The sequence below is a fragment of the Actinomadura sp. KC06 genome (genome assembly GCF_004348735.1).
In the GTDB taxonomy this organism is placed as follows: domain Bacteria; phylum Actinomycetota; class Actinomycetes; order Streptosporangiales; family Streptosporangiaceae; genus Spirillospora.
The window spans coordinates 1-57,249 of sequence record NZ_SMKT01000022.1 but is presented as its reverse complement, the minus strand read 5'-3'; the positions used below and the strand labels follow the sequence as shown (position 1 = coordinate 57,249).

Below are 57,249 nucleotides of genomic sequence, written 5' to 3'. Positions count from 1 at the left end.
CACCGGGTCCGCGGCCCAGCTGGAGGTAGCGCTCCAGCTCGCCCAGTCCAAGCCCACCATGCTCAACCACGTGCGGTTCGCCTGGTGGACGGACGAGGAGCAGGGCCTGCGCGGTTCGAAGTACTACGTGAGCCGCCTGTCGGCAACCGACCGGACGAAGATCAAGGGCTATTTCAACTTCGACATGGTCGGCTCGCCGAACCCGGGCTACTTCATCGACGACATCAACTCGCCGCTGGCGAAGAACCTGAAGGAGTACTTCGACTCGATTAACGTGCCGACAGAAGAGGTCGCCGAGTGCTGCAGTGACGACGGCTCGTTCCGCAACGCCGGGATCGCCACGACGTTCCTGTTCACCGGCGCTCCGGCACGCAAGACCGCTGCCCAGGCGCAGAAGTGGGGCGGCACCGCCAACCAGGCGTTCGACCGGTGCTACCACCAGTCCTGCGACAGCTACCCCAGCAACGTCAACACGACCGCACTCGACCGCTGCTCCGACGCGATCGCCTACGCCCTATGGAAGGTCGCCGTAGGCGCCCAGCCGGCATCCGGCAACGGCAAGCGATCGTGACCACCCCTGGGACCGGTGACACACGGTCCCACGACGGCTGGAGCACCAGCCGTCAGCACAGCTAGAGCGTGCCCGGTCCGGCCTTTCTCCACAGGGGGTAGGGAGGCTGGACCGGACACGCTCGCCTGACCGACAGCCCCGAAGGCAGCCATCAGGCCCGCGCACCCCAGATCCTCGTCGCGCCACCCGCTATCCCGCGCGTCTCAGCGCCAGCAACGGCGCCCCAAGATGTGAACAGCCCGTCCCACAGAGCTTCCCCACCAGCGGAACGACGCCGCCGTAGCCGAATTCACAGAGACCGCGCTGCACGTCCCCGTGTTTCTCCTGTACAGACGAAGGTCCGAGGCGCTCCGGACTTGGACGCCGACTCAGCTGGTCGACGTGGCCGGTGAGCGGACCGCAGGTCTCCGCACCAACCGCCCAGGGCAGCAAGGGCCACGTGCCGAGTGAAGTGCCAGTCACGCCCGGAGATGTGCGGGTGCAGGCGACGAGGTGGAGTGAGGACTCCCGGACCGCACAACCACAATTGCTCAGGTTGATTGGTGGGAGGACCGGCGTTCCCCACCCACCGCGCCGGGGACACAAGATCCAGACCGCGAGCCGCCAGTGCTCGCTGTTGGGGATCATGTCGCATGTACAGGTAGTACGGCATCCGCGACATCCGCAATCAGGGCGTGCTGTTGCGCGGCGTCAACGACTCCCCGCCGCGTTGCTCGACCTGTCGTTCGCGCTGCTCGACGAGATGCATAGCGAAGCGCTGGTCACGACCGGAGGCGTGCGAACAAGGGCTGGGTGTGACTTGCTGGCCGGGAGTGTCGCGACCAGTGGCCAGTGTGTGGCCGGTGAGAGGGCAGAGCACCCGCACTTGCCGCCGGGCCGGCGAGAACCAGATACGGGGTGGGCGCTGGTCACTGTACGAGACACGCTGGTGCAGACGCAGGAGTGGGATGCGAGTTGCCGCGACGCGCGACGCCATGGCTGGTCGCCGCCACTTGTGGACGCCACTGGTCGGTCGGCGCGGCCGGTGCCAGGGTTCCGAGGGGCAGGTGCAGAGGTGCTGGGCGCGGCGGGGAGGCGTTCCCGTAGAAGGAAGGGGTGGAGCGCGGATTGCCGGGAGGGGCGCTGCCACGGCTTTGGGGGACGGGAGGCTGAAGCGGGTAGGTGCTCGTTCGGGCGGAGGTGCAGGACAATGACCTCGCGGTCGTTTGGTGGGTGGTTCCGGGAGGGGATGGGCCTGGCGGGCGGCTGTTCAAGGCGCGGACGGTTTGTCAGCCGCGGTTCGGCCCGTCTCAACTACTTATGGAGCGCGCTCTGTGACTGCTTCATGGAATTCGAGCGAGATCCCTGATTTGGAGAACGATCTGGTGCCGGGGGCGTTGGCGAAGGTGCTGGCGGACGTTGCGGCTGAGCGTGAGGCCCAGGATCGGATGGGGGGTGTCCAGGAGTTCCCGGACGGGAGCGGGCCGGAGTTCGCCGAAAGTGCGGAGGAGGCCAAACAGGAATGCGCTGCGGCATGGACGCGCGGAGAGTTGACGTGGCGGCACATCCTGGCGGAGGAGTTCTTCGAGGCGCTTGCCGAGTCGGATCCCCGCGCTCTCCGGACGGAGCTCGTCCAGACGGCGGCGGTCGCGGTGAAGTGGGTCCAGTCGTTGGACCGGCGTCATGGCGCTACGGCGCATCGCGGCAAGGACGGCATCGGACATGCTGAGAAGCTGGTCCGGGATCGCATACCCGAGATCATCCGGGAGGACGGGCGGCGTCCGGATACCCGAGTCGCAGGTCCTGATGAGCATGCGTCATTGCTGCGCGCGAAGCTCTACGAGGAGGCCGGTGAGTACGTCGCGAGCGGAGACCCCGGCGAGCTTTCTGATCTGCTGGAGGTCGTCCACGCTCTTGCGGCGGTTCACGGAATCTCGCCGGAGGAATTGGAGGAACGGCGTTCGGCCAAGGCGGCGATTCGTGGGGGTTTCTCGAATCGCATCGTGCTGCGGCTGCCTAAGTGATTTTGGCTGGCACGTCGGCCCGGTAGGTGTTTCCTGGAGGCGGTGGGGGTCATGGCCAGATTCGGCGGAGTGTCCACTGGGAGGTAGCGGCTGCGATCACTTCGGCGACCGCTGGACCGTCCGGGGTGGCGACCTGGAGGCGGTAGTACCTCGCTTCGCCGGGCGCCTGCCATTCCTCTAGGACGCGACGCACCCGGTAGCAGCCGCGCGGGCCGGTGGTCCGGGACGGTCGGCCGGTGGGCGTCGTCTCCGCGGAGACCGGTTCATCGATGAGCACGAGACGTCACCCTAGCCCGAACAGGTGTTCGAGAAAAGGACGCCGCGCCGCGCTGTCAGGGGGGTGGGGCGGCGGACGTCGACAGCAGGCGAGGAAGCGGGCCGGGAGATCGTCTCGACCTCTGGGTGGGAAGGTTCATCGGTCCCAATGGCCCCGCTTGTGGACGTCTGCGGAATGCCGGTGTCCTGTGCGTGCCGACTTCGGGGGTGGGTGGCTTTGGTGGGTAGCAGCGGGTCTGCCCGAGTGATGTGGAGGCGGCCGGATTCGAGCGCCGCCGTGGAGTTGTCGTTCTGGAAACGGAAGGCCACTCGGGGGCGGTCGCGTCTGATGCGGTGGTCGGGGTCAAACGTGGATTTAGTGCGAACGTCATCGCTTCCACGTTGAGGTCGGCGGTGGACGACATGTCGAGGAAGGCGCGACTTACCTCACTTCGCACGGGCGAGGAGGGACCCGGTTCGAGATCCTGGTCGGCGTACGCGCGGGTGCTGGTGGGCGTTTTCAGTGTCGGGTGCCGGGCGACGTCGGCCTGTTCGAGGGCGCAGGAGCCGCGGCAGGACGTTCTGGCTCATCTCGGACAGCACGCAGTGCAGGGACGCCGAATCGATCCACCGTTCCCCCGCCATGTCGGGCGTTCGCGATGTGCCGCACGGCGTCCGGGCAGGTCGGCGAGTCACCCCAGGTTATGAGTGGGCGCTCTGGAAATGTCGGGGGCGACCGGTAGCGTCCTCCCATCGAGGACGGCCCCACGGGACGGAGACCCATGGCGACCTACACGCTCATCCCAGGCGCCGGCGGGCAGGCGTGGTACTGGCATCGGCTTGTTCCGGAGTTGCAGGCTCGGGGGCACGAGGTCGTCGCCGTCGAGCTTCCGGCCGGTGACGATTCGGCCGGGCTCCGCGAGTACGCCGACACCGTGGTGGACGCGATCGGCGGTCGGACGAACGTAATCCTGGTGGCACAGTCCATGGGCGGCTTCACGGCCCCGCTCGTCTGCGAACGGGTGCCGGTGGACTTGCTGGTCTTGCTCAACGCGATGGTGCCGGCTCCCGGTGAAACGGGCGGCGCCTGGTGGGACAACACCGGACAGTCGAAGGCCATGGCCGACCATGCGGCGCGGGAGGGACGCACTCTGTCCGCGGAGTTCGATGCCGAGGAGATCTTCTTCCACGACGTCCCACCGGAGGTGACGGCGGAGGCGTTCGCCCAGGGCGAGCCGGCGCAGTCGGGGACGCCGTTCACGGAACCGTGGCCGCTTCAGGGGTGGCCGAGCACTCCGACCGTCTTCCTGCAAGGACGGGACGACCGCCTCTTCCCGCTCGAATTCCAGCGCCGTGTCGTGGGCGAACGGCTGGGCATTCCGGTGGACGAGATGCCCGGCGGACACGCGCTGGCGCTCAGCAGACCCCAGGAGCTCGCCGAACGCCTGGAGGAATACCGCACCCGCCTGTAGGTCAGGTGGGTTTCGCGCGGCGGTGGGCCTTCTGGCGGCAGGCGGCGCTGCAGAAGCGGGCAGGGCGGCCCGTGGCGGCGGGCGTGAAGGCGGTCGCGCAGAGCTCGCACCGTGTTTCGTTACGGGGCGCAGTTTCGTTACATTTCGTTGCAGGACGCAGGGCGTCGCAGGCCAGGGACGCCATACGTCCCGGGGGGCCGTCACGGCGGCGGAGGCGTTCCATGAGCATGGCGCCGACCAGGAGAGTCCGGACGTCCTGCACGCTCACGTCCGGACGGACCGCGCCGGCGGACTGGGCTCGGCGGAGCAGAGCGTCCAGGGCCGTGGTGAACTCCGCGTCCTGGCCGGACTCGTCGAAGGCGCCCATCTCCATCGCCAGCGCGTCGCACAGGGCGTGGTTGAACATCGCGCGCTCGACGACCCAGGTGAGGAAGCCGTAGAAGGCCTCCGCCGGGTCGTCGTCCGCGTCGATGAGGGCGCGCGCCTCGGTGATGATGCGCTCGATGCGGTCGGTGACGACGGCCTTGAACAGGGCCTCTTTGGTGGCGAAGTTGCGGTAGACCGTCCCGGCGCCGACGCCGGCCCGGCGGGCGATCTCGTCGAGCGGGGCGAGGCGGCCGTCGGCGGCGAACGCCTCGAACGCCGCCTGGAGGATGCGGTCGCGATTCCGGCGGGCGTCGGCGCGCCGCGGCTGGCCGCTCACTAATTTCTCCTCCCACGATTGACAAGCGGGGCGTACGTTCCGCTAACGTCCCTTAAAGCGGGTTGCACGTTCCGATTATAGGGAGAGCCGATGACGACGGTGGACGAGGCGAGGAAGCGGCTGGGACGGATCGGCGTGGGGCTCATGACGCCCATCGCGCCCGCCGAGGAATGGCGGCGGGCGGCGCGCCGCATCGAGGACGCGGGCTACGGGTCGATCTGGGTGAACGAAGGCATCGGAGGCCGCGAGGTGTTCACGCAGCTGAGCGTGATGCTCGCGGCGACCCGGCACGTGGTGCTCGGGTCGGCGGTCGCGAACCTGTGGGCGCGGCATCCGGCCGCCATGCAGGGCGCCGCGTCCGTGCTGGCCGACGCCTATCCGGGACGCCTCGCGCTCGGCGTCGGCGTCAGCATAGGCGCGATCGTCGAGCAGAGCGGGCAGAAGTGGACGAGTCCACTGAATCGGATGCGCCGGTATCTGGACGACATGGACGCGGCGGTCGAGGCCGCGCCGACGCCCGAGGTGCCGTTCCCCCGGATGGTGGCGGCATTGGGACCGAAGATGCAGGACGTGGCGCGAGAGAAGGCGGACGGCGCGCTCCCGGCGGCCATGCCCGTCGAGCACACCAGGTTGGCCCGGGAGCGGCTCGGCCCGGACAAACTGCTCGTCGTCATGCAGACCGCGATCCGGGAGACGGATCCGGAGAAGGCGCGCGGCATCGCGAGGGGGACGCAGATGCTGGAGATGCCCGGTTCGCCGTACGTCCGCTCGCTCAAGAACCTCGGATACGACGATGCGGCCCTCGCCGGCGGCGGGTCGGACGAGGTCATCGACGCCTGCTTCCCCTGGGGCGACGAAGACGCCATCCGGAGCAGAATCCAGGACCATCTGGACGCGGGCGCCGACCACGTGTGCGTCACGGTGTTCACCCCGGACCTGGCGTCGTCCGCCGACGAGTACGAGCGACTCGCCCCAGCCCTCCTCTAGTCCCCGACCGAGATGTCGCGCGACGGACGGCTCGGCAAGCTCGTCAACGCCGCCGCCGCGGGCATCAGGCCGATCACCTTGGCGATCGATCCGGCGCTGCTGGACGACGTCCAGCAGACCCTGAATCTCCTTGGCCGATCGACCCGCCGGGCCTGCCAGGCGTAATGCCCTGCCTGGGGTGAATGGAGGCGGCAGTGGCGGCCGGGCCAGGCCGGATTCGTTCGAGCGCCTCGCCCTATCTCCTCTGGCCCGCGCTCCTCCAACCCCGCCGTCCCCATAGCTTGCCCTCTACTTCCCGCTCCTCTGGCCCGCCGTCCCGACCTTCAGCCCGCGCTCCTCTAATCCCGCCATCCTGGCCCGCCGTGTCGGTGATGCCTGGCGCGCTGGTCTGTCAGGTCGCCGGGCTCTGCGCGAACATGCTCGATCTAGGCCGACCTTCGTCCCCAGGTGCGGCGGCGGCCGTGATGGTGGCGTACGCGCTCGTGCCGCTCGTGCTCGCCGGGTTCGTGCTTTCTTGCGGCGACGCCTGTGCCCCGGCGGCGGGCCCGGGGTGGGGCGCCGCCGTCAGGGGTTGCGGGCGTTCAGCGCGGCTGGAGGGAGGACGCGCGGACCGCCAGGCGTTCGCGGAGCAGGTCGATGGCCTCGACGATGCGCGGCGCGGCGGCCTGGGCGCGGACGCGGCGGCCGTCCAGGTCGACGACCGCCTGGGCCAGTGCGGGGCGCGGCAGCGACGGGTCGGCCACGACACTCAGCGTGACCTGGATGGACGAGACGCCCTGCGCGGAGCCGAGCGCCTGCCGGACGGCCCGTTCCGCCGCCGCCCGTTCGTGGGCCGTGACGTCGCCCGAGGTCAGGAAGCGTATCTCCGGTCTCTCACGAGTTGCGTTCATGATTCCCCCTGTTACGGTCGCCTCGACGGTGAGGCGGCGGTGGTGCGGAGTGGCGGCGGTGATGATCGCCCCTCTGAACAATGAAACGCCTCGTCCGTCCCAGAACTCTCCCGCGCCGGACGAGAGCTTCATCACCCGCCCGCCGCTCCAGCCTCAGCGCGCACGCGGTTCTGGCATGATCTGCACGACGGCGGGGTCCCCGAATATTCACCGGAATGCGGGACGTCCTTCATTCGGCCGTCATAACGGTGGAACGCGAAATGGCCGACACCCCGGATTGGCCGTCCGCAGCGCAGGAGAGCACAGGCCAATTCGTGCACCATCGGCGACCCGGGCGCCGGGAAATGATCAGCCGTCCGCAGGGCCGCCATAGTTGGCCACGTTCCGCAGCCGTCCAGCCACTGACAGCACTGGTCACCGGGCGTATCCGCCGGTCGGCGCCAGGACGGCCGGGCGGCGACCTTACGCCTCCGAGGCGCTATTCGTACTTCCCAAAAAGGCGGTCCCATCCTCTAACATAGGGCGGTGCCGTTGAGTGCTCCGAAGTAGACCGTCGACTGGCTGGTGACCCCTTGGCCCAGGATTCAGCTGCCCCCACACCTCCGTCCGAAGGTGATCCGGCCGGACGGCTGATCGATTATCCCCGCCGCGGCGGGCCCACGGTGCTGCGCATTCTGCTCGGCGCTCAGCTCCGCCGGATGCGCGAGGCGCGCGGAATCTCCACCGAGCAGGCGGGCTACGAGATCCGCGGTTCGCATTCCAAGATCAGCCGGATGGAGCTCGGCCGCGTCGGGTTCAAGGAGCGCGACGTCTCCGATCTGCTGACCCTGTACGGCGTGTCCGACCCGGCCGAGCGCGCGCCGCTGCTGGAGCTGGCGAAGGAGGCCAACACCCCCGGCTGGTGGCACCGGTACGGCGACGTCCTCGCGAGCTGGTTCGAGGTGTACCTCGGCCTGGAGGAGGCGGCCTCGCTGCTGCGCGCCTACGAGCTGCAGTTCGTCCCCGGCCTGCTGCAGACCGAGGACTACGCCCGCGCCGTCGTCCGGCTGGGCTTCTCCGACGCCGCCGAGGACGAGGTCGAACGGCGCGTGCAGCTCCGCACGATCCGGCAGGAACGTTTCACGTCGCCGGGCGCTGCGACGCTGTGGGCCGTCGTGGACGAGGCGGTCGTCCGCCGTCCGCTGGGCGGACGCGAGGTGATGCGGCAGCAGATCAAGCATCTGATCGAGATGTCGGACCTGCCCAACGTGACGCTGCAGATCGTGCCGTTCGGCGCCGGCGGCCATGCCGCGGCGGGCGGCCCGTTCACGATCCTGCGATTCGCCGAGCCTGGCCTGTCCGACGTGGTCTACCTGGAGCAGCTCACCAGCGCGCTCTACCTCGACAAGCCGACGGACGTCGACACGTACATGCGCGCCATGAACAACCTGTGCATCACCGCCGCCCGTCCAGACCGGACCGCCGACTACCTCACCACCATCCTGAACGACCTGTGAGACGTTCGCGGCGTCAGGTGGCGGGAGGGTCGAGGACGGGCTCGTCGCGGCTGCGGCTCCCGCCCCGGAACTCCGCGACGACTTCGCCGCCGGGGACGCGGCGCACTGTGACGTCGTAGATTCCGCTGCGCCCGTAGCGGGTGCGTTCGACTGCGGTCGCCTCTAGGACGTCCCCTGTCCGGGCGGGCGCGACGAACACGACTTCTGCGGACGCCGCGACCGTCACCGCGTCATGGGTGTTGCAGGCGTAGGCGAACGCCGAGTCGGAGAGCAGGAAGACGTATCCGCCGTGGGCGATTCCGTGGCCGTTCACCATCGTGTCGCCGACCGTCATACGCAGCTGCGCCCGTCCGGGGGCGATCTCGGTGATCTGCATGGCGAGGTCCTGCGCCACCTTGTCCCGTGCGTACATCGTCTCTGCGCATCGCCGCGCCACCTCTGCCTCGTCCACCAGGACAGCGTAAGAGAGGCCGGAATCGGAGCGTCCGTCCAGGGAAGGTGACCTAGGGATCGGCGGTTATGGAGACAAGGTCGTGCCCGGCTGCACGGCCCGTACGTGATCCGCCGAACCCGACTTCTAGGAGAACCATGCTGTACGGGAAAGAGCACGTCGCGCGGTACCAGGAAACGGACGGCGAAGAAGGGCACGAGTGGAGAGGCACCGTCACGCTGCTGCTCACCACGACCGGGCGCCACACCCGGAAGGAGCGCACGACGCCGCTCATCTACCAGCTCGACGGGGACGCCCATATCGTCGTGGCGTCCGACGGCGGCGCCGACGACGATCCGCTCTGGTACAAGAACATCCAGGCCGATCCCGAAGTGAAAGTCCAGGTGAAAGGCGACAAGTTCACTGCGCGGGCCCGGACCGCGACGCAGGACGAAAAGCCTGCCCTTTGGGCGAAGATGACGGCCGTCTGGCCCGACTACGACGTCTACCAGACGAAGACGAGCCGCGACATTCCGGTCGTCATCCTCGAACGCGTCTGAGCCAGGGAACCGAGCGAACCAAGCGAACCAAGCGAACCAAGCGAGCCCGCGCAAACTGAGCGAGCCCGAGCCGTTTCGCTTTCGCGGTGCGGGGCGGGCGTGTAGCGTCGTTGTAGAACATTCATTCGACCATCGTCCGTCCGACGCAGCCGAGGTGCCGGGGTGCCGACGTCACAGAGTGCTGACACCGAGCCGCCGCGACGGCTGCTGAGGCGCTGGGAGATCGACGCGCCCGGCAGCACCAGCCCGCACGGCAGCGCGCACAACGGCACGAACCCGCACAACGGAGCGGAGGCACACGGTGCGGGCCTCACCGACGGCGCAGGGCCGGGGCGCCGCTGCTGGCGGGTCGACACGCCGGACGGGGCGTTCTTCCTCAAGGAGTACGCCGAGCCCGACCGCCGCCGCCTGCGGTTCCGGCACTCCGTGACCGCCGCGCTGGACGAGGAAGGCCTGCCGGTCCTCGCGCCGATGCCGGCGCGCGGCGGCCGGACGCTGGTCACCGCGGCCGGGCGCGGCTACGTCCTGCATCCATGGGTCGGGGGGCGCGGGCGCGGCGGCCTGGAGCTCACGTTCGGCCAGTGCGAGGCCCTCGGCGAGCTGCTGGGACGGCTGCACGCCGCGCTCGACCGGCTGACGCCGCCCGTCCAGCAGAGCCTGCTGATCCCGACGCCGCGCGCCGCAGACGCGGCCGCCGCCGTCGAGGAGATGCTGCGGGACGTACCGGACGACGGCGACGGCACCGACTTCGACGCACTGACCGGGCGCCGCCTGCGGGAGCGCCGAGGCTTGCTCGCCGAGTTCGCCGACCACCAGCCGCCGGAGATCGAGGTCACCACGGTCGGCCATCTGCACGGGTCGTTCCACGCCGGGCATTTGCGGTACGGAGGGTCGGGCAACGTCACGGCGGTCCTCGGCTGGGGCTCGCTGACGACCGGTCCCGTCGCGGGCGAGGTCGTGCGGGCCGCGGCGCGGCTGTTCGCGTGCGACGACGAGCGCGGGCTCGACCTCGACCGCGTCCAGGCGTTCGTGCGCGGCCACCGCTCGGCGTTCCCGCTGGACGCCGGGCAGATCCAGTCGGCGGTGCACCGGGAGTGGTGGGAGCGGCTCTGCGACGTGGCGCCGCTGCGGCACCGGTACCTGGGCGAGGACGGCGCCGCCGGGCGCGGCTCCGCCGCCCTCGTGTCCTGGTGGTCGGCGCAGCTCGACCGGACGCTGGACGCGTTCGCCGCCCCGTACACCGCCGTCTACGCGGACGCGCCCGGCGACAGCCCCGCGTTCGGCTAGCCTGCGACGGCCCGCGTTCCCCTGGGGTAGGGACGCGTCGTGTGATAGAAATTCTGGATCGAACAGTCTAAAAGGAGTGCACGATGACCGCAGTCGCGATGCTCGGCACCGGGATCATGGGCGCGGCGATGGCCCGGAACCTGCTCAAGGACGGCCACCGGGTGACGGCGTGGAACCGCACCCGGTCGCGCGCCGAACCACTGGCCGCCGACGGCGCAACCGTGACCGGCTCCCCCGCGGAGGCCGTGTCCGGCGCCGACGTCGTCATCACGATGCTCAACGACGGCGAGACGGCCATGTCGGTGATGACGCAGGCGGCGCCGGAGCTCCGGGCCGGTCAGGTCTGGGCGCAGATGGGCACGGTCGGCGTCGCGGACGTGCCGCGCCTCGCCGGGTTCGCCGCCGAGCACGGGCTCACGTTCGCCGACGCGCCCGTCCAGGGGACGAAGCAGCCCGCCGAACAGGGAAAGCTGATCGTCCTCGCGGCCGGGCCGGAGTCGGCGCGGACCGTCCTCGACCCCCTCTTCGACGCGCTCGGGTCCAAGACGCACTGGCTGGACGAGGACGGCGCGAGCGGCGCGGGCACCCGGCTCAAGCTCGCCGCAGTCAGCTACGCGATCTCGCTGACGTCCGTCATCGCCGAGTCGGTCGCGCTGACAGAGGGCCTCGGGCTCGACCCGTCCCTGTTCGGCCAGGTCCTCGCGGGCGGCCCGCTCGACTGCGGCTACCTGCAGGTGAAGATGAAGGCGATGCTCACGGACGATTTCGAGCCGAGCTTCGCCGTCCGGAACGCGGAGAAGAACACCCGGCTGATCCACGAGGCCGCGGAGTCCGCCGGGATCCGGGTCGACGTCAACGACGCGTCCGGGGCGCGGTTCCGGCGCGTCATCGAGCAGGGGCACGGCGACGAGGACATGGCCGCCACGTACCGCGCGAGCTTTCCCACCTGATCCGGACCAGAAGGCGCCGGAGGGCGTGGCGGTGCCGGACGGCCGGCGCGCAGGGGCCGAGGATGCTGGGCATGGACGTTCTGAGCAGCCGCATCCTGCTGCGACCGGCCGATCCGGCCCGCACCCGGCGCTTCTACCGTGACGTGCTCGGGCTCGCCGTGTACCGCGAGTTCGGCCCGGCCGACTCGCCCGGCGTCGTGTTCTTCCTCGGTCCCGGGTTCCTGGAGGTGTCGGGCCACGGCGCGGGCGGGACGGGCTCGTCCCCCATGATCTGGCTCCAGGTGCGGGACGTCCGGGCGGAGCACGAGCGGCTCGCGGCGGCCGGGGCGCGCGTCACGCGGGAGCCGCGCGAGGAGCCGTGGGGCCTGGTCGAGATGTGGATCGAGGACCCGGACGGCGTCGAGATCGTCATCGTCGAGGTCCCGGACGCCCATCCCCTCCGCCGCGACCCGCGCTCCTGACCGCGACCCCGCTCCTGGGCGCGGCTACGGGTGAAAGCTGGAAAAGGCTGGAAGTGTCGGGCGGCGGATGTACTGTCGGCCGCATGTCCAGGCCCCCCGGCGCCGCGACCCCCGACGAGCTGGAAGCGCGCATCACCCTGCTGCGCGCCGCCGTCCGGCGGGCCGTGGCGGCGGGCGACCGGCGGACGGCCCGCGAGCTGCGCGCCGAGCTGCGGGAGGCGGAGCGGGCATGGGACGACGCCGTCCTCGGCGACGACCCCGGAACCGGCGACGGCGGTGACGCGGGGCGCGGGCTGCTGCCGGTCCGCGAGCAGGTACACCAGGCGCTGACCCTGCTCGGCGCGCCCGCCGCGCCGAAGCTGATCGGGGCGGTCTACGCGGCGTTCTTCCCCGGCGAGATCCCGTCCACCCGGTTGACGAGCCTGCGGCGCGACGAGGAACGTTCTTTCCGCACCTCCCCTTACGCACGTCCCTACTATCTTTGCGCCGCGCTGACCGCCGACCTGCTCGCACCCGCCCGCGGCCTGCTCACCGTGAGCACGTGGCCGCTGGAGCAGCGGATCGTCGGCCCGCTGAGTCCGCGTACCGACTTCCTGACCGCCGCCGCCCGGCTCGCCGAGCACGCCGCCGGACGCGGGACGCCGCCGTCCCCCGAGGTGCAGAGGCTCCTGTGGCGTTTCGCGTCCACCATTCCCGGTGCCGCGACCGGTACGGTCGGTACGGCCGATCCGGCCGCGCTCGCCGAGGCCGCCCGGGCCGAGCTGGACGTGCACCGGGAGCCCGACCGGCGGCGGCGCGCGTCCGCCGCGCGCCGCGCCCGGGACCGGCTCGACGACGCGGAACGGCTCTTCGGCAGCCGGCTCCGGGCCGTGCGGGGCTCCGGAGGGCGCCCAGCGCAACGCCCCGGACAGCGCTCCGCCACCAGCTCTGCCATCAACCCCGCGATCAGTGGAGAGACCGACCGATGACCGATACCGCGCCGGATCTGGACCGGTTGCGCGGCGGTGCGCCACCGCGCAACCACGACGCCCGCACGATCGCCGCGCTGACGTCCAACCCCGGCTGCGCCCGCCGCGGCGTGCTGGACGCGGCCGGCGTCGACAAGGACGCCGTGGCGCGGGAGCTGGGCTTTCCCGCGCCGTTCGGGCAGTCGCAGTTCGCGATCACGCGCGGGAACGCGTTCGAGGCGCAGGTGAAGGCGGACGGCTGCGCGGAGCTGCTCACGCTGCTGCGCGACCGGCTCGGCCTCGACGTCCCGGAGGTCGCCTACGACGACCTGGCGGTGGTCGCCGGGAACGAGGGCCGCGAGCTGCGGCATTCGCGCACCCGCCGGCTCCTCGCCCGCGCGCTGGAGACCGGCGAGGGCACGCTGTTCGACCATCCGCTGCTGCGGCTGGAGATCGCCGGGCGCCCCGCCTACCTGGAGCCGGACGTCATCGCGTTCCAGCTCGCGGGCCGGTTGCACGTCATCGAGATCAAGTCGTTCGCCGTCGTGGACGGGCAGGCCGAGCCGGAGCAGGTCGCCGCGGCGGCGCGCCAGTCGGCCGTGTACGTGCTGGCGCTGCGCCGCCTCGTGACCGAGCTGGGGCACGATCCGGGACGCGTCTCGCACGACGTGTTCCTCGTCTGCCCGGAGAACTTCTCCAACCGTCCGTCCGCGACGCCGCTGGACGTGCGGCCGCAGCTCGCCGTCCTGGAACGGCAGCTCGCACGCCTCACCCGCGTCGACGCGATCCTGGCGGAGCTGCCCGGCGATCTGACGTTCGAGCCCGGGGAGGCGCTCGCCGCGTCCGTCCGGGCCGTGGACGCGCGGTACGCGCCCGAGTGCATGGCGGGCTGCGAGATGGCGCTGTTCTGCCGGGACGAGGCGCGGGCGTGCGGCGAGACGGGGGCGCTCGGCCGGTCCGTCCGCGACGATCTCGGCGGGGTCGACACGATCGGCACGGCGCTCGCGCTGGCGGACGGGTCGCTGACGCCGTCCGACGACCTGGCGGAGACGGCCGAGCAGCTCCGCGCGGCGGCCCGCCTGCGCGCCGAGGCCCTGCACGAAGGCGCGCACGGCGCTCTGCACGGCGCTCTGCACGGGGTCGCGTGATCGGCCGATGAGCGCGCTGACTTCGCTCGCCCGGCTGGAGGCGACGGCCGCCGGGGTCGCGCGGCCGCTCGCGACGGTGCGGCACTGCCATGTGTCGGACGCGCCGCTGGTGCTCGTCCCGCTGAAGCTCGCCGGGGAAGCCGCGGCGCCGCTGGCGGTCATGGCCGGGAGCAGGCCGGACGACCCGTCGCTGCTGGTCGTGCCGCAGCCGCGCAACCGCGACCTGCGGTTCGCGTTCGCCGCCGACCTGGCCAGGCTCGTCCTGAACCACATCGAGACGAGCCACGGCGCGGCAGAGGAGCTACCGCCCGCCAAGGACGGCGAGGAACGCATCCGGTACGGGAACGCGCCGCAGTTGCTCGTCCCGAACCGGGGCGGCGTCGCGTTCCTGCGGCTGATGGGACGCTCGACGCGGTTCCGCAGCACCGAGGGCCCGTACGCGGTGGACCCGGCGGTCCCGGTGCTCGGACGGTGGCTGACGTGGTTCGCCGACCGGCACGACCATCCCGGGTCGTCGCTGCTGGGCGCCATGACGGAGATGCTGAGGCTGCACTGGGCGACGGGCCAGAGTTCCCTGGAAGACGGCAACCTCGCCGCCCTGATGGGCTGGATCGACCCGCCGGACGGCCTGGACGGCCCCGCCGCCGCGGCCCGCGCCGAAGACCCGGTGATCTGCCCGCCGGCGGGCCCTGCGACCGACCCGACGTTCGACAACGAGGTCCTCGCCCCGGCGGTCGCCGCCTACGACCGGTCAGGCCCCGGCTCCCCCGCCGAGGAGCGGCTCCGCACCGCCCTGTCCGGCCAGCTTGCCCCGACCTGGGACCTGATGTGGCGGGCCGTCGAACTCCTGCGCGCCCTGCCGGAAGGCGCGAGCGTGCCGGGGCGCTGGGAGCGCGACCGTGACGCCTTCACCTACTACCACCAGACGTTCGGCGAGGCGTATCCGCAGGCGCGCCGCGACCCGCCCGTCCGGGCGGCGCGGCGGCTGCACGACCTCGAACGCGCCCAGGACGCCTACGACGCGCAGCGCGCCTTCGACGATCCGCTGGTCATGGCCGAGCACCGGCTGGCGGGCCAGGCGTTCGGCGGCGTCGTCGCCGACTGCGACCCGACCCGCCTGGACGAGACGGGCAAGCGCCCCAAGCTCCGCCCGCATCTGCGCGTCAGCACGCAGGACCCGGTGCGCCTCGACGCCGGGACGACCGTGTGCAACGCGGCGCGTCCGGCGCTCAAGGGAAAGATCATGGAGATCGACGGCGGCACGGTGCTGCTGGAACTGACGGGCGGGATGGGCCGCAAGCTCACGCCCGAGCCGGGCGCCGTCCCGCAGGTCGGCGACCGGGTGTGCTTCACCTCCCTCACGGACGGCTCGTTCGGCGCGGCGAAGTTCCCCGACCGCGAGGCCACGCCGTGGACGCACGGCGGACCGCCCGAGGAGTACGTGCCGGCCAACGAGGACGCCAAGGAGGACTGGTCGTGACCGAACACGCAACCCGCCACCTGGCACCGGCGCCGGCGCCGGCGGACGATCCGAACCCGGCGGAGGCCGCGGCGCAGGTCGTCGGCGACGTCCTCACCGACCTGGGCGGCGGGCATCGCGGCGTGGTGGTCGACTCCCCGCCCGGCGCGGGCAAGTCGACGCTGGTGGTCCGCGCCGCCGCGCACCTGGCCGAGGCCGGCGAGCGCCTCATGATCGTCGCGCAGACGAACGAGCAGGTCGACGACCTCATCGAGCGGATCGCGGGCGGGCATCCCGGCATCACGCTGGGCCGGCTCTCGGCGTCGGGGTACGCGCCGTCCGAGCGGGTCCTGGCGCATCCGGCGGTGCGGGTCGCGCAGAAGGCCGGCGACCTCGCCGAGCACACCGTCGTCATCGCCACGGCCGCGAAGTGGGCGACGCTCTCCGAGGGGTCCTGGCCGTGGGCGATCGTGGACGAGGCGTACCAGATGCGCTCCGACATGCTGCTGCGCATCGCCGGACGCTTCGAGCGCGCCCTGTTCGTCGGCGACCCGGGCCAGCTCGACCCGTTCTCCACGGTCGAGGTCGAGCGCTGGGCGGGCCTGACCTGGGACCCGATGCGCAGCGCCGTGTCCGTCCTGCTGGCGCACAACCCGGACCTGCCCGTCCACCGGCTGCCGGTGTCGTGGCGGCTGCCCGCGTCGGCCGCGCCCGTCGTGTCGGACGCGTTCTACCCGTTCACCGGCTTCCGCGCCGGGACGGGCCCCGGCGACCGGCGGCTGGAGTTCGGGGCGGGCGGCATGGGCACCACCTACGACCGGGCGCTCGAGGAGGCCGCCGCCACCGGCTGGGCGCTCTACGAGCTGCCCGCGCGGCACACGCTGCGCACCGACGCCGAGGCCGTCCGCGCGACGGCGGCGCTGGCCGTCCGGCTGCTGCAGCGCGGTCCCGTCGCGCATTCCGAGCTGGGATCGAGGCCGGTGGACGCCGCGCGCATCGCGATCGGCGCGGCCCACCGCGACCAGGTCACCGCGATCCGCGCCGCGCTCGGCCCGCACGGCGAGGGCATCACCGTCGACACCGCGAACCGGCTCCAAGGCCGTGAATACGATGCGACGGTCGTCCTGCACCCGCTGTCCGGACGCCGCGACGCCACAGCGTTCCACCTGGAGTCGGGGCGGCTGTGCGTCCTGGCGTCCCGCCACCGGCACGCCTGCGTGGTCGTGGCGCGGGCGGGCATCCCCGAGCTGCTGGACGCGCACCCGTCCGCCGAGCCGGTGCACCTCGGCGTGCCGGTGAAGTTCCCGGACGGCTGGGAGGCCAACCAGTCGGTCCTCGCGCATCTGGCGCGGCACCGCGTCCCGGGAGACTGAACGCGCGGGCCCGGCCGTCGCGGGACGAAGATCTTCTTCGGGTCGAGGATCGCGCCGTCCGGTACGAGCCGGCCGCCCGGACGGATACTGTGAGTTCCGGGTGCCTCAGCGATCAGGGGGAGGGACATGGAGGAGGACATCGGCTTCATGTGCGCCCGTTGCGGCGGCGAGGTGCACGACGTCACCCACAACCGCGAGGGGTCGCTCGACGGGGTCGGCTACCGCCACAACCGGCGCGTGGAGCCGTGGGACCACGAGCTGGAACTGGCCGTCGGCGAACCCGCCCAGCACGACCAGGCCTGCGACTTCTGCGGCGCGCCCGGGCCGCGGTGGCTCTACTACCCCACGCTCGACCCCGAGGACACCGACATGTTCGAGGTCGAGCTCGACACCACGCACCTGTCGGACGACGACACCGCCGTCGCCGTCCTGAACATGCTCTACCCGTGGTACGGGTGCGACACGTGCTCCGTGCTCGTCGCCGACCGCAACGTCGACGTCCTCATCGACCGCGCCCTCGACCGCACCCCCGTCCCCGCGGACGGCCCCGTCGACGAGGAGACCGTCCGCGCCCGCCTCCAGGGCTCCCTCTCCGTCTTCTTCACCACCCGTCCGGGCCGCCCCCAGCCTTCCCGAGCTGTGTAAGCCCCTGGAATCCCTGGATTCCCGTCACGGGCGGTGGGGCCCGTCCAAGTGGGGTGACCTGCGTGGGCGCAGGGCGGGATGAACGGTGTCGGAGGCGCGGATTATGATCGATGCCGTTTTGGGGTGTGGTGGCGAACACGGGGGAAGCAACAGATGATCATCGATGGACGTTTCTGCGGTCCGGACGATTCGGGGAACGGCGGGTACGTGGCGGGGCGCCTCGCGGGGCGGGTGCCGGTCGACACGGTGACGGTGACGCTGCGGCGGCCGCCGCCGCTCGACACCGAGCTGACCGTCACGCAGGAGGACGAGCGCGGGCACAGCATGCGGCTCTGGGACGGGGACGTCCTCGTCGCCGAGGCCCTCGCCGGGGCGATCGTGGTGCCGCCCATCGCGCCGGTCTCGTTCGAGGAGGCGCTCGACGGGGCGGAGAAGTACCGGACGGCGGAGCACCATCCGTTCCCGCGCTGCTTCGTCTGCGGAACGGAGCGGGAGCCGGGGGTCGGGCTCGGGCTCGAACCGGGCCCCGTGGCCGACGGCACGGTCGCTACGCCCTGGGTGCCGGAGCGGGTGCCCGAGCGGGAGCTGGTGTGGGCGGCGCTCGACTGCCCCGGCGGATGGTCGTTCGCCGTCGCGGGCCGTCCGGCCGTGCTCGGCACGATGACGGCGCAGGTCATGGACGTCCCGGACGCCGGCGAGCGGTGCGTCGTGGTGGGGTTCGCGCGCAGCAGCGAGGGCCGCAAGCTGCACGCGGCGACGGCGCTGTACGGGGCGGACGGGCGGCTGCTGGGCCGCGCCGAGCAGATCTGGATCGAGATCGACCCCGAGCGGTTCGGGCAGTGACCCGAGCGGTTCGGGGTGACGCGGTTCGGGCGGTGACGCGGTTCGGGCGGTGAGCGGCCTTCGCGGCCGATGATCCGTCGGCCGTGAACCATGTTCGGTTCCGCCTGAAATCTTGAAATGTGTCGCCGGACATGGCCAGGCGGCCCGCTCCGGGTGTTCAATCTGAGCTTCCGCGACAACGGAGGCGGGTCCTGATGAGCGGAGACGCTTTGCTCTTGGTCGGGGTCGCCGCCCTGGCCATCTACACGGGCGTCCACTGGGAACGCGCCCGCCGTGCCGTGACGGACCTCCGGCACGGCCGCAGGCGGGTCAACGGCCTCAAGCAGACCGTGGCACGGGAACGCGGCCACGTGGCGATCATCACCGTGGTGGTGGTGCTGACGCTCTACGTCGTGACGAGGTACGGCTGAGCCCGGCGGCGGCGCCGGGCCCGTGCCGTCGGTGGGTCAGGGGCCGGTGAAGAGCGGGTCCTCCCGGTCGGCGCCGTTCACCGGCCGGCCGCGGTTCGGCGGTCCGGGCGGGTTGGCGCCGTGCGGGTTGGCGCCGTGCGGCGGACGGTTCCCGGCGCCCTGTCCCGGCGGTCCGTCCGGAACGGGTGCGACGGGCGCGCCGAGCGGTGCCGGGGCGGCATGCCGGCGGGCGGCGGCGGTCCGGCGTGGCCCGCGGGCGGGACCGGCGTGCCGCCGCCGGGCATCCGGCCGCCGGGCGGGACGTTGGACGACAGCGTGTTGTGGGTGAACTGGTCGATCTGGCGGCGGGCGCGGTCGGCCTCGGCGCGGGCGGCGTCGCGCTCCTCGGCGAGGGCGGTGAGCGCGGCCTGCTGCTCGGCGACCGACTGCGACAGCTGCCGCAGCTGCACGGTCTGATCGTTGATCTTGGCGAGGAGCTCTTCGCGGTCGGTGGCCGTGGCCTGGGCACGGGCCTGCGCGGCGTCGCGGTCCTTGACGGCCTCGTCGGCGCGGGCGATCGCGCGGACGGTCTCCGCCTCCGCCTCGGACTGCGCCCGCATCGCGGCGGTGCGCTCGGCCTCGGCCTTGCTGGCGGTCTGCATGGCGCGCTGCCGCTGCGCCTCGGTGTCGCGCATCGCGTTGCGCAGGTCCTCGGCGCCCTGCTTGGCGACGGCGGCCTCGACGCGCTGCGCCTCGACGGCGCCCTCCGCCTCGGCGAGCTTGGAGTGCAGGCCGACCAGCTCGGCGCGGGTGCTCTCCAGCGCGGCGAGCAGCTCGGTCTCGCGGGCGGCGACGCGGTCGCGCTCGCTCTCGGCGGCCAGCTTCGCGGTCGTCGACTGCTGCGCGACCTGGTGCGCCTCCTCCCACGCCTGCTGAGCGGCGTCGCGCTTGGCGGTCGCGACCTTGGCCTCCTCGCGGGCGCGGGCGGCGTCCTGCTCCGCGGACTCGGCGCGCTGCCGGGCGGACGACGCCTCGTGCCACGCCTCCTCGGCCTTGCGCTGGGACGCGTCGCGCTCGCTCTGCGCGATGGCGAGCTCGCGGGCCGCCTCGGCCCGCACCTCGGCGACGCGCCGCTCCACCCCGGCGACGCTCAGCTCGGACGTCAGCGAGTCGGCGAGCGCGTCGGCGGCCTTCTCCAGCCGCTCGACCATCTCCCAGGCGGCGGCGACCTGCCCGGTGAGGCCCGGCGCGTCCCGGCCGCGGTCGCGGCGGTCGCGCGCCTCGCGGGCGCAGGCGCCGTCGTTGTCCTGGCAGTAGCGGACCGCGCGGACGGCGCCCATGGGCTGCGGGACGGGACGTCCGCAATTGGCGCACGGCCACACGGTGACCGGGTCGCCCATCCGGGCGACCGCCGTCTCCGTGGATCCGCCGGAGCCGGTGCCGGCGACCTTGACGTCGCCCTCGGCGGCCGGGCCGGTGTCCGTGAATTCGCCGCCGCCGGGGCTCGGGCCGCCTGGGCTCGGGCCGCCTGCGCCGGGGTCATGCGTCGAACCGGCGCCGGGGGATCCGGCACCGCCGTCCCCCGCGCCTTCGGAGACCGCGCCCTGGGGAGCCGCGGCCGTCCCCTCGGGGCCGCTATTGTCGCGCTCTTCGCTGTTAGGCATGGAATGAACCATACGCACTGATCCGGGTTGCTGCTGTGACTTGCGAGGTACATGTGGGGACGCACAGGTCGTGCCGGACTCGGTACCAATGGTCACGCCGGACGGGGCAGATCTCGGAAACGCCCGCCGCGTAAGGGCTCCGGCGGGGCGGCGTGGCTCAGCGTCCGGCGAAGCGGTCGGTGGCCTCGATCAGCCGGTCCCGGACGCCGGGCTCGGAGCCGCCGTGCCCCGCGTCCTCCACGATGTGGAAGTCCGCCTCGAGCCAGGCGCGGTGCAGGTCCCATGCCTGGTCGGGCGGGGTCTTCATGTCGTAGCGGCCGTTCACGATCACGGCGGGGACGTGCCGGACGCGGTCGACTCCGGCGAGCAGACCGCCGTCCGGGAGGAAGCCGCCGCTCGCGATGTAGTGGTGCGTGATGCGAGCGAACGCCATCACGTCGGCGTCGTCCAGCTCGGGCGGCGGGACGGGCAGCAGCGTGTTCGCGGTGAGCTCCCAGCCGATCCACGCCTTCGCCGCCGGGAGGTGGACGGACGGGTCCGGGTCGCCGATCCGGCGGCCGTAGGCGGCGAGCAGATCGTCGTGCTCGGCGGGCGGGATCGCGTCCCGGAACGCCGCCCACTCGGCCGGGAAGAGGTGCGCCGCGCCCGTCGGCGTGAACCCCCACGCCTCATCGGCCGGACGGACGAGGTACACGCCGCGCAGCACCATCTCAGACACGCGCCCCGGGTGAGTCTGCGCGTAGGAGAGCGCGAGGGTGCTCCCCCAGCTTCCGCCGAACACGAGCCAGCGGTCGACGGACAGGTGCTCGCGCAGCCGTTCGATGTCGTCCACCAGATGCGGTGTCGTGTTGCGCTCCAGGGACACGGCGGGGTCGCCGGCGTGCGGCAGGCTCCGCCCGCAGCCCCGCTGGTCGAACAGCACGACCCGGTAGGCGGACGGGTCGAAGAACCGCCGGTGGTCGGGCAGGATCCCGCCGCCGGGCCCGCCGTGCAGGAACACCGCGGGCTTGCCGTCCGGGTTCCCGCAGGTCTCCCAGTAGATCCGGTTCCCGTCGCCGACGTCGAGCAGCCGGGAGTCGTAGGGCTCCACAGGCGGATAGAACTCTCGCAACCCCATGCGTCCAGTCATACCCGACGATTGATCATGGTTCGCCCAGGTCGCCCCGCCTAGGATGCGCGGCGCGACGGAGCGGGGCGGGGTGGGGCGGGCGCTGGGCGGGTCAGAGCTGGGCCATCGCCTTGCGGATGCGCTTGTCGGAGACGGGGAAGCGCGTCCCGAGCTGCTGGGCGAAGAGGCTGACGCGGAATTCCTCCAGCATCCAGCGGATCTGGCGTGCGGGCTCGTCCTCCCGGCGGGACGGGTGCAGGCGGCGCAGCGCCTGCTCGTACTCCTGCGTCAAGGCGTCGACCTGGCCCGCGAGCAGGCGGTCGCGTCCGGGGTTCTCGGGGAGCTTGTCGAGCCTGACCTGCAGGGCGCGCAGGTAGCGGGGAAGGTCGGGCAGCCGCGTCCATCCGGTCGCGGTGACGAAACCGGGATGGATGAGCGCCGCGAGGCGTCCGCGGACGTCGGTCAGCGCCGGGACGAGCGTCAGGCTCGTGGTCCCGCGCACCCGCCGGTCGACTTCATGGGCCTCGGCCAGGACGCGCTCGACGAGCGCGACGATCGCGGCGGTCGCGTCGTGCAGATCGGCGCGGACGCGGTCGTACAGGGCGCGGAAGCCGTCCTCGTCCCAGGCGGGGCCGCCCGCTTCGGCGATGAGCCGGTCGGCGGCGGCGGTGACGCAGTCGTCGAACAGCGCGGCGACGGAGCCGTGCGGGTTGTGGCTCAGCGCGAGCTTCCCCTGGTTGGTGAGGCGGCCCTGGATGAGCTTCACCGGCGACGGCGCGTTCAGCAGGATCAGCCGCCGCGTCCCGAGCCACATCGCGCGGGCCTGCTCGGCCTCCGTCTCGTACATCCGGACGGAGACGCTCTCACCGTCGTCGGTGAGCGCCGGGTACGCCTTAACGTCGTATCCGGCCTGGTTGCGCTCGTAGGTGCGGGGCAGCTCCCCGATCGTCCATTCGCGGAGGCCGGAGCGCTCGACGGTGGACGCCGCCTTGGCCAGCGTCCCGCGCACCTTGCCGGCGAGGCGGCGTTTCAGCTCGTCCAGGTCGGTGCCCTCGCCGAGGGAGCGGCCCTCGGCGCCGCCCTTGTCGTCGACGACGCGGAACGTGATGCGCAGGTGGGCGGGCAGGCGGGACGGGTCCCACGCCTCCCGCGCGACCTGGACGCCCGTCATCTCGGTCAGCTCGCGTTCGAGGGCGTCCAGGAGCGGCTCGGTGCGGGGCGCGACCCGGTCGAGGACCTTGCGGGCGTAGTCGGGCGCCGGGACGAAATTGACCCGCAATTGCTTCGGCAGCGACCGGATCAGCTCGGTGATCAGTTCGGTGCGCAGGCCGGGCACCTGCCATTCGAAGCCGTCCGGCCGGACCTGGTTGAGGATCTGCACCGGAATGTGGACGGTCACGCCGTCCGCGTCGGTGCCCGGCTCGAACTGGTAGGTGAGGCGCAGCCGCAGCGCGCCCTGCTTCCACGCGTCCGGGTAGTCGGATTCGCTGACGCCGCCCGCCGTCTCGTTGATGAGCATCGACTTCTCGAAGCCGAGCAGGTCGGGCTCGGTGCGGGCGGCCCGTTTCCACCAGGAGTCGAAGTGCCGCCCGGACACGACGTCCTCGGGGATCCGCTCGTCGTAGAAGTCGAAGAGCGTCTCGTCGTCCACGAGGATGTCGCGGCGGCGGGCGCGGTGCTCAAGTTCCTCGACCTCGTCGAGCAGGGCGCGGTTGTCGTGGAAGAACCGGTGGTGGGTCTCCCAGTCGCCTTCGACGAGGGCGTGCCGGATGAACAGTTCGCGCGACAGTTCCGGGTCGATGCGGCCGTAGTTGACGCGGCGGTCGGCGACGATCGGCACCCCGTAGAGGGTGACCTTCTCATGCGCCATGACGGCGGCCTGCTTCTTCGACCAGTGCGGCTCGCTGTAGTTGCGCTTGACGAGGTGCTCGGCGAGCGGCTCGATCCAGTCGGGTTCGATTCTGGCGTTGACGCGTCCCCATAGCCGGGACGTCTCGACCAGCTCCGCCGACATGACCCAGCGCGGCGGCTTCTTGAACAGCGACGATCCAGGGAAAACGGCGAACTTCGCGCCACGCGCCCCGAGATATTCCTGGCCGCGGCGCTGCCTGTCCTTCTTCTCGGCGTCGGCGAGGCCGATGTGGGACAGCAGGCCCGCGAGCAACGACATGTGGACGCGGTCAGGCGCGGCGTCGGCGGTGTTGAGCGTCACGCCGAGCGACTTGGCGACCTGCTTGAGCTGCCCGTGCAGGTCCTGCCATTCGCGGACGCGCAGGAAATGCAGGAACTCGCTCTTGCACATCCGCCGGAACGCGCTCCCCGACAACTCCTTCTGCTGCTCGCGCAGGTAATTCCACAGATTCAGGTAGGCCAGGAAGTCGGACGTGGGGTCGGCGAACCGGCGGTGCTTGTCGTCGGCCGCCTGCTGCTGTTCGGCGGGACGCTCGCGCGGGTCCTGGATCGACAGCGCGGCCGTGATGATCAGCACCTCGCGGACGCAGCCGTTCTTGTCGGCCTCCAGGATCATCCGGCCGAGCCGCGGGTCGACGGGAAGCTGGGCGAGGCGGCGGCCGAGCGGGGTGAGGCGCTTGCGCGGGTCGCTCTGGGACGGGTCGATGGCGCCCAGCTCGTGTAGCAGATCGACCCCGGCCTTGACGTTGCGCCGATCCGGCGGCTCCACGAACGGGAACGCCGCGATGTCGCCGAGCCCCAGCGACGTCATCTGCAGAATGACGGAGGCGAGATTCGTCCGCAGGATCTCCGGGTCGGTGAATTCGGGACGCGACTCGAAATCGTCCTCGGAATACAGCCGGATGCACACGCCCTCGGACACGCGGCCGCAGCGCCCCTTGCGCTGGTTCGCCGACGCCTGCGACACCGGCTCGATCGGCAGCCGCTGCACTTTCAGCCGGTGGCTGTACCGGGAAATGCGCGCGGTGCCGGGATCGACGACGTATTTGATGCCCGGGACGGTCAGCGACGTCTCCGCGACGTTCGTCGCCAGCACGATCCGGCGCCCCCGATGCGGCTGGAACACGCGATGCTGTTCGGCGGACGACAACCGCGCATACAGCGGCAGCACGTCCGTCGTCTCTCGCCGCCGCGTGAAGTGCTTGGTCAGCGCGTCGGCGGTATCGCGGATCTCCCGTTCGCCGCTGAGGAACACCAGGACGTCTCCGGGCGCCTCGCGGCCCAGCTCGTCCACGGCGTCCAGGATCGCCTGGATCTGGTCGCGATCGGGATCGGCGGACGGGTCGTCCGGGTCGACGACGGGCCGGTACCGCACCTCGACCGGATACGTCCGGCCCGACACCTCCACGATCGGCGCGTCCCCGAAATGCTCCGAGAACCGCTCGGGGTCGATCGTCGCCGAAGTGATGATCACCTTGAGGTCGGGGCGGCGCGGCAGGACCTCCTTGACGTAGCCGAGCAGGAAGTCGATGTTCAGGCTCCGCTCGTGCGCCTCGTCGATGATCAGCGTGTCGTACTGGCGGAGCAGCCGGTCGGTCTGGATCTCGGCGAGCAGGATGCCGTCCGTCATCAGCTTGACGAGCGTGTCGTCGCTCGACCGGTCGGTGAAGCGCACCTTGTACCCGACGGCCTCGCCCAGCTCGGTGCCGAGTTCTTCGGCGATGCGGTCGGCGACCGTCCGGGCGGCGAGCCGCCGCGGCTGGGTGTGGCCGATCGAGCCGAGGACGCCCCGGCCCAGCTCAAGGCAGATCTTCGGGATCTGCGTGGTCTTCCCCGACCCCGTCTCCCCCGCGACGATCACGACCTGGTGGTCGCGGATCGCGGCGAGGATGTCGTCCTTCTTCTGCGCGACCGGGAGCTGCGCCGGATAGGTGATCGCGGGCACGGCGAGCCGCCGCCGCTCGACCCGCTTCTCCGCGGCGCCGACATCGGCGGTGATCTCCTCGGCGGCCTTGGCGCGGCGGCCGGCGTCCCGCATCTTCTGGGCGCCGTCGATCCGGCGGCGCAGCCGGTGCTGGTCGCGCAGCATCAGCCGTGGCAGCCGCGCACGCGCGTCGGCGAGCGGCGATCTCACACTCGTCCTCATTACCATCGACAAAGATATGGGGTCGGGCCGTGTCCGCCCGGCGGGCCCGGCGCCCCGCAAACCTACGAACCGTAGCCGGAGCGCCCCACAGAAAGCGATCCGTTTTCCGGGCAACCTTTTAGAACGTCCCCGTCCAAGACGACATTCCGGTCCTACCGCATACGCGACGCGTTCGGCCGTTCACGGCAAGACACTGCACGCGCCGACGCCGATCGTTCATCATTGGGAGGCGTGGACTACCCGACAGCCGCCGGCCGCTACCGGATCGACCGCCTCCTCGGATCGGGCGGGTTCGCCTCCGTCTGGCTGGGGCACGACCCGGAGCTCGACTCCCCCGTCGCGATCAAGATCCTGGGGGAGCACTGGACGCTGCGCACCGACGTGCGGGAGCGGTTCGTCCAGGAGGCCCGGCTGCTGCGGCGCGCCGACTCGCACCGGGTCGTCCAGGTCTTCGACATCGGCGAGCTGCCGGACGGCCGCCCCTACTTCGTGATGACCTACGCCGACCGCGGCACCCTCTCCGAGCGGCTCGCCGACGGCCCGCTCCCGCTGAACGAGGCGCTCCGCACCGCCCGGGAGATCATCCGGGGCGTCCAGGAGCTGCACGACCTGGGCGTTGTGCACCGCGACCTCAAGCCGTCCAACGTGCTGCTGCGGTCGTCGTCCGGTGGCGGCGAGCGGCTCATGATCTCCGACCTCGGCATCGCGCGGACCGAGGACCGCCTGTCGAGCCTGACGCTTCCCGCCGGATCGCCCGGCTACATGGCCCCCGAGCAGACCCAGATCGACGGCGCCCCTGACCGCCGCTCGGACGTGTACGGCCTCGGCGCCCTCACCTACCACCTGCTGACCGGCGAGCCGCCCGCGAGCCCGGCCCGTCCGCCCGGCGAGCTCCGCCCCGGCATCCCGCCCGGCGTGGACGCGGCCGTGCTCCGCGCGCTGGAGCCCGACCGGGAACGACGCTGGACGTCCGCGACGGAGTTCGGGAACGCGCTCGGCGAGGCCACCAGCGAGATCGACACCGACCCGCTCCCCGACCCCTCACCTGCCAAGCCGGCACGGCGCCGTCCGCGCCTCCGGCGGCGGACCGGCGTGATCGCCGGAGCCGGAGCGGCCGTCGCCGCCGTCGCCGCCGGTGTTCTCTGGGCAGTGATCGGAGGCGGGGACGACGGCTCCGCCTCGTCCGGGAACCACGGCCGCTGGCTGCGCGCCGAGTCCGACGTCCCCGCGCAATACCGCGACCTGATCGTCAAGGCGGGCACCTGGTGCGAGATGCCCGGCCTGAGCCCCGCGCTGATCGCGGCGATGCTCAAGACGGAGAGCGGCTTCAACCCGAACCTGTCCGACCCGGCCAAGGACGAATACGGCATCGCCCGCTGGACGCCCAGCGTCCTGGTGGCCTGGCAGCCGGGCGGCCTCAACAACCCGGAGCCGAAGCCCGAGCAGATCACTCCGGAAATGTCGATCCCGGCGATGGGCCGGTTCCTCTGCTACTGGGGCAAAGACCTGAAGAACGTCCCGGGCGACCCGGCTCTTAACCTCGCCGCCACCTACCGCAGCTCGTCCAAGACGGTCGTCAAGGAGGGCGGCGTCCCTGCCAGATTCAAGCCGTACACCGACAAGGTGCACCGCTACCTACAGGACTACCGCCCCCGCTGACTCCCAGGCCGGTCCGGGCTAGGCGTCCTCGTCCTTCACCTCAAGGGCTTCTCGCGCCAGAGCGATGAACGTGACGTAGGACTCCCGGAAATCCCGGTAGGCGGCGTCATACGCGTCCCGCCCGTCCGGGCTGTGATCACCGATGAGCGTCTTGAGGAGCGACTGCACCTCGCGCGCCAGATTCCGCGTGTGATCTGCCGCATCGGAGACCCCGGTAGGGCCGTCCAGCCGGACCTCGTGGATCGCCCTGTTCATGTCCGCGATGGCCGGGCCGATGCGCTCGAACATCTGCGACAGGAGCCGGTCCTTGCCCTCACGGTCGCTCGTCGCGTCGACCTCATCGATCTGCCACGTGATCGCGTTGAACGCGTGTACGCAGCTCATCATTTCCCGATAGGAGGATCGGCGCCGCTCGTGCTGCTGACGAAGGGCCTCCGCCCGTGTCGTCGTCCGGGCTTGAGTCAGCGCCGCGCGCAAGGTTGCCCGCGAGGTGATGTAGCTGGCTCCGAGTGCGGTCAGCGCGGTGAGGACGCCGACCCACAGTCCGCTGTTCGCCATGGCCGAAGAGTCTGTCAGCCCGGCCGACACCTTCACCGCCACCCCGCTCCCCTGACAACACCGGCCGACACCGCCGAGTTGGCTATAATTCTGTACATGACGACGCTTCCGGTGGCCGAGGCCAGGCAGCTGTTCTCCAGTCTGGTCGAAGAGGCCGTCAAGACGCACCAGCGCATCCGCGTCACCCGCAACGGCAGGCCCGCCGTCGTGATGATCGCCGACGACGACTACGAAGCGATCATGGAGACGATCGAGGTCCTGTCCGACCCGGCGCTCATGCGCGGCGTGCTCGAGTCCGAGCACGACGCCGAGGCCGGACGTTACATCACCGGCGATGAGATGAGCGAGATCATCGCGGCTCGCGCCGACGGGATCGATCTCGGAGACCAGACCGATGTGATCTCCGACATGCACGCGGCCGGAGTCCCCGACGAGGTGTGCATGGCGGCGCTGAAGGCGATCATCATGCGCCACCGCCACGAGGCCGCCAAGTGACCGGACCGTCCCAGGAGCCGCACCCCGAGCGCTACCGGATCATCCTGCGTCCGGCGGCCGCCCGGGCGCTTCAGCGGATGCCGGAGAAGATCGCCGCCGCCTGCTGGGAGTTCGTCAACGGCCCCCTCGCCGACGACCCGTACCGGGTCGGCAAGCCTCTCGTCGAACCCCTCGCACCGCAGTATTGCGCCCGGCGCGGCGCGTACCGCGTTCTGTACCTCATCGAAGACGACACCGTCGTCATCGCTGTCACCATGATCTCGCATCGTGCCGATGCCTATCGGCGGCGCTGAATTATGCGCCGTAGACCGGTTCGGGGGTTGGGGTTTTGGCGAGTAGGGCGGTGACCGCTGCGCCTATCTCGGACGGGTTCCAGCGGGCGCCCTTGTCGATGGACGGGCCGTGGCGGAAGGCGTCCATGACGCAGATCTTTCCGGCTTCGGCCTCGAAGACCCGTCCGGTTATGTGTCGTGATTCTGCGGAGCCTAGCCAGACGACGAGGGGCGAGACGTTTTCTGGGGCCATCGCGTCGAATTCGCCTTCGGCGGGGGCGGCCATTGTTTGTGCGAAGACGTCTTCGGTCATGCGGGTGCGGGCGGCGGGGGCGATCGCGTTGACCGTCACTCCGTAGCGGGCCAGTTCGGCGGACGCCACCAGTGTCAGGCCCACGATTCCGGCTTTGGCGGCGGAGTAGTTGCCCTGGCCGACGCTGCCCAGCAGGCCCGCGCCGGACGAGGTGTTGATGATGCGGGCGTCCACCGGGCGGCCTGCTTTGGTCTCGGTTCGCCAGTACCTGCCCGCGTGTTTGAGCGGCAGGAAGTGGCCCTTGAGGTGGACGCGCATGACGGCGTCCCATTCGTCCTCGTCGAGGTTGATCAGCATGCGGTCGCGGAGGAAACCGGCGTTGTTGACGAGGGTGTCCAGGCGTCCGAACGTGTCGAGCGCGGTGGCGATCAGGGACGCGGCTCCTATGTCGGTGGCTATGTCAGCCGTGTGGGCGACCGCCCGGCCTCCCATGGACTGGATTTCCTGGACGACGTCGTGCGCCGGCCCGGAGGAGGCGTCGCCGGTGCCGTCGCGGGCCACGCCCAGGTCGTTCACGACGACGTGCGCGCCCTGGCGGGCGAATTCCAGGGCGTGGGCGCGGCCGAGGCCGCGGCCCGCGCCGGTGACTGCGACGACGCGGTCCTTGCAGATCATCACTGGTCCTTGTTGACGGTGGCGGCGTCCAGGAAGGCGGGGCGCTCTCCCCCGCCGTGCAGCAGCATCGTCGAGCCGGTGACGTAGGACGCGAGGTCGGACGCCAGGAACACGCAGGCCGCGCCGACCTCGTAGGGGTCGGCGAGGCGGCCGAGGGGGACGGTGTCCGCCACGGCCTGGACGCCCGCCTCGTCTCCGTAGTGCAGGTGCGACAGCTCGGTGCGGACCATGCCGAGTGTCAGCGCGTTGACCCGGATGTCCGGGGCCCATTCGACGGCCAGTGACTGGGTGAGGTTGTGCAGGCCGGCCTTGGCGGCGCCGTAAGCGGCGGTGCCGGGCGAGGGGCGCACACCGCTCACGCTGGAGATGTTGACGACCGAGCCGCCGCCGCTGTCGAGCATGCGCGGCCGAAGGGCTCGCGCCATGATCAGCGCGGCGGTCAGGTTCAGCTCGATGATCTTGATGTGGGTGCGGACGGGGCCGTCGGCGACCGGCAGGAACGGGGCGCCGCCGGCGTTGTTGACGAGGACGTCGACGCGGTCCAGGCCGGCCGCGAAGGCCTCGGCGGCGTCGGGGTCGCGGGCGTCCAGGGACACGAACCTCGCGGTCCGGCCGCCCGCCTCCGGCAGCGTCTCGGGCTCGCGGCGGGCGACCGCGACGACGTCGGCGCCCGCGTCCAGGAGGGCGCGGCTGATGCCCGCGCCGACCCCGCGGACGCCCCCGGTGACCACGGCGGTCTTGCCGCTCAGGTCGAGCGTCAGTGACATTCCGTCTCCTCTAGGAGGCTCTGCTACCTTCTGTTCTAACAAATGTTTGGTGGAAAGGTAGCGCATGGGAGTCTCCACCACGACCCTGGACGGGGTCGCCGAGATCGTCGTGGCCGCGCCGCCGGTCAACGCGCTCACCGTCGCGGGCTGGTACGAGCTGGCCGGCGCGGTGCTCGCGGCGGGCCGCGATCCGGAGGTCGGCGCGGTCGTGCTCCGCGCGGAGGGACGGGGCTTCAACGCCGGGGTCGACATCAAGGAGATGCAGAGCACGGAGGGCCATGCCGCCCTCGTCGGCGCCAACCGCGGCTGCTACGCGGCCTTCGCGGCCGTGTACGACTGCGAGGTTCCGGTCGTGGCGGCCGTCCACGGGTTCTGCCTCGGGGGCGGCGTCGGGCTCGCGGGCAACGCCGACATCGTGATCGCCTCGCGGGACGCCTACTTCGGGCTGCCCGAGGTGGACCGCGGTGCGCTCGGCGCCGCCACACATCTGGCGCGGCTCGTCCCGCAGCATCTGATGCGCGCGATGGTCTACACGTGCCGCAACGTCACGGCCGAGGAATTGCACCATTACGGGTCGGTGCTGGAGGTCGTCCCGGAGGACGAACTGCGCGGCAAGGCTATGGAGGTCGCCGCGGACATCGCCGCCAAGGACCGGTACGTGATCCGGCGCGCCAAGGAGTCGCTGAACGGAATCGATCCCGTCGACGTCAAGCGGAGCTATCGCTACGAGCAGGGGTTCACGTTCGAGCTCAACCTCGTCGGCGCCGGAGACGAGCACCGCGACGCCTTCGTCGCCAAGGGGGCCGAATGAGCGGCAAGGTGATGTCGGCGGAGGAGGTCGCCGGGTCGCTGGAGAGCGGCATGACCGTCGGGATCGGCGGCTGGGGGTCGCGGCGCAAGCCGATGGCGCTCGTCCGGGCGATCCTCCGCTCCCCCGTCACCGACCTGACCGTCGTGACCTACGGGGGGCCGGACGTCGGGCTGCTGTGCGCGGCGGGCAAGGTCCGGCGGCTCGTCACCGCGTTCGTCACCATGGACTCGATCCCGCTGGAGCCGCATTTCCGGCGGGCGCGGGAATCGGGTGCCATCGAGCTGACCGAATACGACGAGGGCATGTTCATGTTCGGGCTGTACGCGGCGGCGCACCGGCTGCCGTTCCTGCCCACCCCGGTCGGGCTCGGCTCGGACGTGATGAAGGTCAATCCCGAGCTGAAGACCGTCGTGTCGCCGTATGAGGACGGACGGGAACTGGTCGCCGTCCCGGCGCTGACGATGGACGTGGCGCTTGTTCATATGAACCGAGCCGACTCCCGCGGCAACGCCCAATATCTCGGCTCCGACCCCTACATGGACGACCTGTTCGCCAAAGCGGCTGACCGTACTTATGTGTCGTGCGAACGGCTCGTCGACACCGGCGAATTCGCCAAGGAAGGGCCCGTCCAGTCGCTGCTGATCAGCCGCGCGCAGGTCGCCGGAGTCGTGGAGACGCCGAACGGCGCGCACTTCACCGACTGCGCGCCCGAATTCGGACGGGACGAGGCGTTCCAGAAGCTCTACGCGCAGTCGGCCGCCGATCCGGAGAAGTGGGCGGTGTTCCGGGAGCGATTCCTGTCCGGCGATGAGGCCGCCTATCAGGACGCCGTCCGCGTCTGGCAGGAGGAAAACCGGTGAGCGACGTGACGAGGGCGGAAGTGTGCGCGGCGGCGTGCGCCGATCTGTTCCGCGGCGACGGGGAGATCGTCGCGGCGGCGGTGGCCGGGTTCGTGCCGATGCTCGGGTCGCGGCTGGCGCGGGCGACGTTCGCGCCCGATCTGCTGACCACGGACGGAGGTCCGTCGCTGAGCGCCGAGCCCGTCCCGCTCGGGTCGTCCGCGGCGGTGGCCGAGGGATGGCTGCCGTTTCGCGAGCATTTGTGGCTCGTCCTGAACGGGCGGCGGCACGTGGTGATGGGGCCGAGCCAGATCGACGCGCACGGCAACACCAACATCTCGTGCATCGGGGATTGGGAACGTCCGTCGCGGCAGTTGCTCGGAGTGCGCGGCGGGCCGGGCAACACGTTGCTGAACCCGACGAGCTACTGGGCGCCGAAGCACTCGACGCGGGTGTTCACCGCGAAGGTCGACATGGTGAGCGGCGTCGGCTGGGACCGGGGAGCGCACGAGATCCGCGCCGTGGTGACCAACCTCGCCGTGCTCGACTTCGACACCCCTGACAAGCGGATGCGGCTTCGCTCGGTGCATCCCGGCGTGCGCGCCGAAGACGTGGTGGCGGCCACGGGGTTCGAACTCGTCGTCCCGGAGCGGGTGCCGGAGACGCGGTCGCCGGACGGGGAGGAGCTGCGGATCATGCGCGAGGTCCTCGATCCGAAGGGGCTGCGGGAGCGGGAGGTCCCGTCCTGATGGAGCGGGTTCTCGACACTCCGCTGACACGGCTGACGGGCGTGCGGCATCCGGTCGTCCAGACGGGCATGGGCTGGGTGGCGGGGCCGCGGCTCGTCACCGCCGTCGCGAACGCCGGGGGCCTCGGGATCCTGGCGTCCGCGACGATGACGCTCGATCGGCTCGCGGACGCCATCCACGAGGTGAAGGACCGGACGGACGCGCCGTTCGGCGTCAACCTCAGGGCCGACGCCGGGGACGCGGGCGACCGCATCGACCTGCTCATCAGGGAGGGCGTCACGGTCGCCTCGTTCGCGCTCGCGCCCAAGAAGGAGCTGATCTCCAAGCTGAAGGACGCGGGCGTCGTCGTGATCCCGTCCGTGGGCGCGCGGAGGCACGCGGAGAAGGTCGCGGGCTGGGGCGCGGACGCCGTGCTCGTGCAGGGCGGCGAGGGCGGCGGGCACACCGGCGCCGTCGCGACCACGCTGCTGCTGCCGCAGGTCGTGGACGCGGTGGACATCCCCGTGATCGCGGCCGGCGGCTTCTTCGACGGACGCGGCCTCGCCGCCGCGCTGGCGTACGGGGCGGCGGGCGTCGCGATGGGGACCCGGTTCCTGCTGACGTCCGACAGCTCCGTCCCGGACGCGGTCAAGCAGGTCTACCTGAAGACCGGCGAGACCGTGGTGACCCGCCAGGTGGACGGCATGCCGCACCGGGTGCTGCGCAGCGGGCTGGTCGACGCGCTGGAGGGGTCCGGACGGGTCGGCGGCCTGGTCCGGGCGCTGCGCAACGGGGCCCGGTTCAAGAAGCTGTCCGGCATGTCGTGGCGCGAGATGATCGTCGACGGGAAGGCGATGAAGCGCGGCAAGGACCTGACGTGGTCGCAGGTCCTCATGGCCGCGAACACCCCGATGCTGCTGAAGGCGGCGATGGTGGACGGCCGCCCCGACCTCGGCGTCATGGCGTCCGGCCAGGTCGTCGGCGTCATCGACGACCTGCCCACCTGCGGCGACCTGATCGACGGCATCGTCCGGCAGGCGGCGGAGGCGATCGCCGCCCAGCAGGCTCTGCTGGCGCGCTGACCCGCGGCGAGCCCGGCCAGGCCGTCCGGCTGTGCGGCACGGCCTGGCCGGTCGCCGCGTCACCGCCCGCCCGAGCGTCAGTAGCGGCCGCCCACCGGTGCGGGGACGCCGTCCAGTTCGGCCAGGTCGGCGGGGGTGAGGTCCAGGTCGGCGGCGGCCGCGTTGTCGCGCAGGTAGCGGGGCTTCTTGGTGCCGGGGATCGGGAGGACGTGGTCGCCCTGCGCGAGCGTCCAGGCGATGGCGACCTGCGCCGGGGTCGCGCCGTGCCGCTCGGCGACGGCCTTGACGACGTCCACGATGCGCAGGTTGGCCTTCAGCGCCTCCTCCTGGAAGCGCGGGTTGCCGCCGCGGAAGTCGTTGGTCTCGAAAGCGGCGCTGGTGACCGTCCCGGTGAGGAAGCCGCGGCCGAGCGGTGAGTACGGCACGAACGCGGCGCCGTTGCCGGCGCACCAGGAGACCACGTCGCCCGGCCCGTCCTCGGTGGACGGGGTGTCGCCGGGGACGCCGCCCGCGAGGCCGCCGGGGGCGCCCATCGCGTCGCGGGTCCAGAGCGACAGCTCCGACTGGACGGCCGCGACCGGGTGGATCGCGTGCGCCTCCGCGGCCTGCGCCACGCTGACCTCCGACAGGCCCAGCCTGCGGACCTTCCCGGCGGCGACCAGCTCGGCCATCGCGCCCCAGGTGTCGGCGAGCGGCACGGCCGGGTCGACCCGGTGCAGGTAGTACAGGTCGATGACGTCGATCCCGAGGCGGCGCAGGCTGTCGTCGGCGGACGCCTTGACGTGCGCGGGCGTGCCCCGCCTGGCGATGCCCATGCGGTCCGCGTCCGTGACGACGAGGCCGGTCTTGGTGGCGACGACCGCCTCGTCGCGGCGTCCGGCGAGCGCGCGGCCGACGAGCGCCTCGTTGTGGCCGTCGCCGTAGGGCTGCGCGGTGTCCAGGAACGTGACGCCGATGTCCAGCGCCTCGCGGATCAGCGCGACCGACACGTCGTCGTCGCGCTCGGACGCGGCGTACGCCCAGCTCATCCCCATGCAGCCGAGTCCGACCGCGCCGACCGGCGTGCCCGCGAAATCGCGATTCCTCATAATTCCTGCCCCTTCGTTCTCAAGCCGTCGCCGTGGTCAGCCGGGAGGGCCCGGCGACCGCGGCCACCAGGCCGCCGTCCACGATCAGGTCCTGGCCGTTGACGTAGGCCGCGTCCGCCGAGGCGAGGAACGCGACCGCCCCGGCCACCTCCTCCGGCGTGCCGATCCGGCCGGACGCCACCTGCGCGCGGATCGCGTCCGCCTCGTCCGCGGGGACGGCGCCACGGTACATCGGCGTGTCGATGTAGCCCGGGCTGACCGAATTGACCCGGACGCCCCGCGGCCCCAGCTCCGCCGCCAACGTCCGGGTCAGGCTCTGCACGGCCGCCTTCGTCGCCGAGTAGACCGAGCCGATCGGCAGGCCGCGGTGCATCGTCCACGACGCGTTGATCACGATGGCGGCGTCCGGGGCCAGCAGCGGCAGCGCCTTCTGGACGGTGAAGAACACGCCCTTGAAGTTGACGTCGACGGCGTTGTCGAAGTCGGCCTCGGTCGTCTCCGCGGCCGGGCCGAACACGGCGATGCCCGCGTTGGCGAACACGACGTCCAGGCGGCCGTGCCGTTCCCGGACGGTCTCCATCAGCGCGTCCAGGTCGGGCAAGCTGGCGGCGTCGGCTCGTACCGGCAGGACGCGGTCTCCGGCGTCCAACTCCTTGGCGGCGGCGTCGAGGCGGGCCTGGTCGCGGCCGGTGATGACGACGGACGCGCCCTCGTCCAGCAGCCGTCGCGCGGCGGCCAGGCCCATCCCGCTCGACCCTCCGGTGATCAATGCGGTCTTGCCCGCGAATCGTGAGCTATGTGTCATGCCGTCGATCGTGCCGGGGCCGGAGGAAGGGCGGCAGAGTCCGTTTATCGTGGGTGTGGCACCACCAGGCTCGCCGGGCGGGCCGGGCGGGTGGCCGGGTCAGCCGGCGGCGGCCAGGCCCCGGCGGGCCGTCAGCCGTTCGAGGCGCTCCAGCGTCCCCGTCCCCGGGCGCGGGTTGTAGAGGACGAGGTCCTGGCCGGGACGGTCGGCGAGCGGCAGCACCGTCGACTCGAAGATCATCTCACCGGCGTCCGGATGCCGGATCGCCTTCACCGCCTGCGTCGCGGCGCTGACCTCGTGCCGGTGCCACAGCTCGGCGAACTCGTCGCTGACGGCCAGCAGGTCCCCGGCGATCCGGGCGAACTCGGGGTCGTCGGGGTAGCGGGCGGCGTCGGCGCGGAACCGTCCGACGACGTCGGGCGCGACGGCGGCCCACTGCATGTGCAGGTCCCGGTACCGGACGCTGGTGAAGAACGTGATCAGGCAGTTGTGGTCGGTGCCGCCGTAGCCGAACACGTCGCGGGCGGAGTCGTTGAACGCGATGAGGTTCCAGTGCCGGTCGCGGATGTAGGCGGGGCGGGGCGACCAGGCGTCCAGGAGCCGCCGCAGCTCCGGGGTGAGCGGCGCGACGGGGGCCGCCCCTGCCTGGGGCGGGTTCAGGCCGGCGAGCAGGTAGAGGTGCCCGCGTTCGGCGTCGTCCAGGCGGAGGGCGCGGGCGATCGCGTCCAGGACGTCCCCGGACACCCTGATGTCGCGGCCCTGCTCCAGCCACGTGTACCAGGACACCCCGACGCCCGCGAGGACGGCGACCTCCTCGCGGCGCAGGCCCGGCGTGCGGCGCCTGCCACCGTCCGGCATCCCGACGTCGGCGGGCGTGAGCCGGGCGCGGCGCGTCCGCAGGAAGTCACGGAGCTGGTCATGGCGGTGGCCCGAGGCGGGTGTCGAACTGGACATATCGCCACGATATCCGCCGCCCGTCAGCCCTCCAGGAGGCGGCGGCCGATGATCATCTTCTGGATGTCGGCGGTGCCCTCGCCGATCAGCAGCATCGGCGCCTCCCGGTAGAGGCGCTCGATCTCGTACTCCCGGGAGTAGGCGTAGCCGCCGTGGATGCGGAACGCGTCCTCCACGACCTCCTTGCAGTACTCGCTGGCCAGGTACTTCGCCATTCCCGACTCCAGGTCGTTGCGCTCGCCGGAGTCCTTGCGCCGCGCCGCCATCACCATCATCTGGTGCGCGGCCTCGACCTTGGTGGCCATCTCCGCCAGGCGGAACAGGACGGCCTGGTGCTCGGCGATCGGCTTGCCGAACGTTTCGCGCTGCCGCGCGTAGGCGAGGGCCAGCTCGTAGGCGCGCATGGCCACGCCGCAGCCGCGCGCCGCGACGTTGACGCGGCCGACCTCGACGCCGTCCATCATCTGGTAGAAGCCGCGGCCGGGCGTCCCGCCGAGGACCTGCGCGGACGGGATCCGGTACCCGTCGAAGACCAGCTCGGTGGTGTCGACGCCCCGGTACCCCATCTTGTCGATCTTGCCGGGCACGGTCAGGCCGGGCGCGACCTCGCCGAACCCGGGCGTCTTGTCGACGAGGAACGTCGTCATGCCGCGGTGCCCGGCGGCGGGGTCGGTCTTGACGAGGGTCGCGACGAGGTTGGCGGACGCGCCGTTCGTCAGCCACATCTTCTGGCCGTCGATGACGTGGTGGCCGTCGCCGTCCGGGACGGCGCGCGTCGTGATCGCCGAGACGTCCGAGCCGCAGCCCGGCTCCGACATCGAGAACGCGCCCCTGATCTCCCCGGTCGCCATCCTCGGCAGGTAGTGCGCCTTCTGCTCGGCGGTGCCGTGCTGGGCGATCATCCAGGCGACGATGAAGTGGGTGTTGACGATGCCGGACACGCTCATCCAGCCGCGCGCCAGCTCCTCGACCGCGAGCGCGTACGTCAGCAACGACTCGCCGAGCCCGCCATGCTCCTCGGCGATCGTCAGGCCGAAGAGCCCGAGCTTCTGCATGCCGTCCACGATGGCCTGCGGGTACTCGTCGGCGTGCTCCAGCTCGGTCGCGACGGGGAGGATCTCCCTGTCTACGAACGCGCGCACGGTCGCGATGATCTCCCGCTGCTCGTCCGTCAGCCCGTGGGTCTGCTGCAGTCTCATCGTCAGCGGCCCTCGAAGCGGGGCGGGCGGCGTTCGGCGAACGCGGCGCGGCCCTCGGCGAAGTCGGCGGTGCCGAACAGCGCGGCCTGCGCCTCGCCCTCGGCCTCCAGCAGGCGCCCCAGGCTGTCGCCCGTCCGCGCGAGCAGGCGCTTGGCGGCGGCGACCGAGAGCGGGGCGAGGGCGGCGGCCTCGGCGGCGAGGTCCAGCGCGGCGTCCAGGGCCTTGCCGGCCGGGACGAGCGAGTCGGCCAAGCCGATCTCGTAGGCGCGGAGCGCGGGGACCGTCCGGCCGAAGACGAGCATCTCCTTGGCGCGGCCCGTCCCGACGCGCTGGGGCAGCGACCACAGCAGGCCACCGTCCGGGACGAGGCCGACCTTGCCGAACCCGGCGACGAAACGGGCGTCCTCGGCGGCGACCACGTGGTCGCAGACGGCGGCGAAGGAGACGCCGAGCCCGGCCGCGGCGCCTTCCACGGCCGCGATCACGGGCTTCGCGCAGGTCGTGATGATCTGGACGGCCTCGTGCAGCGGCGCGAGCCTGGCCTTGACCTCGTCCGGCCCGGCGCCCTCCATGGACCGGACGTCGCCGCCCGCCGAGAACGTCCCGCCCGCGCCGGTGAGCACGATCGCCCGGACGCCGGGGTCGCCGGCGGCGCGCCGCAGCTCCTCCGCGAGCCGGTGCCGCGTCGGGACGTCGATCGCGTTGCGCGCCGCGGGACGGTTGAGCGTGATCACCCGTGCCGCGTCATGGTCCGCCACCGTGACCACGTCGCGGCGGGACGCCTCCGCGTCGCTCATCGACCCCTCCTCGGAATTTTCTATACAATATCGGGTTGGCCGGTGGAGTCGTCGCCGGGGCGGATCCAGTCGAAGGTGCGTTCCACGGCGCGCTTCCAGTTGTCGTACTCGGCGGCGCGCCGTCCGGGCTCCATCGCCGGGACCCACCGGGCCGCGCGGTGCCAGTTGCGCCGCAGCCCTTCGAGCCCCGCCCAGTAGCCGACGGCGAGCCCGGCGGCGTAGGCGGCGCCGAGCGACACCGTCTCCACGACCATGGGACGTTCCACCGGCACGTTCAGCATGTCGGCGACCATCTGCATGACCAGGTTGTCGGACGTCATGCCGCCGTCGGCCTTCAGCTCCTTCAGGCCGAGCCCGGAGTCGGCGTTCATCGCGTCCACGACCTCGCGGGTCTGCCAGGCGGTCGCCTCCAGCACGGCCCGCGCCAGATGCCCCCGCGTGATGTAGGACGTGAGGCCGACGATGATCCCGCGCGCCTCGCTGCGCCAATGCGGCGCGAACAGGCCGGAGAACGCCGGGACGATGTAGCAGCCGCCGTTGTCGTCGACCGAGCGGGCGAGGGTCTCGATCTCCGGGGCGGTGGTGATCAGGCCGAGGCCGTCCCGGAACCACTGGACGAGCGCGCCGGTGATCGCGATCGAGCCCTCGAGCGCGTAAACCGCGGGCTCGTCGCCGATCTTGTAGCCGACGGTCGTGAGCAGCCCGTTGTCGGACTTGATCGGCGTGGTGCCGGTGTTCATCAGCAGGAACGCGCCCGTCCCGTAGGTGCACTTCGTCTCGCCCGGGGAGAAGCACGTCTGCCCGAACAGCGCGGCCTGCTGGTCGCCGAGCGCCGCGCCGATCACCACGCCGGGGAACACGCGGCGGGCCGTCCCGTAGGTCTCGGTGGACGACCTGATCTCCGGCAGCATCGCCCGCGGCACGCCGAAGAAGTCGAGGAGGCCGTCGTCCCAGCTCAGGGTGTGCAGGTCCATCATCAGGGTGCGTCCGGCGTTGGTCACGTCGGTGACGTGGACGCCGCCGTCGACGCCGCCGCTGAGGTTCCAGATCAGCCAGCTCTCCATCGTGCCGAACAGCACCTCGCCGCGTTCGGCGCGCTCCCGCAGGCCGGGCGTGTGGTCGAGCAGCCACCGGACGCGCGGCGCGGAGAAGTAGGTGGCGAGCGGCAGCCCGCTGCGCTCGGCGACCATCGCGGCGCCGGGGGCGCGGGACAGCTCGTCCACGAGCGCGCCGGTCCGCATGTCCTGCCAGACGATGGCGCGGCCGATCGGGACGCCGGTCAGCCGGTCCCACAGCACGGTCGTCTCACGCTGGTTCGCGATCCCCACGGCCGCGATCTGCGCCGTCGTGACCCCGGCCTGGGCGAGCGCCTCGGGAGCGATGCGTTCGAGGTTGCGCCATATCTCCATCGGGTCGTGCTCGACCCAGCCCGGCTTCGGGAAGTGCTGCCGGTGCTCGCGCTGCGCGACCGACACCAGGCGTCCGGCGTGGTCGAACAGGATGCAGCGCGTGGAGGTGGTGCCCTGGTCGACCGACATCACGAAGCGCTCGGTCACGGCCGGCCCCCTCCCCCGGAAGGCGCGGCCGCGGCGTCACCAGCGCGAGCCGCCGAGGTCCCGGGAGACCGCGCGGGCCGCGTCCCGGACGAACGCGACGAGCCTCGGCTCGGGGACGCGGCGCGCGTCGCAGACCCGCTCGACGGCGCCGGAGACGCCGATCGCCCCGACGACCAGCCCGCCGTACCCGCGGATCGGCGCGGCGACCCCGGCCTCGCCGATGGACAGCTCCTCGATCTCGGCCGCCCACCCGTTCTCACGCACGCGGGTGGCGGCCCGTGCGAGTTGGCGCGGATCGGTGATGGTCCGCCTGCAGTACGACTCCAGGACCGTGTCGCGGATGGACGCGGCGGCGTTGGCGTCGTGCGCGAGCAGCGCCTTGCCGAGCGCGGTGGCGTGCAGCGGGAGCAGGGAGCCGACGTCCATGGCCTGGAGCGTGTCGTCCGGACGGAACACGTGGTGGACGACCAGGACCTTGCCGTCCAGGAGCGTCCCGATGCGGACGGCCTCGCCGCTGCGGGAGGCGAGGGCGTCGGCCCAGTTGATGGCGCGCGACCGCAGCTCGTTGACGTCCAGGTAGCTGGTGCCGAGATGGAGCAGCGCGGCGCCGAGCTGGTACTTGCCGCTGCCGCCGTCCTGCTCGACGAACCCGACGCGCTCCAGCGTGCGCAGGATGCCGTGCGCGGTGCCGCGGGCGAGTCCCAGGGACGCGGCGATCTCGCCGACGCCGAGCCGGCCCGAACTCGCGGCGAGCAGGCGCAGGATCGCGGCGGCGCGCTCGATCGATTGCACAGGTCCCGGCACGAATCCGATGCTAGTTCCACGAGCAGGATGCCGACAATGTCGGCACCCGCCGTCATGACCGCCCTACATGGCCTGAACTGCCCGGATTCTGGGATCTGGTGCACGTACTGGAGGGTAACTGCCGCCGGGCTCCGGCGAAAGTGTTCGACATTGTCGGCAGGCTCCCGTTGTCCGCCGGTCCGCCCCGGCTTACCGTCCTGCCCAACCCTCGCGGGCCGCGTCCAGCCCCCCAGCGTCACGAGGAGTGCCCATGGCGGAACGACCCAGAATCCCCGCGCTCGCCGGCGAGCTCGCAGCCGAGTTCGCCGGCACCATGATCCTCATCCTGTTCGGCGTCGGCGTCGTCGCGCAGGCCGTCGCCGGCAGCGGGCTCGGCGATCCGCAGAGCCTCGGCGGCCACGACAGCATCGCCTGGGCCTGGGGGCTCGGCGTGACGCTCGGCGTCTACGTCGCCGCGCGGATCAGCGGCGCGCACCTCAACCCGGCCGTGACCATCGCCCTCGCCGTGTTCAAGGAGTTCGCCTGGCGCAAGACGGCGCCCTACATCGCCGCGCAGACCGCGGGGGCGTTCGTCGCGGCGCTGATCGTCCGGTGGAACTACAGCGAGATCCTCAACAAGTTCGACCCCGGCCTGACGATCAAGTCGCAGGGCGTCTTCTCGACGCTGCCGGGCAACGGCGGCCTTCCGGTCGGCACCTGGGGCGCGTTCCGCGACCAGGTGATCGGCACCGCCATCCTGCTCTTCCTGATCAAGGTCCTCACCGACGCGCGCAACAGGCCGCCGCTGGCGAACCTGGCCCCGTTCCTGATCGGCCTCGTGGTGGTCGCGATCGGGATGGCGTTCGGCTCGGCCGCCGGGTACGCGATCAACCCCGCCCGCGACTTCGGCCCTCGGCTCGCCTCGTTCCTCACCGGATACGGCGGCGCGTGGCGGGACCAGTACGGCGACCTCTACTTCTGGGTGCCGATCGTCGGGCCGCTCATCGGCGGCGTGCTCGGCGCCGGGCTCTACAAGCTCCTCATCGGACGGTTCCTTCCCGACGAGGACGCGGTCTCCCCCGACCTGCCGGCCAAGCCCGAACCCGAGTACGAGAAGACATGAGCCGTCCCGTCCAGCATCCCGTCCCAGGAGAGATCACGCATGGCTGACTTCGTCGGAGCGCTCGACCAGGGCACCACCAGCACCCGCTTCATGATCTTCGACCACGGCGGGAACGAGGTCGCCCGCCACCAGCTCGAACACGATCAGATCCTGCCCCAGGCGGGATGGGTGGAGCACAATCCCACCGAGATCTGGGAACGCACCCGCGCCGTCATCCAGTCGGCGCTGCACAAGGCCGATCTGAGCCACACCGACCTGGCCGCGCTCGGGATCACCAACCAGCGCGAGACGACCGTGGTGTGGAACCGGCGGACCGGGCGTCCGTACTACAACGCGATCGTCTGGCAGGACACCCGGACCGACCGCATCGCGTCCGCCCTGGAGCGGGACGGCAAGGGCGACGTCATCCGCCGCAAGGCCGGTCTCCCTCCGGCCACCTATTTCTCCGGCGGGAAGATCCAGTGGATTCTGGAGAACGTCGACGGCGTCCGCGAGGCCGCCGAGAACGGCGACGCGATCTTCGGCACGACCGACAGCTGGATCCTGTGGAACCTGACCGGCGGGACGGACGGGGGCGTCCACGTCACCGACCCCACCAACGCCAGCCGCACCATGCTGATGGACCTGGAGACCCTCACCTGGGACGACGAACTCCTGTCGTTCTTCGGCATCCCGCGCCAGATGCTGCCGCAGATCAAACCGTCCTCCGCGCCCGAACCGTACGGGATGACCCGCACCGACGGCCCGCTCGGCGGCGAGGTCCCGTTGACGGCCGCCCTCGGTGACCAGCAGGCGGCGACGGTGGGGCAGGTGTGCTTCGCGCCCGGCGAGGCCAAGAACACCTACGGCACCGGCAACTTCCTGCTGCTCAACACCGGTGAGGAACTGGTCCGCTCCTCGCAGGGCCTCCTGACGACGGTGTGCTACCAGTTCGGCCAGAACAAGCCCGTATACGCGCTGGAGGGGTCGATCGCGGTGACCGGGTCGGCGGTGCAGTGGCTGCGCGACCAGCTGGGCATCATCTCCGGCGCCGCGCAAAGTGAGGCCCTGGCCCGCCAGGTCGACGACAACGGCGGGGTGTACTTCGTGCCCGCCTTCTCCGGCCTGTTCGCCCCCTACTGGCGCTCGGACGCCCGCGGCGCCATCGTCGGCCTGTCGCGCTTCAACACCAACGCCCACCTGGCCCGCGCCACCCTGGAATCGATCTGCTACCAATCCCGCGACGTGGTCGAAGCCATGCGCGAAGACTCCGGCGTCGCGCTGGACGTGCTCAAGGTCGACGGCGGCGTCACCGCCAACGAACTGTGCATGCAGCTGCAGGCCGACATCCTCGGCGTCCCGGTCTCACGCCCGGTGGTGGCCGAGACCACCGCGCTGGGCGCCGCCTACGCCGCCGGCCTGGCCGTCGGGTTCTGGACCACCACCGAGGAACTGCGCCGCAACTGGAACCAAGACCGCCGCTGGGAACCCACCTGGGACGACGACCAACGCAGCCACGGCTACGCCGGCTGGAAGAAGGCCGTCACCCGGACGCTCGACTGGGTCGACGTCGACTAGGTCCGTCCCGCCGGGTCGCGGCGCGTTGTCGTCCGGTTGTCCGGGACGTTCTCCGGGCGACGGCTCGCCGCAACCCGGCCGCACGACACTCGAACCGATCTCTCGTCGGGAGCATGCAGTGACATCCGTAGCCCTCGGACCGCGGTACCGGGAGGACGCCCTGCGCGGCCTCGCGGACACCGAGTTCGACGTCCTGGTCGTCGGCGGCGGCATCGTCGGCGCCGGCACGGCCCTCGACGCCGTCTCCCGCGGCCTGTCCGTCGCGCTCGTGGAGGCGCGGGACTGGGCGGCCGGGACGTCCGGACGCTCCAGCAAGCTGATCCACGGCGGGCTGCGCTACCTCGAACAGCGCGACTTCGGTCTTGTCCGGGAGGCGTTGCGGGAGCGCGGCTTGCTTCTGCACCGGCTGGCGCCGCATCTGGTTCGTCCCGTCCAGTTCCTGTATCCGCTGCGCAACCGGGTGTGGGAGCGGGCTTACGTCAGCGCGGGCGTCACCCTGTACGACTCGCTGGGCGGGGCCCGCGCGCTCCCCCGGCACCGGCAGCTGACGAGGCGCGGCGCGCTGCGGGAGGCTCCGGCGCTGCGCTCGGACGCGCTGATCGGCGCCATCCAGTACTACGACGCGCAGGTGGACGACGCCCGCTACACGATGATGGTCGCCAGGACGGCCGCGCAGTACGGCGCGAAGGTCGTCACCCGCGCCGAGGCGACCGGGTTCCTGCGCGAGGGCGAGCGGGTGACCGGCGCCCACGTCCTGGACCTGGAGGGCGGACGGGAAATCGCCGTCCGCGCCAGGCGCGTCGTATGCGCGACGGGCGTGTGGACGGACGGCGCCCAGGCCATGACGGGCTCCCGCGCGTCGTTCGCCGTCCGGGCGTCCAAGGGCGTCCATCTGGTGGTGCCGCGCGACCGGATCCCGATGGAGACCGGGCTGATCACGCGGACGTCCAAGAGCGTCCTTTTCATCATCCCGTGGGGGCGGTACTGGCTCGTAGGGACGACCGACACCCCGCACGAGGACGGCCCGGACGAACCGGTCGCCGACCACACCGACATCGGCTACCTCCTCGACCAGGCGAACGCCGTCCTGCGGACCCCGCTGACCCACGACGACATCCAGGGCGTGTACGCGGGTCTCCGGCCCCTGCTCTCCGCCGAGGTGGACGACACGACGCGCCTGTCCCGCGAGCACGCCGTCGCCGAGCCCGTGCCGGGCCTCGTCGTCGTGACCGGCGGGAAGTTCACCACGTACCGGGTGATGGCGCGGGACGCGGTCGACGTCGTCGCCGAGGGGCTGGACGACGCCGTCCCCGAGTCGGTCACGGGCCGGCTGCCGATCATCGGCGCGGTCGGGTTCGAGGTGCTGTGGAACGAGCGGCGCCGCCTCGCCGCCGAGTCGGGGCTGCACGTCGCGCGGGTCGAGCACCTCCTGCGCCGGTACGGCTCGTGCGCCCGCGAGGTCCTGGGCCTGGTCGCGGACGACCCGGCGCTCGGCGGCCCCGTCCCCGGCGCCGAGGACTACCTGTGCGCCGAGGCCGTCTACGCGGCGACGCACGAGGGCGCCCTGCATCTGGAGGACGTCCTGTCCCGGCGGCTGCGCGTCTCGATCGAGCAGCGGGACGGCGGCGTCGCGGCCGCCTCGCACGTCGCCCGCCTCCTCGCCCCGGCGCTGGGCTGGGGCAACGAGGAGATCACCGACCAGATCAAGCGCTACGTCCTGCAGATCAGGACGGAACGCCGCGATACTCTATCCGCGGCGTAGTCAGAGGCGTTCGAGGATGGTCGTGTTGGCCTGGCCGCCGCCTTCGCACATGGTCTGCAGGCCGTAGCGTCCGCCGGTGCGCTCCAGCTCGTGCAGCAGGGTGGTCATGAGGCGGGCGCCGGTGGCGCCGAGGGGGTGGCCGAGGGCGATGGCGCCGCCGTTGGGGTTGACCTTCGCCGGGTCGGCGCCGGTCTCCTTCAGCCAGGCGAGGACGACGGACGCGAACGCCTCGTTGATCTCGACGGCGTCGATGTCGTCCATGCTCAGGCCGGTCTTCTTGAACGCGTGCGCGGTGGCGGGGATCGGCGCGGACAGCATCCTGATCGGGTCCTCGCCGCGCGCGGAGAGGTGGTGGACGCGGGCGCGCGGGGTGAGGCCGTGGTCCTTGACGGCCTGCTCGGAGGCGATGAGGAGCGCGGCGGCGCCGTCCGAGATCTGGGACGAGAGCGCTGCGGTGAGCCGCCCGCCCTCCACGAGGGTCTTCAGGCCCGCCATCTTCTCCAGGGACGTGTCGCGGCGCGGCCCCTCGTCGGCGGCGACGCCCTCACAGGGGACGATCTCCCGCTCGAACCGGCCCTCGTCGATCGCGCGGATCGCCCGCCGGTGCGACTCGTAGGCGAACGCCTCCATGTCCGCGCGGGAGATGTCCCAGTCGCGGGCGATCATCTCGGCGCCGTTGAACTGGGAGACCTCGGCGTCGCCGTAGCGGCGTGTCCAGCCGGTGGAGCCCGCGAAGGGGCCCTGGGTGAAGCCGAGCGGCTCGGCGGCGGTCATCGCGAACGCGATCGGGATCTGCGACATGTTCTGCACGCCGCCCGCCACGACCAGGTCGGACGTCCCGGACAGGACGGCCTGCGCGGCGAAGTGCACGGCCTGCTGCGACGACCCGCACTGCCGGTCGACCGTGACGCCAGGGACCTCCTCGGGCAGCCCGGCGGCGAGCCAGCAGGTGCGGGCGATGTCGCCGGCCTGCGGGCCGACCGCGTCCACGCAGCCGAACACGACGTCCTCGACGGCGGCAGGGTCGACCTCGGTGCGTTCCATCAGCGCCGTCAGCACGTGCGCGCCGAGGTCGGCGGGGTGCACGCCGGACAGGCCGCCGCCGCGCCGCCCGACGGGCGCGCGCACAGCGTCGACGATGTATGCCTCGGCCATGGGGGTGTCTCCTTCGTACGGGGGCCTAGCTCGCCTGGATGCCTTCGAGGAACATGGCGAGGTACTGCTTGGCGATGTCGTCGGCGGACAGCCGCCCGCCGCGCTTGTACCAGTTCGCGGCGACCCAGACGGTGTCGCGGATGTACCTGTAGACGAGGTCGGGGTCGAGGTCGGCGCGGAACGCGCCCTCCTGCACGCCCCGGCGCAGCAGCGACAGCCACATCTCCTCGAACCGGCGCCGGGAGTCGTGCAGGTAGCGGAACCGCTCGCTGTTCCCGAGGTGCTTGGACTCGTTCTGGTAGAGGACGACGGCGGGACGGTGCCGGTCGATCGTCCGGAACGACTCCACGACGATGCCCTCGAGCGTGTCGCGGGCGCTGAGCCCCGACTCCAGGACGCGGTCGTAGGCGGCCCACATCTCGTCCAGGAACGTCGACAGGATCTCGTCCGCCATCGCCTCCTTGGAGTCGAAGTGGTAGTAGAGGCTGCCGCCGAGGATCCCGGCGGCGTCCGCGACCTTCCGGACGGTGGTGGCGGAGTAGCCCTGGGAGGCGAACACCTCGGCGGCCGTGGCGAGCAGCTCGGCCCGCCGTTCCGCGCGGGCGGCGGCGGTGCCCTCGGCGTCGCGCCGTCGTGGACTCATCAGTGGGTTCCTATGGGTGCTGGGAGGAGACGGAGACGACCTCGCCCGTCATGTACGAGGAGTAGTCGCCGGCCAGGAAGACGATGACGTTGGCCACCTCCCATGGTTCCGCATAGCGGCCGAACGCCTCGCGGCGCGTCAGCTCGTCCAGGAGGTCTTCGGACGTGACCTTGACGAGATGCGGGTGCATGGCCAGGGACGGCGACACGGCGTTGATCCGGACGCCGTACTCGGCGGCCTCCAGAGCCGCGCAGCGGGTGAGCGCCATCACCCCGGCCTTGGCGGCGGCGTAGTGCGACTGCCCCTTCTGCGCCCGCCAGCCGATCACCGACGCGTTGTTGACGATGACGCCCGCGCCCTGGCCGCGCATGACGCGGAGGGCGGCGCGGGTGCAGCGCATGGTGCCGTTGAGGGTGATGTCGAGGACGCGTCCCCACTGGTCGTCGGTCATGTCGACCAGGTCGGCCGTCCCGCCGAGGCCGGCGTTGTTGACGGCGACGTCGACGCGTCCGAACCGCTCGACCGCGAGGGCGTAGAGGGCCTGGACCTGCTCCTCGGACGTGACGTCGCAGGGCAGCGAGGCGACGCGCTCCGCGCCGAACTCCCTCTCGAGCTCCCGGACGGACGCGCTGAGCCGCCGCTCGTGCGTGTCGGAGATCAGGACGCGGGCGCCCTCCTCCAGGCAGCGGCGGGCGGTGGCGCCGCCGATCCCCGCCCCGGCCGCCGCGGTGATCACGACGGCGCGGTCCTTGAGGAGATCGTGCCCGGGGACGTATCGGGGCGGGGTCATCCGCGTGCCTCCCTGGGCAGGCCGAGGACGCGCTCGGCGATGATGTTGCGCTGGATCTCGTTCGACCCGGCGTAGATCGTGTCGGCGCGGGAGAACAGGAAGAGCCGCTGCCAGTCGTTCAGGTCGTAGGGCTCGCCGTCCGCGACGAGACCGGCGGCGCCGAGGATGTCCATGGCGAGCTCGCCCAGCTCCCGGTGCCAGGTGCCCCAGACGAGCTTGGAGATGGACGACTCCGGGCCCGGCGCGCCTGCGGCGACGCCCGCCATCGTGCGCACCGCGTTCAGCCGCATGATCTCCAGCCCCATGTACGCCCTGGTCAGCCGGTCGCGGAGCAGCGGATCACCGAGCGCGCCGGTGCGCCGGGCCAGCTCGGCGACGCCGTCGAACTCGCGCCGGAACCCGACCTGCTGGCCGAGCGTCGCGACGCCCCGCTCGAACCCGAGCGTGGCCATCGCGATCTTCCAGCCCTCCCCCGGCGCGCCGACGATGTTGGACGCGTCCGTGCGGGCGCCGTCGAAGAACACCTCGTTGAACTCGGACGTGCCGGTGAGCTGGACGATCGGCCGGATCTCGACGCCGTCCCGCCGCATCGGGACGAGCAGGTACGACAGGCCATGGTGGCGGGACGAGCCCGGCTCGGTGCGGCAGACGGCGAAGCACCAGTCCGCTTCGAGGGCCAGGGACGTCCAGACCTTCTGGCCGTTGATCACCCAGTGGCCGCCGTCGAGTTCAGCGCGGGTCTGCACGTTGGCGAGGTCGGAGCCCGCGTCCGGCTCGGAGTAGCCCTGGCACCACAGCTCCTCGACGGCGACGATCGGCGGGAGGAAGCGTGCACGCTGCTCGTCGGTGCCGAACGCGATGATCGTGGGGCCGAGCAGGTTCTCGCCGATGTGGCCGACCCGGGCGGGCCCGCCGGCGAGCGCGTACTCCTCGTTGAAGATCACCTGCTGCTCGACGGTGGCGCCGCGCCCGCCGTGCTCCTCGGGCCAGCCCACGCACGTCCAGCCGGCGGCGGCCATGTGCCGCTCCCAGGCGAGCCGCTCCTCGAACGCCTCGTGCTCGCGTCCGGGCCCGCCCAGCCCGCGGGCGTGCGCGAACTCGCCCGCCAGGTTGGCGCGGAGCCAGTCGCGGACCTCGGCGCGGAACGCCCGGTCCGCCGGGGACTCGTTCTCCTTCACGCCGCGAACTCTACCAAACACTTGTTAGAAAGAATCACCCTCCATGGCGGGCTCCTTCTCGCCCTCCACGGGCTCTTCCACCACGTCGCCGGACGCCAGGCCGGACGGGAGATCGCGGTGGAGCAGGTCGAACAGGCGGTCCCAGCGGTCCAGCACCGTGTCCGGGTGGAATCTCAGCACCGAGGTCCGGGCCTCGGCTCCGAGGGTCCGGCGCAGGTCCGGGTCCTCGATGAGGCGGGCCAGTTCCCGGGCGAACGCCGTGGTGTCGCCCGGCTCGACCAGCACGCCGCCGCCGTGCTCGGCGGTGAGGAGGGCCCGGACGCCGGGCGCGCAGTCGAACGCGACCGTCGGGAGCCCGTACGCCATCGCCTCCAGCACCGACATCGGGAAGCCCTCGGCCCGCGACGGGAGCGCGAAGATCGACGCCTCGACGAGCGCCTCCTCCACGTCCGCGACGACGCCCCTGAACTCCACCGAGCCGGACAGCCCGGCCGCGTCCGCCTGCGCCCGCAGCCGCTCGCCGTCCGGCCCGCTGCCGTAGACGTGCAGCCGCCAGCCCGGATGGCGCGCGGAGACCCGCTCCCACGCCTCCAGCATGAGGTCCACGCCCTTCTCGTAGGAGAGGCGGCCGACGCACGCCACGACGGGGAGGTCGAGCGTGGGATGGACGTCCGGCGTGACGTGCAGCGCGTTGGGGATGTAGTCGACGTTGGTCATGCCGTTCCGCGCCCAGGCGTCGGCGTCCTCGGCGGTGAGGACGAGCATCCGGTCGACGTCCGCGTAGTTCTCCCTGACCCGGCGGTACCGCGACGATGCGCGGGTGGCCGCGTACGACTCGTGGCTCATGCCCACGACCCGCAGCCCGGCCGTGTCGGCCAGCCGGACCCATTCCATCGCCCACACCTGCGCCGCGATCACGACCGCGCCCGGCCGGGCGGCGGCGAACAGCTCCGTCAGGCGGGCGGCGCCGCGCCGCTGGGCCGCCCTCCGCCACAGGTCGCGTGCGCGGGACGCCGCGTCCAGGCGCTGCCGGAGCGTCGCCGGGCGCCAGGCCATCGCGGGCGGACGCCACTCCCCGTGCAGCACCTCGACGGCGTAGGAGCCGTCCCGGCCGTGGTGGTACGGCCGCGTCCCGCGGGTGATCCCGACGAGGGTGACGCGGTCGCCGCGCCCGGCGAGCAGCCGCGCCATGTGATGCGCCCAGCGCTGCAGCCCGCCCATGTCGTCGGCGTTGTTGCACACGATGAAGACGTCACGCGGTGCTGCCATCGCGTCCCCCCTTATGGCGGCGTTCTGCCCTGCGGCGCGGCCGGGCGGCCGGGAAATAGCGGTCCGCCACCGTGCGGGCGGCGGCGCCGCGGTCGTGCTCGCCGAACCGCTCGGCGAACGCGCGGCGGCGGGGGGCGTGGACGGCGTCCGCGCCGTCGAGCCCGGCGAGGGCGGCGACGAGCTCGTCCTCGGTGCGGGTGATCGGGCCCGGGGCGTGCCGTTCGAGGTCGAAGTAGCCGGCGGCGCGGTCCCGGCCGTCCGGGAGGTGCAGGACGATCGGCCGGTCGAGCAGCGCGAAGTCGAACATGATCGAGGAGTGGTCGGTGACCAGGGCGTCCGCGAGGAGCAGCAGCGGGGTCACGTCGGGCACGTCGCCGACGTCCCGCATCACCGCGCCGGCGCCCGGCGGGAGGTTGGCGCGGCACAGGTAGTGGGGCCGGACGAGCAGCACGAACTCCTCCCCCAGCTCCCGCGCGAACACGCCGGGGGCGATGGGCGGCTCCAGCAGCCGGACCGGGCGGCCCCGCGGCCCGGTGGCGAACGTCGGCGCGTACAGGACGGCCCGGCGCCCGCCGTCCGCGTCCAGGCCGAGCGAGCGGCGGAGCCCGTCGACCTCGGCGGCCAGCTCCGGATCGCCGTCCACGCCGTTGACCAGCGGATCGTTGCGCGGATACCCGGCCGCGAGCAGCTCCGACCGGACGCCGAGCCCGGCGCACAGCGTCTCCACGTCGTGCCCCGACCGGACGAGGAAGCAGTCGAACCGCTCCGCCATCCGCCGCAGCCGGGCCCGTTCGGCGGCGGGGCCGCGCTTGACCCGCGGCCGGTCCTGGCCCATCAGCTTGAACGCCGACCCGTGCCAGGTCTGGATGTAGGTGGTCTCGGGGCGCTTGCGAAGACCGTCCGGAAAGCCCTGGTTGTCGACCCAGTACCGGGCCCGCGCGAGCGCCAGGAAGTAGGCCCACGATCCGCGCCGCACCAGCTTCGCGTCTCGCGGGAAGCCCTTCGGTGACGACGCGTACGACCACACGGCCTCCACGGGCCTCCCCGACCTGCGCAGCTCCCGGTAGATGTACTTCGGGTTGTCCGAGTACTGCCTGCCCATGTGGCTCTCGAAGACCACCAGGCCCTGCCGGACGGGCAGCCGGCTGAGCACCCGGTTGAACACGGCGATCTTGGTCTTGCGGGACGTCAGCGTCCGGCGGACCGCCTTCTCCGTCCGCCGCGCCCGCCGTCCGATCAGGCCCCACGCGAGCCGTCCCACCGGGGACGTGACGGCCCGGCGCGCCGCGGCCGCCGTGAGCCGCGCCCACGGGGAGCCCGCCTCCAGGACGAACGCCAGATGACCGCCGGCGGTGACGTACGAGCGGAGCCGGTCGGCGGCGAGCCTCGTCAGCCGGGGCCGGACGGGCAGTTCCACCCCGCCCAGAGGGGGTGATCCACGGCCTTCTCCGAGCCGGGTGACCACGTCCTCGCCGTCCACCCGGACGCGGAGGCGCACGTCCCAGACCGGGTCGACGAACCCGACCGGCCTGATGCGCTTCCTCGGGTCGAACTCGGCCCGCCAGGCGAGCCGGTCGCCCTCATGCCGCACGGCCGCCCGGACCCGCCCCTTCCGGGCGCGGCGCCGCCGGTCGCCGAACTCCAGAACGGCCGACAGCCGCGCGTCCGGACGGATCCGGCCCAGCGGGTTCAGCACGTGCCCCGCCATCCGGACGCGCCCGCCCCGCGCCTCCAGCAGCGTCACCGTGTTGGCCGGACGCAGCTCCTTCAGCGGCCGCAGATGGAAGCCGAAGTCGGTGACGTCCAGGATGCGGCGGCCGAGCGTCCCGCGCGGACGGGCCGTGCCCCAGAACACCCGCCCGTCCCGCTCCACGAGCTGCGCGCGGAGCTCGGGCCGCTGGACGGCGCCGCCGTGCTCGGCGGCGGCGAGCGCGGCCGCGTGGTCGCCCTCGCGGATCAGGTACGCGGCGATCGCGGGCAGCGGGTGCGCCTCCTCGAACACCCGGGGATCGAGCTCGGCCAGGTAGCCCGCCGCCAGGTCGAGGAAGCGCGACCGGTGATCCGGGTCCCGGTCGCGCAGTTCCCGCAGGTAAAGGACGAGATCGTGGTTGACGAACTTGACGTCCTTGGCCCGGCGCAGATCGTGGGCGCCGCGCAGCGCGAAGAGCATGTCGATGCGGCGGTGGATCTCCAGCCGGTCGGCGAAGTTGGCCAGGTCGGCGCGCCGGTTGGAGATGGACGGCGCCGGCGTCCGCTCCCGTACCAGCCAGTTGTAGACGCGGTGCGGGATCAGCGCCGTCCGCCCGGCCGCCAGGTACGCCTCCGCGGTGAACAGCAGATCCTCGTAGTGGAGCCGCTCAACGAACCGGAGGCCGTGCTCGTCCAGGAAATCGCGCCGGTAGGCCTTGTTGGTCGACAGCGTGTCGTAGAGCAGATCGGGATGGTCCTTCAGCGGCCCGTACACGGCCCTGCGCCGGTAGAGCCACGGATACCAGGGGCGGACGCGTCCCTCCGCGCCCGCGGGCACGTCCAGGAAGATCCGGTCGCACAGCCCGGAGGCCAGGTCCGCGCCGGCGTCCTCCGCCGCGGCGAACAGGTTGAGGCAGGCGTGCCGGTCCAGCAGGTCGTCGCTGTCGAGGAACATCACGTACCGGCCGGCGGACGCCTCGATCCCGGTGTTGCGGGGCCGCCCGCAGCCGCCGGAGTTCGACGCCAGGTGGACGGCCCTGACCCGTCCGGCATGCGCGGCGGCCAGCCGGTCGGCGGCCTCGCCCGTCCCGTCGGTGCTCCCGTCGTCGACGATCACCGTCTCGACGCCGCCCAGCGACTGCTCCAGCGTGGAGGCGACCGCCCGCGGCAGCCGCCACGCGTCGTTGTAGGCGATCACGACGACGCTGACGTCCGGGCGCACCCGCATGGGCCCCCTCCCCGCGCGACCCGGCTCCGATCGGACGCGCGCACGGATTCCTTTCCCGGAACGCCGTGATGAGGTCCAAGAGCAGTCAAAGGCTGTCAATGCTTGGCATTACCCGCCTTCAGCGGCGACATGGGCGACATCCCCCTGCAACGCCCGAAGGCGCCCGGCCGGAACCGGACGCCTTCGGATGACGCCATTCTGATCACGCGGTCCGCGCGGATCGGGTCAGGACGCGTAGTCGGGATACCCGTAACCGACGATCTCGGACTTGTCGCGGGTCTTCTTGTTCACCGCGTTCTCCGTGTTGCCCTCGATCGTTTTCACGGTGCCGTTCCCGTTGTCCTTGACGACGAGGCCGACGTGGTCGATGTCGCCGATGTCACCGCGCGAGCCCTTGTCCCAGTCGAAGAACACGACCGCGCCGGGCTTGGCGGTCTTGCCCCAGCGGTCGGTCTTCTTGAACCACTTGGCGTGCTGGACGGTGTAGGCGTCCCAGCCCATGTTCTGCACGCCGGTCTGGGCGCCGAGCCACGAGACGAACATGTTGCACCACTGGGCGCCCTTGTAGTCGTTGACGGAGAAGCCTCCGTCCCGCTCAGCGGTCGCGGCGGCGTGCGGGGTCGACACGTACCACTTGTGGAACTTGGTCATGCCGCCCTTGCCCTCGGAGATGCCGACCTGCTTCTCCGCGAGCTTGATCACCTCGTCGGGCTTGACCGCGCGCGGCGGGACCTTGAAGCCCTGGGCGCGGGCGTCGGCGGCCGAGAGGGTCCCGGCCTTGTCCGACTTGGCGGACACGCCGCCCTTCTCGGCGACCGCCGCCGCCTGGGCCGAGGTCTGGGCCACGGCGCGGTCGTCGGTGAGCGGGTTGAAGATCGCGAGCCCGACGGCTCCCGCGAGCACGGCGCCCAGGGCGACGCCGACGGCCTTGTCCTCGGGCGTGAGGGTGTTCAGGGAAAGTCGATCGAAACGACCGGTCATGCGGGGAATCTCCTATCTCCCATGACGCCTACCGGGTTAGCTGACGGATTCGGGCATGGAAGCAGCCCTACGGCGCGGCTCTAGGACGCGCCGATTCACCCCTGGAACCTGGGTCCCCGGCTCCGTTCCGGTCGGCTTGACCGGGACGGACTCGGCCTCGCACCGCCTGCGCGGCGCATACGGATTGATCTCAGTGACTGATCTTGATCTGACCGCGCGCCTCGGTGGGCGCGCATCGCGGGCGGTATCCGCTCCGCGATCCTCGGCCGCGCTTGGCACGGCCGGAGCAACGCATGGGACGCGTTGCGTGATTCGGTAAGAAGGTACCAACCTTCTCAAAGAAAGCAAATCAGGCACAAAACTCGGTCTTGCCTGCTCAAAGCCCTCTCAAGGAAGAACCAACACCGTCAGGTCGCGGGCTGTTCCCGATCTTTCGAGAACTGCCCCTCAGCCCTTTGCCCGCCGGACTTACCCGCCACCTCGCAAATGGTAAAGAACGGCTGCTCCAGGCCGCCCGGCGCCCGCCAATCCGGCCCCGTGCGGACCGTCCGGGCCCGTCCAGGTGAGGCGCACATCACAGTGGGCGATGATCGCAGCTCAGAGGTGGTTCCGGTCACTCCACGTGCACGGCGAAGAGCGTGGTGTCGTCCGCCGCCCGGTCGTGCTCCATCCGCGCGAGCACGTCGTCCAGCATCAGCTCGGGCTGCGTGGCGCAGTCCCGCAGGATGCCGGTGAGGCGGGCGATCCGCTCGTCCAGGTCCGCGTCCCGACGCTCCACGAGGCCGTCGGTGTAGAGGAACAGCATGTCGCCTGGGCTGAGCCGGGTCGTGATCGTCATGTACTCCCAGTCGGGCATCGCGCCGAGCATCGGGTCGCGGACGACCTCCATCGGCACCGCCCGCCCGTCCCGGATCAGGATCGGCGGCGGATGCCCCGCGCACGTCCACTCCAGGACGCGCCCGCGCGCGTCGAACTGGGCCACGACGGCGGTGCCCGTCGCCGGCGGGTCCATGCTGCTCACCAGCTCGTTCAGCCAGCCCACCAGCCGTCCGGCCGGCTCCCTCGTGCAGGTCAGGCCCAGCAGCCCGTTGCGGGTGCGCGCCATCGCCGCCGCCGCGGGCAGGCCGTGCCCGGCCGCGTCGCCGATCGCGAACATCGACCGGCCGTCAGGCAGCGACCGGGTGGCGAACCAGTCGCCGCCGATGCGGGCGGTGCTCTCCGCCGCCAGCGCGCGGATCGCGGTGCGCAGGCCCGGCAGCTGCTCCACCTCGTCCTCGTCCGGCAGGATCGCGCGGCGCAGCGTCACCGCCACCCGCCGCTCCTGCGCCATCCGCTCCTGCTGCTTCAGCATCTGCCGCCGGGTCTCCGCCAGCGCCCGCTCCACGCCGCGCCGCCGCGTGATGTCCTGCGAGACGATGTTGATCGACACCGGCAGCCCGGACTCGGCCAGCACCGGCTCGGCGAACACCCACAGGTGCCGCGGCGCCCCGTCCTGGCCGATGACGCGGTGCTCCGCCTCCACCGGCTCCCGGCGGGAGAACATCGTCTGCACCGCCTCCTCGACCAGCGGGAGGTCGTCGTCCGCCACCACCTTCGGCAGGTCGTGCGGCATCGGCGGCACCTCGTCCGGGGAGAGCCCGTAGTTGGCCAGCATCTGCGGCGTCCAGGCCGCCTCGCCGGTGGCGAGGTCCCACTCGCCGAACCCGATCAGGGCCAGCCGCTCGACCCGCTCCAGCCGCCGCGCGACCCGGTCCTCGCGGTCGTGGTAACGCCAGGTCACGCACACGCCGGTCGGCACCGCGACGCACCGCACGCTCATCCGGGACGTCCGGGACAGCCCGCGCTGCGCGGTCGTGTACTGGTTCAGGGAACGTTCCAAAGGCGTCCCGCTCTCCAGCACCTCCACGTACTGGTCGAAGAGCCCGCTCAGCACCGCGCCGGGGTCGGTCTGCAGCAGCCGGCGCCCGGCGAGCTCCTCCCGTCCCCGCCCGAACATGTCGCGTGAGACACCGTTGAGATCCACGAACAGGAAGTCGGCCACGCTCCCATCGGGCCCCCGGACCGGCACCATATGGGCGGACGAGTCGAGCGCCCCGTCGAGCACGGCCCTCGCCGCGGGGTCGTCCGGCACCCGGGCCAGGATCTCCGCGTCCCCCGCGGTGTCCTCGGCCGTCACCCGGCGCAGGACGTCCTCGGCCTCTGACAGCACGGCCTGACGCTCCACCGCGCCGCCCTCGGTGCGGGGCGCCTGCCGTCCCGCCGCCACCGCCCCGACCGGCCCGGCGCCGCCGTCCTTGACCAGCAGCGAAGCGGCCTCGCTGAGCTCCATGTCCAGATCGCGCGCGAGCCAGATCAGATGCTGCAGAGCCTCGCCCGGCGGCACCCCGAGCCGCCGGGCCAGCACGACCCGCGCCTCGGACAGCACCGCCCGGTCGTGCGCGGCGTCCCGCAGGTCGTCAAGATCCGCAACGTGCACCCCGGGCTGCGCCCAGGTGCCCTCCGCATCCGCCAACCCTGTCCCCCGTTCGGCGCTGGTGCCTGGGAGAAAAAAGCTACATACGTCAGTGACGAACAATCCGCTCAGAACAGCACAAACCGCCCAGTTCTTTGCCCGACTTTTCCCTTCACGCCCGAACTTGACCGGTACCGGTGACCGTCCCCGGAGACAACTGTTCCCCGCCCTGTGACTCAGGTCACACCAGTTGCGCCGTGAGCTCCGTGACCCGCGCCGCCGCCGTCCGGAACGACGTCCCCGCCGGATGCAGCGTCAGCACCACCACGATCTTCTCCCCCACCACTCCCGTGGTGTGCAGCACCGGCCGCCCGATCCCGAGATCCGTCCACGCCACCTGCTG

At 71.9% G+C, this 57,249-nt stretch carries 51 protein-coding genes and 1 riboswitch (1 of these 52 only partly in view); of the genes, 27 read left to right on the top strand and 24 right to left on the bottom strand.

The window, feature by feature from the left end; translation table 11 throughout:
- The 3 genes from E1287_RS10415 to E1287_RS10400 all read left to right on the top strand — a co-directional run.
- Window positions 1–571 carry the final stretch of a M28 family peptidase gene (locus E1287_RS10415; RefSeq protein ID WP_207934123.1) on the top strand. It extends 1,874 nt beyond the left edge of the window, so 571 of the gene's 2,445 nt are visible here — the last part of the coding sequence; its start codon lies off the left edge, out of view; it ends in the stop codon at window positions 569–571.
- A 1,313-nt stretch (window positions 572–1,884) separates the two neighbouring features.
- On the top strand, window positions 1,885–2,574 hold the full coding sequence (locus tag E1287_RS45510) for a nucleoside triphosphate pyrophosphohydrolase (protein ID WP_243718817.1): 690 nt from the start codon (window positions 1,885–1,887) through the stop codon (window positions 2,572–2,574).
- Window positions 2,575–3,611: 1,037 nt separating this feature from the next.
- Entirely contained in the window at window positions 3,612–4,301 is a 690-nt protein-coding gene (locus tag E1287_RS10400) for an alpha/beta fold hydrolase (RefSeq protein WP_131964659.1), read from the top strand.
- A gap of 1 nt (window position 4,302) precedes the next feature.
- Here E1287_RS10400 and E1287_RS10395 read toward each other — a convergent pair whose 3' ends face one another.
- On the bottom strand, window positions 4,303–5,004 hold the full coding sequence (locus tag E1287_RS10395; RefSeq protein WP_207934122.1) for a TetR/AcrR family transcriptional regulator: 702 nt from the start codon (window positions 5,002–5,004) through the stop codon (window positions 4,303–4,305).
- Window positions 5,005–5,094: 90 nt separating this feature from the next.
- Here E1287_RS10395 and E1287_RS10390 point away from each other — a divergent pair, with 90 nt between their 5' ends.
- Window positions 5,095–5,991 (top strand): TIGR03620 family F420-dependent LLM class oxidoreductase, encoded by an 897-nt coding sequence (locus E1287_RS10390; protein ID WP_131964658.1) that lies wholly within the window; start codon window positions 5,095–5,097, stop codon window positions 5,989–5,991.
- 12 nt (window positions 5,992–6,003) lie between these two features.
- Entirely contained in the window at window positions 6,004–6,156 is a 153-nt protein-coding gene (locus E1287_RS43630; RefSeq protein WP_165968948.1) for a hypothetical protein, read from the top strand.
- A 416-nt stretch (window positions 6,157–6,572) separates the two neighbouring features.
- Here E1287_RS43630 and E1287_RS10385 read toward each other — a convergent pair whose 3' ends face one another.
- The gene (locus tag E1287_RS10385; protein WP_131964657.1) at window positions 6,573–6,881 is read right to left on the bottom strand and encodes a hypothetical protein; all 309 of its coding nucleotides are present in this window, start codon (window positions 6,879–6,881) and stop codon (window positions 6,573–6,575) included.
- 629 nt (window positions 6,882–7,510) lie between these two features.
- Here E1287_RS10385 and E1287_RS10380 point away from each other — a divergent pair.
- A complete protein-coding gene (locus tag E1287_RS10380; protein ID WP_131964673.1) occupies window positions 7,511–8,377 on the top strand; it encodes a helix-turn-helix transcriptional regulator in 867 nt (288 codons plus the stop codon).
- A gap of 13 nt (window positions 8,378–8,390) precedes the next feature.
- Here E1287_RS10380 and paaI read toward each other — a convergent pair whose 3' ends face one another.
- Complete coding sequence (gene paaI / locus E1287_RS10375) at window positions 8,391–8,789, bottom strand: hydroxyphenylacetyl-CoA thioesterase PaaI (protein ID WP_131964672.1); 399 nt, start codon at window positions 8,787–8,789, stop codon at window positions 8,391–8,393.
- A gap of 176 nt (window positions 8,790–8,965) precedes the next feature.
- Here paaI and E1287_RS10370 point away from each other — a divergent pair, with 176 nt between their 5' ends.
- From E1287_RS10370 to E1287_RS10320, 11 genes are all read left to right on the top strand, one after another.
- Window positions 8,966–9,367, top strand: coding sequence for a nitroreductase family deazaflavin-dependent oxidoreductase (locus E1287_RS10370; RefSeq protein WP_131964656.1), 402 nt, complete (start codon window positions 8,966–8,968; stop codon window positions 9,365–9,367).
- Window positions 9,368–9,529: 162 nt separating this feature from the next.
- A complete protein-coding gene (locus tag E1287_RS10365; protein WP_131964655.1) occupies window positions 9,530–10,654 on the top strand; it encodes a phosphotransferase in 1,125 nt (374 codons plus the stop codon).
- Window positions 10,655–10,737: 83 nt separating this feature from the next.
- Entirely contained in the window at window positions 10,738–11,604 is an 867-nt protein-coding gene (locus tag E1287_RS10360) for an NAD(P)-dependent oxidoreductase (protein ID WP_131964654.1), read from the top strand.
- A 71-nt stretch (window positions 11,605–11,675) separates the two neighbouring features.
- Window positions 11,676–12,065: a VOC family protein gene (locus E1287_RS10355; RefSeq protein WP_131964653.1), complete on the top strand. Its 390-nt coding sequence runs from the start codon at window positions 11,676–11,678 to the stop codon at window positions 12,063–12,065.
- Between the two features lie 83 nt (window positions 12,066–12,148).
- Window positions 12,149–13,033 (top strand): hypothetical protein, encoded by an 885-nt coding sequence (locus E1287_RS10350; RefSeq protein WP_207934121.1) that lies wholly within the window; start codon window positions 12,149–12,151, stop codon window positions 13,031–13,033.
- A complete protein-coding gene (locus E1287_RS10345; RefSeq protein ID WP_131964652.1) occupies window positions 13,030–14,160 on the top strand; it encodes a hypothetical protein in 1,131 nt (376 codons plus the stop codon). Before E1287_RS10350 ends, E1287_RS10345 begins: the two co-directional genes overlap by 4 nt.
- A 7-nt stretch (window positions 14,161–14,167) precedes the next feature.
- Window positions 14,168–15,640: a hypothetical protein gene (locus E1287_RS10340; protein ID WP_131964651.1), complete on the top strand. Its 1,473-nt coding sequence runs from the start codon at window positions 14,168–14,170 to the stop codon at window positions 15,638–15,640.
- Complete coding sequence (locus E1287_RS10335; protein WP_243718815.1) at window positions 15,637–16,992, top strand: AAA family ATPase; 1,356 nt, start codon at window positions 15,637–15,639, stop codon at window positions 16,990–16,992. Before E1287_RS10340 ends, E1287_RS10335 begins: the two co-directional genes overlap by 4 nt.
- 126 nt (window positions 16,993–17,118) lie before the next feature.
- Window positions 17,119–17,637: a hypothetical protein gene (locus E1287_RS10330; RefSeq protein WP_131964650.1), complete on the top strand. Its 519-nt coding sequence runs from the start codon at window positions 17,119–17,121 to the stop codon at window positions 17,635–17,637.
- A 153-nt stretch (window positions 17,638–17,790) separates the two neighbouring features.
- Window positions 17,791–18,480: a hypothetical protein gene (locus E1287_RS10325; RefSeq protein WP_131964649.1), complete on the top strand. Its 690-nt coding sequence runs from the start codon at window positions 17,791–17,793 to the stop codon at window positions 18,478–18,480.
- Window positions 18,481–18,674: 194 nt separating this feature from the next.
- Window positions 18,675–18,890: a hypothetical protein gene (locus E1287_RS10320; protein WP_131964648.1), complete on the top strand. Its 216-nt coding sequence runs from the start codon at window positions 18,675–18,677 to the stop codon at window positions 18,888–18,890.
- A 77-nt stretch (window positions 18,891–18,967) separates the two neighbouring features.
- Here the strand turns inward: E1287_RS10320 and E1287_RS10315 are convergent, their stop codons facing one another.
- The 3 genes from E1287_RS10315 to hrpA form a co-directional block, all read right to left on the bottom strand.
- Entirely contained in the window at window positions 18,968–20,533 is a 1,566-nt protein-coding gene (locus E1287_RS10315) for a chromosome segregation ATPase (RefSeq protein ID WP_243718813.1), read from the bottom strand.
- A 157-nt stretch (window positions 20,534–20,690) separates the two neighbouring features.
- Window positions 20,691–21,650, bottom strand: a complete 960-nt coding sequence (gene pip, locus E1287_RS10310; RefSeq protein ID WP_207934120.1) for a prolyl aminopeptidase — start codon at window positions 21,648–21,650, stop codon at window positions 20,691–20,693.
- Between the two features lie 103 nt (window positions 21,651–21,753).
- Window positions 21,754–25,686: an ATP-dependent RNA helicase HrpA gene (gene hrpA, locus E1287_RS10305; RefSeq protein ID WP_243718812.1), complete on the bottom strand. Its 3,933-nt coding sequence runs from the start codon at window positions 25,684–25,686 to the stop codon at window positions 21,754–21,756.
- A gap of 243 nt (window positions 25,687–25,929) precedes the next feature.
- Here hrpA and E1287_RS10300 point away from each other — a divergent pair, with 243 nt between their 5' ends.
- A complete protein-coding gene (locus E1287_RS10300; protein ID WP_131964646.1) occupies window positions 25,930–27,357 on the top strand; it encodes a serine/threonine-protein kinase in 1,428 nt (475 codons plus the stop codon).
- Between the two features lie 18 nt (window positions 27,358–27,375).
- Here the strand turns inward: E1287_RS10300 and E1287_RS10295 are convergent, their stop codons facing one another.
- Window positions 27,376–27,957 (bottom strand): hypothetical protein, encoded by a 582-nt coding sequence (locus E1287_RS10295; protein WP_207934119.1) that lies wholly within the window; start codon window positions 27,955–27,957, stop codon window positions 27,376–27,378.
- Window positions 27,958–28,011: 54 nt separating this feature from the next.
- Here E1287_RS10295 and E1287_RS10290 point away from each other — a divergent pair, with 54 nt between their 5' ends.
- Window positions 28,012–28,410, top strand: a complete 399-nt coding sequence (locus E1287_RS10290; RefSeq protein ID WP_131964645.1) for a type II toxin-antitoxin system Phd/YefM family antitoxin — start codon at window positions 28,012–28,014, stop codon at window positions 28,408–28,410.
- A complete protein-coding gene (locus tag E1287_RS10285) occupies window positions 28,407–28,703 on the top strand; it encodes a type II toxin-antitoxin system RelE/ParE family toxin (RefSeq protein WP_243718810.1) in 297 nt (98 codons plus the stop codon). Before E1287_RS10290 ends, E1287_RS10285 begins: the two co-directional genes overlap by 4 nt.
- A 1-nt stretch (window position 28,704) precedes the next feature.
- On the opposite strand, the gene E1287_RS10280 is transcribed toward E1287_RS10285, so the two are convergent.
- Both E1287_RS10280 and E1287_RS10275 read right to left on the bottom strand, forming a co-directional pair.
- Window positions 28,705–29,610 carry an SDR family oxidoreductase gene (locus tag E1287_RS10280; protein WP_131964644.1) on the bottom strand — a complete coding sequence of 302 codons (906 nt, stop codon included), beginning with the start codon at window positions 29,608–29,610 and terminating at the stop codon, window positions 28,705–28,707.
- Complete coding sequence (locus E1287_RS10275; RefSeq protein ID WP_131964643.1) at window positions 29,610–30,377, bottom strand: SDR family oxidoreductase; 768 nt, start codon at window positions 30,375–30,377, stop codon at window positions 29,610–29,612. The genes E1287_RS10280 and E1287_RS10275 overlap by 1 nt, the downstream gene beginning before the upstream one ends.
- Before the next feature lie 64 nt (window positions 30,378–30,441).
- On the opposite strand from E1287_RS10275, the gene E1287_RS10270 reads away from it, so the two are divergent.
- The 4 genes from E1287_RS10270 to E1287_RS10255 are packed head-to-tail and all read left to right on the top strand — an operon-like array spanning window position 30,442 to window position 33,837.
- Window positions 30,442–31,188 (top strand): enoyl-CoA hydratase family protein, encoded by a 747-nt coding sequence (locus E1287_RS10270; protein WP_131964642.1) that lies wholly within the window; start codon window positions 30,442–30,444, stop codon window positions 31,186–31,188.
- Window positions 31,185–32,048 carry a CoA-transferase gene (locus tag E1287_RS10265; protein ID WP_131964641.1) on the top strand — a complete coding sequence of 288 codons (864 nt, stop codon included), beginning with the start codon at window positions 31,185–31,187 and terminating at the stop codon, window positions 32,046–32,048. The genes E1287_RS10270 and E1287_RS10265 overlap by 4 nt, the downstream gene beginning before the upstream one ends.
- Window positions 32,045–32,776: a CoA-transferase gene (locus tag E1287_RS10260; protein WP_131964640.1), complete on the top strand. Its 732-nt coding sequence runs from the start codon at window positions 32,045–32,047 to the stop codon at window positions 32,774–32,776. The genes E1287_RS10265 and E1287_RS10260 overlap by 4 nt, the downstream gene beginning before the upstream one ends.
- The gene (locus E1287_RS10255) at window positions 32,776–33,837 is read left to right on the top strand and encodes a nitronate monooxygenase (RefSeq protein ID WP_131964639.1); all 1,062 of its coding nucleotides are present in this window, start codon (window positions 32,776–32,778) and stop codon (window positions 33,835–33,837) included. The genes E1287_RS10260 and E1287_RS10255 overlap by 1 nt, the downstream gene beginning before the upstream one ends.
- Window positions 33,838–33,914: 77 nt before the next feature.
- Here the strand turns inward: E1287_RS10255 and E1287_RS10250 are convergent, their stop codons facing one another.
- From E1287_RS10250 to E1287_RS10220, 7 genes are all read right to left on the bottom strand, one after another.
- A complete protein-coding gene (locus E1287_RS10250; RefSeq protein WP_131964638.1) occupies window positions 33,915–34,925 on the bottom strand; it encodes an aldo/keto reductase in 1,011 nt (336 codons plus the stop codon).
- 19 nt (window positions 34,926–34,944) lie between these two features.
- Window positions 34,945–35,730 (bottom strand): glucose 1-dehydrogenase, encoded by a 786-nt coding sequence (locus E1287_RS10245; protein ID WP_131964637.1) that lies wholly within the window; start codon window positions 35,728–35,730, stop codon window positions 34,945–34,947.
- A gap of 99 nt (window positions 35,731–35,829) precedes the next feature.
- A complete protein-coding gene (locus E1287_RS10240) occupies window positions 35,830–36,684 on the bottom strand; it encodes a helix-turn-helix transcriptional regulator (protein WP_131964636.1) in 855 nt (284 codons plus the stop codon).
- Window positions 36,685–36,707: 23 nt separating this feature from the next.
- Window positions 36,708–37,883 carry an acyl-CoA dehydrogenase family protein gene (locus tag E1287_RS10235; RefSeq protein WP_131964635.1) on the bottom strand — a complete coding sequence of 392 codons (1,176 nt, stop codon included), beginning with the start codon at window positions 37,881–37,883 and terminating at the stop codon, window positions 36,708–36,710.
- A 2-nt stretch (window positions 37,884–37,885) separates the two neighbouring features.
- On the bottom strand, window positions 37,886–38,680 hold the full coding sequence (locus tag E1287_RS10230; RefSeq protein ID WP_131964634.1) for an enoyl-CoA hydratase-related protein: 795 nt from the start codon (window positions 38,678–38,680) through the stop codon (window positions 37,886–37,888).
- 20 nt (window positions 38,681–38,700) lie between these two features.
- Entirely contained in the window at window positions 38,701–40,236 is a 1,536-nt protein-coding gene (gene glpK, locus E1287_RS10225; protein ID WP_131964633.1) for a glycerol kinase GlpK, read from the bottom strand.
- A gap of 36 nt (window positions 40,237–40,272) precedes the next feature.
- Window positions 40,273–41,040: an IclR family transcriptional regulator gene (locus E1287_RS10220; RefSeq protein ID WP_131964632.1), complete on the bottom strand. Its 768-nt coding sequence runs from the start codon at window positions 41,038–41,040 to the stop codon at window positions 40,273–40,275.
- 250 nt (window positions 41,041–41,290) lie between these two features.
- Here E1287_RS10220 and E1287_RS10215 point away from each other — a divergent pair, with 250 nt between their 5' ends.
- From E1287_RS10215 to E1287_RS10205, 3 genes are all read left to right on the top strand, one after another.
- Entirely contained in the window at window positions 41,291–42,142 is an 852-nt protein-coding gene (locus E1287_RS10215) for an MIP/aquaporin family protein (RefSeq protein WP_131964631.1), read from the top strand.
- A 39-nt stretch (window positions 42,143–42,181) separates the two neighbouring features.
- Window positions 42,182–43,699 (top strand): glycerol kinase GlpK, encoded by a 1,518-nt coding sequence (gene glpK / locus E1287_RS10210; protein WP_131964630.1) that lies wholly within the window; start codon window positions 42,182–42,184, stop codon window positions 43,697–43,699.
- 118 nt (window positions 43,700–43,817) lie between these two features.
- Window positions 43,818–45,461, top strand: coding sequence for a glycerol-3-phosphate dehydrogenase/oxidase (locus E1287_RS10205; protein ID WP_131964629.1), 1,644 nt, complete (start codon window positions 43,818–43,820; stop codon window positions 45,459–45,461).
- On the opposite strand, the gene E1287_RS10200 is transcribed toward E1287_RS10205, so the two are convergent.
- The 8 genes from E1287_RS10200 to E1287_RS10165 all read right to left on the bottom strand — a co-directional run bounded on the left by E1287_RS10200 (window position 45,462) and on the right by E1287_RS10165 (window position 56,906).
- Entirely contained in the window at window positions 45,462–46,616 is a 1,155-nt protein-coding gene (locus tag E1287_RS10200; RefSeq protein WP_131964628.1) for an acetyl-CoA C-acetyltransferase, read from the bottom strand.
- 25 nt (window positions 46,617–46,641) lie between these two features.
- On the bottom strand, window positions 46,642–47,259 hold the full coding sequence (locus E1287_RS10195) for a TetR/AcrR family transcriptional regulator (protein ID WP_131964627.1): 618 nt from the start codon (window positions 47,257–47,259) through the stop codon (window positions 46,642–46,644).
- A 10-nt stretch (window positions 47,260–47,269) separates the two neighbouring features.
- A complete protein-coding gene (locus tag E1287_RS10190) occupies window positions 47,270–48,049 on the bottom strand; it encodes an SDR family oxidoreductase (RefSeq protein ID WP_131964626.1) in 780 nt (259 codons plus the stop codon).
- The gene (locus E1287_RS10185; protein ID WP_131964625.1) at window positions 48,046–49,227 is read right to left on the bottom strand and encodes an acyl-CoA dehydrogenase family protein; all 1,182 of its coding nucleotides are present in this window, start codon (window positions 49,225–49,227) and stop codon (window positions 48,046–48,048) included. Before E1287_RS10185 ends, E1287_RS10190 begins: the two co-directional genes overlap by 4 nt.
- A 24-nt stretch (window positions 49,228–49,251) precedes the next feature.
- Window positions 49,252–50,496 carry a glycosyltransferase gene (locus tag E1287_RS10180; RefSeq protein ID WP_131964624.1) on the bottom strand — a complete coding sequence of 415 codons (1,245 nt, stop codon included), beginning with the start codon at window positions 50,494–50,496 and terminating at the stop codon, window positions 49,252–49,254.
- On the bottom strand, window positions 50,480–53,413 hold the full coding sequence (locus E1287_RS10175) for a CDP-glycerol glycerophosphotransferase family protein (protein ID WP_131964623.1): 2,934 nt from the start codon (window positions 53,411–53,413) through the stop codon (window positions 50,480–50,482). The genes E1287_RS10180 and E1287_RS10175 overlap by 17 nt, the downstream gene beginning before the upstream one ends.
- 225 nt (window positions 53,414–53,638) lie before the next feature.
- Window positions 53,639–54,394 carry a CHAP domain-containing protein gene (locus E1287_RS10170; protein ID WP_131964622.1) on the bottom strand — a complete coding sequence of 252 codons (756 nt, stop codon included), beginning with the start codon at window positions 54,392–54,394 and terminating at the stop codon, window positions 53,639–53,641.
- Between the two features lie 11 nt (window positions 54,395–54,405).
- Window positions 54,406–54,541: riboswitch (cyclic di-AMP (ydaO/yuaA leader) on the bottom strand.
- Window positions 54,542–55,007: 466 nt separating this feature from the next.
- Window positions 55,008–56,906, bottom strand: a complete 1,899-nt coding sequence (locus E1287_RS10165) for a SpoIIE family protein phosphatase (RefSeq protein ID WP_131964621.1) — start codon at window positions 56,904–56,906, stop codon at window positions 55,008–55,010.
- Window positions 56,907–57,249 lie beyond the last annotated feature (343 nt).

Coding starts and splice junctions, on each gene's coding strand:
- E1287_RS10400 (WP_131964659.1), top strand. CDS start 3,612: ATGGCGACCTACACGCTCATCCCAGGCGCCGGCGGGCAGGCGTGGTAC.
- E1287_RS10390 (WP_131964658.1), top strand. CDS start 5,095: ATGACGACGGTGGACGAGGCGAGGAAGCGGCTGGGACGGATCGGCGTG.
- E1287_RS43630 (WP_165968948.1), top strand. CDS start 6,004: ATGTCGCGCGACGGACGGCTCGGCAAGCTCGTCAACGCCGCCGCCGCG.
- E1287_RS10385 (WP_131964657.1), bottom strand. CDS start 6,881: ATGAACGCAACTCGTGAGAGACCGGAGATACGCTTCCTGACCTCGGGC.
- paaI (WP_131964672.1), bottom strand. CDS start 8,789: ATGTACGCACGGGACAAGGTGGCGCAGGACCTCGCCATGCAGATCACC.
- E1287_RS10370 (WP_131964656.1), top strand. CDS start 8,966: ATGCTGTACGGGAAAGAGCACGTCGCGCGGTACCAGGAAACGGACGGC.
- E1287_RS10360 (WP_131964654.1), top strand. CDS start 10,738: ATGACCGCAGTCGCGATGCTCGGCACCGGGATCATGGGCGCGGCGATG.
- E1287_RS10355 (WP_131964653.1), top strand. CDS start 11,676: ATGGACGTTCTGAGCAGCCGCATCCTGCTGCGACCGGCCGATCCGGCC.
- E1287_RS10350 (WP_207934121.1), top strand. CDS start 12,149: ATGTCCAGGCCCCCCGGCGCCGCGACCCCCGACGAGCTGGAAGCGCGC.
- E1287_RS10345 (WP_131964652.1), top strand. CDS start 13,030: ATGACCGATACCGCGCCGGATCTGGACCGGTTGCGCGGCGGTGCGCCA.
- E1287_RS10340 (WP_131964651.1), top strand. CDS start 14,168: ATGAGCGCGCTGACTTCGCTCGCCCGGCTGGAGGCGACGGCCGCCGGG.
- E1287_RS10330 (WP_131964650.1), top strand. CDS start 17,119: ATGGAGGAGGACATCGGCTTCATGTGCGCCCGTTGCGGCGGCGAGGTG.
- E1287_RS10325 (WP_131964649.1), top strand. CDS start 17,791: ATGATCATCGATGGACGTTTCTGCGGTCCGGACGATTCGGGGAACGGC.
- E1287_RS10320 (WP_131964648.1), top strand. CDS start 18,675: ATGAGCGGAGACGCTTTGCTCTTGGTCGGGGTCGCCGCCCTGGCCATC.
- E1287_RS10315 (WP_243718813.1), bottom strand. CDS start 20,533: ATGCCTAACAGCGAAGAGCGCGACAATAGCGGCCCCGAGGGGACGGCC.
- pip (WP_207934120.1), bottom strand. CDS start 21,650: ATGGGGTTGCGAGAGTTCTATCCGCCTGTGGAGCCCTACGACTCCCGG.
- E1287_RS10290 (WP_131964645.1), top strand. CDS start 28,012: ATGACGACGCTTCCGGTGGCCGAGGCCAGGCAGCTGTTCTCCAGTCTG.
- E1287_RS10280 (WP_131964644.1), bottom strand. CDS start 29,610: ATGATCTGCAAGGACCGCGTCGTCGCAGTCACCGGCGCGGGCCGCGGC.
- E1287_RS10275 (WP_131964643.1), bottom strand. CDS start 30,377: ATGTCACTGACGCTCGACCTGAGCGGCAAGACCGCCGTGGTCACCGGG.
- E1287_RS10270 (WP_131964642.1), top strand. CDS start 30,442: ATGGGAGTCTCCACCACGACCCTGGACGGGGTCGCCGAGATCGTCGTG.
- E1287_RS10265 (WP_131964641.1), top strand. CDS start 31,185: ATGAGCGGCAAGGTGATGTCGGCGGAGGAGGTCGCCGGGTCGCTGGAG.
- E1287_RS10255 (WP_131964639.1), top strand. CDS start 32,776: ATGGAGCGGGTTCTCGACACTCCGCTGACACGGCTGACGGGCGTGCGG.
- E1287_RS10250 (WP_131964638.1), bottom strand. CDS start 34,925: ATGAGGAATCGCGATTTCGCGGGCACGCCGGTCGGCGCGGTCGGACTC.
- E1287_RS10245 (WP_131964637.1), bottom strand. CDS start 35,730: ATGACACATAGCTCACGATTCGCGGGCAAGACCGCATTGATCACCGGA.
- E1287_RS10240 (WP_131964636.1), bottom strand. CDS start 36,684: ATGTCCAGTTCGACACCCGCCTCGGGCCACCGCCATGACCAGCTCCGT.
- E1287_RS10235 (WP_131964635.1), bottom strand. CDS start 37,883: ATGAGACTGCAGCAGACCCACGGGCTGACGGACGAGCAGCGGGAGATC.
- E1287_RS10230 (WP_131964634.1), bottom strand. CDS start 38,680: ATGAGCGACGCGGAGGCGTCCCGCCGCGACGTGGTCACGGTGGCGGAC.
- E1287_RS10215 (WP_131964631.1), top strand. CDS start 41,291: ATGGCGGAACGACCCAGAATCCCCGCGCTCGCCGGCGAGCTCGCAGCC.
- glpK (WP_131964630.1), top strand. CDS start 42,182: ATGGCTGACTTCGTCGGAGCGCTCGACCAGGGCACCACCAGCACCCGC.
- E1287_RS10200 (WP_131964628.1), bottom strand. CDS start 46,616: ATGGCCGAGGCATACATCGTCGACGCTGTGCGCGCGCCCGTCGGGCGG.
- E1287_RS10195 (WP_131964627.1), bottom strand. CDS start 47,259: ATGAGTCCACGACGGCGCGACGCCGAGGGCACCGCCGCCGCCCGCGCG.
- E1287_RS10190 (WP_131964626.1), bottom strand. CDS start 48,049: ATGACCCCGCCCCGATACGTCCCCGGGCACGATCTCCTCAAGGACCGC.
- E1287_RS10180 (WP_131964624.1), bottom strand. CDS start 50,496: ATGGCAGCACCGCGTGACGTCTTCATCGTGTGCAACAACGCCGACGAC.
- E1287_RS10175 (WP_131964623.1), bottom strand. CDS start 53,413: ATGCGGGTGCGCCCGGACGTCAGCGTCGTCGTGATCGCCTACAACGAC.
- E1287_RS10170 (WP_131964622.1), bottom strand. CDS start 54,394: ATGACCGGTCGTTTCGATCGACTTTCCCTGAACACCCTCACGCCCGAG.